The organism is Bradyrhizobium sp. BRP56 (assembly GCF_020194035.1).
Classification (GTDB): Bacteria; Pseudomonadota; Alphaproteobacteria; order Rhizobiales; family Xanthobacteraceae; genus Bradyrhizobium; species Bradyrhizobium australafricanum.
On record NZ_JADYVV010000029.1, the window covers coordinates 1 to 55,100 of the forward strand.

Below are 55,100 nucleotides of genomic sequence, written 5' to 3' on the forward strand. Positions count from 1 at the left end.
CGCCCGCAATGCCTCACCACCCCCACCCCCCAATAGGGGGTGGTGGTGAGGCAGGTGAATTTCGACTGGTGCAACACCCTGCTCCACCCCGCTCAGCAGGTGGTGAGGCAAGATTGCTCCACCTGCAAAGGTGGGGCGTTGCAGGTGTTGCAAGTGGGGCATGATCATTGCTGCTCCTCTGCCACTTCCACGAACTTTCGCGTCACGCGCTTGTCGTCTTTGCCGTCGACTACGACGATCGAGCCGGCGGCCTTCCAAGTCTTCAAGAGGCTGACGACCTGTGCGCGGTGAGAATTCTTTTCGAGATCCAGCCCCATGACTTGCGCAACAGCGTGCCCGACCCACTGAGGTGATTGGCTGTCTTGCCGCCACTTGCCGCTTTTGATCTTATCGAAAACCTGATCGACGAGGGAGCCAGTGACGCCTTCCATGTGATCCGGCCACTGCCAAGGAACCACGACACCGACGCTGTCGCCGTACTGAAGGCCGCTGGGCGCGTTCCCCAAGTCAACGCTCTCCAATTTGAACCAGTCCGAATTTTCTACTGGAGGCGCCAGATTGGCTTTGTCGTTATAAGTACGAAAATAGACCCGATAATTGTCGACGCCGGCCTTGGCGGCCTCTTCCTCTGTCATGCGATTAACGGTTCGGACGACTCGGCAAGCATCTGTTTTTGCTTTGGCACCGCGAGCGGCATCGGTCGTTACCTCAACACCGCGCATTTTGTGGGTATGGTCGACGAGGTGCACCGCGATATTTGCTCGATCGGCAACGCGACCCCACTCCTTGACGATCATGTCTTGAGACGTGTTATCGTTTTCGGGGACCTCGTGTGATGAAACAAAGGGGTCGACCGTGAGCACGTCGATGCCGTTCGCGACGCACTCTTCCACTAGATTGTCGACGACCGGGACAACGATGAACGCGCCGTTCCGCGTCGCCTTCGCTATCACCAACGGCGTGTCCCGACCGCTGTTGACGAATAGATATCCATCCGTCTCGCTTGGCTTCAGACCATAGTGAAGCGCGGCAGCCTCTATTTTGCGCTGCGTTTCGATCAAAGGGTCTTCGAGGTTCCACAACCATGATTTCAGACGCCGTTTCGGTGCAATGCCCAAAAGGCCCTTGGCAGACACCATTGAGAGCGTTTCAGCAGTCACCAAGGAGGACTTGCCGACACCGCCCGGCGCGACAGTTGCCGTAACAAATTTTCGGATCAGCAACGTGCCATAAAGCCAATCTCGAGGCTCGATTGTTGCGGGGTCGACCCGCACATAAGGCGTCGCGGTGATCTTACGCGCGACCTGAGCCGCGCCATCTGAATACCGGCCACTTTCCTGCGCACCTGCATGATCCATCCTGGGCGGGTGGAGGTACTCGCGCCGATCCTCGATCTGCCGTGGGTGCTGGAGACCATAGCTAAAGCCGCTCTTGATCGTGGCAATGCAGCTCGCGTAACCATCGTCCTGCATCAGGCCATTTGATGCGCATGCTGCGAGCAACTCGTTGACCACACGCTGCTCATCGAGATCGCCAGAGGCAACGAGCGTCGCAAGACTGACGGCAGAATTGTTGAGTTCGACATTGCGGCTGCCGCGCAATTCACCGCGCAACTTGTCGATCTCGCCGCGAAGCGCCGCCTCAGCGTAGGCTTCCCGATGCGAACCGCTGGAGATCCGCTGACGTTCCGGAGCCCGCACCTTCGCCATCGCCAGCTCCGATATCTTCGGACCCTCTGGCTTCGCCAGGATCATTTCATAGAGCCAGTCCGGCGCCTCAGCGAAACTGAAGCAATCAAGCGCTTCTTCGATCTCATAGGCTTTACCGTTGGACGCTTTCGAGGGCGGAAAAATGAGGTAGCCGCCCTCTCCTCGAACGTTGATGCCCTTTTTCTTCAGAGCGCCTTCACGATTGCCGATTGGCCGGTTAGCCCGCCAACGAAAGAGGATGTGCTTCCCACCGCCGGGCGTAAGATGACTGTGCGTCGGTGGTAGCTTGCCATGCTTGATCTGAAGATGCGCGAGTTCCTGACGGCCATCGGGATCACCTGGCGCCTTCGGCGCGTCCGGATCAATTGCCCAGAAGCCGGCGCGCTGTCCGGCAGCAACGCCGATCATGGCGTTCGGCCACGCCGTCCACCATTCCTGGATCTGTCGCGGATCAGTAGTCGCCTTCCGAAGGCCGCCAGTGTTCGGAATTTCTTCTCCCGTGTCAGGATCAACGTCCTTCTTCGGAAGCGGCGCCTTGGTGTGGGGATTGCACGGAAACACGGGAAAGCCGCGCCTTGCATAGTCGAGCGCGGCTGTGAGCAACGGGTCGGCCAGTCCTGAGACCGGAGCGTTCATCTGCATTAGCGCTCCGTAAGACCATCGTTAAGCGACGGATCGATCCAGAGTGCAACACGCTCAAGCAGTTCTGGTCGACCACGTCGGGCGAGCAGCCGCCTCTCCTTTCGGCGCTTAATTGCGAGATCGACGCGCAGCACCGCCTCAGCGAGGTACCGGCGCGCTCGCCGCTTCCAGTAGTCGTTCGAGCCGTGCAATTCGGTTTCGGAGTTCGGCAAGTTCATTCTCTGCTGCGGTGGTGTGCGACGGCTCAACAAGAGCGCGCAACTGTTCGACTTCTTCCGCGCGAAGACGCACGCGCGGATCGCGGTACCAAAGATCCCTGATGCGACCCGCGGACCAGCCGGTCAGTTTGCGCTGCAGGCGATGCAGCACACCCTTGATCGACTCGTCAGCGTGGCGAGCGCCTGCGATCTGCCGAAGCAGATCGGCGGCCTCGTCCAAAGTCGCTGCACGCCCCACCATTTTTTTATTCCGTGAAAGCTTGTCGGATTTTTCCGAAGCCATCCGTGGTTCTCCTGTCTTTCGAAAGGAGATGCCCGCGGATGGCTTGGGTACACCTAACGCAACATACGCAACGCATACTGGAGAACGTCGACCCGTCGCTTGAGTTTGGCGACCGCAGCAACGGATCGAAATCGGAACGCAGGCGCAGCGATCATGCGCGCACCTCGGAGGGATCCTGCAATGAAGGTTCAGAGACACCGCCGCCAGCCGGCTCCGCCGACGCGCCAGCTTCACCTGGCTCTAGCGATCGCGCGGTATCGGGCGTGGGATGCTGATCTGATCGAGAAGCACGGCCCGCTTTATTATCGGCGGATGGGCTTTTCAGTGCATTAGTGTTTCCCCGGAGGGACACCCACGATTGGAACGTCACTTTCCCGGTGCTGAGGCTTTCGATCGCCGAAACGACTTTGAGCGGAGGATCAGACTCGCCCGCCTCCCAACGCTGATAGGTGCGGGCAGGATTTTTCCCCTCCACGCCAATTTCCCGCGCAACGGCCGCTAAGCTGCGTTGTTCGCTAAGGCGCCACTCTCTCGGGGTCAAAAGCTGCATTGTCGTTACTTAGCCGTTCCGCTAAGTATGCGCAACCTCTTTTAGCGATGGCGCTAATACGCCCTTCAGATATCCATAGTATATCGGCTAAATGGCCAGTCATCTCAACAACATCGCCAAATACCGAAAGCTGAGGAAGCTTTCACAGCAGGAGCTCGCCGAGAAGGTCGGCGCCCACGCCATCACTATTTCGAATCTAGAGCGAGGGCACACGGCCTTGACCGAGGACTGGCTATCCCGACTGAGCGAAGCTCTGCAGGTCGAAGAAGGCGCCTTACTAGTCATGGAACGCCCCCAGCGGGTTTTCGTTGCCGGGGAATTGTCCAGGGACGGAGTGCTCGCCTGGCCTGAAGAGGATGGAAAAGCGCTCGCGATTGCAGATCGGCCTACGCCGATCGGCGCGGATGTTCCTATTTGGGTCGTGGTAAAGGACGATTCTCTTTATCCAGCTTTTCAGGCTCTAGACGTCGTCCGCGTCGTGCCCCTACTCGAGAATGATCCCAAAGAGGTCCAATGGGCTGTGGGGCGCCTTTGCGTCGTTATGTTCGATGATAATCAAACCTCAGTCGGGTATCTGCAGAGAGGCTATTCGGGCGAGTTTTCCGTCGCTCCCGTCGCTGGGCCGGCACGAAAAGGCATAGGCCTGAAGCCCAAGATCATCATGGTGATCGACAAGGCAATCTATCAGCCCGATTTCCCTGACCGCCCAGCTCTTGGAAAAATCGGGGCTAAGACGCCGCCAAAAGATATTTAGCGGTTTCGCTAAGTTTTTGATTGCGTGGACTTAGCGAATACGCTAAGTTAGCTCTCGTTCAGCATGACGGGAGCGCCACTTGCAGCCTCATTCCTCCGCATCTTCCAACACTGCGCCAACGTGTAGCGCCGTTTCGCCGGACGACCGCCTTCCCACCTTCGCTGAGGTCGAGCGCTTCACTGCACTCGGCGCGGCCGCGGCCTGGGACCGGCTGACACCCGATCAACAGCGCAAGATCGGCACCCTCGCCATCGAGCTCGCGATTGTCGGCGGCAGCACCAAGTTCGATCTCGGCTGGACGCTCAAGCAGCTCGACGCTGCCTACGATCGCGCCGATTCGCTGCTCCAGCACTTCTATGAGCAGACCGAACCGCTCTGGGCCGACTTCTACGGCTGGAGGGCGCAATGACAGTGCGCTCGCAGGCTATCCATCTGTTAGGCGTCGATGATCGGTTCGAAGCACTGGGCCACGTCGTGCTCGACGACAAAGGCGACGCGCCCGAGCTCGTCATGCTCAACGGCGAGCCCTTCATCGCTTGCGGAAAGAAGCCGGCCGTTCTGGATCCAACCGTCCCGCTCCAATACCGCAAGGTCCGCCCCTTCCGCTTTGTTCGGAAGGCGCTCCCGTGAGTTCGCTCGACCACCTGCGGATTTCTCAACCGCCTGCGGATTTCTCGACCGCCTGCGGATGTCCGACGCTCATCGAGACCATCAGAACGGGGCTATGACAATGACCGGAGCAACCACCACTGCACACACTGACCAGGCGGCAATTATCGATTTCGGCCAAATCGGCAAGTCACGCCCGCCGCGCCGCAACGTCAAGAAGCGTCCGGATCATCCCGACGCGGATCTAATCGAAAGCTGCATAGAATGCGCGATGCAGATGGCCGCCGGAAAGGCGCCATATAAGATTGATCCAACCGACTCCGAGTTTGCCGCCTTCTGCGACGACATCTGCCGGTCGCGCGCCGATCGGGCACTTCGCGCAGTCCTTGAAATGAGCCCGTCCACGTTAGACGGACTTCGCGCTAAGGCCGGACTTGTCGAGGCCATCGTAGACGACTGGACGGACTTCCCCGGTGGGATCCAGCTCGACGAACTGCAGGCCACGCTCCTCCTTTCACTCGCGAAGGACGTCATCCGCTTTCAACGCGCGGCGATGATCGAAAAGACATCGCACCTGCCAATCGCCAGCATCTGACGGAGATTTCGCCATGCTCACGCAAAATGCCTCCGAATCGACCCCGGTGTTCGTGCCCCCGGTCTTCTTAAGTACTTCCACCACGGCGAAAGCGCCTAGTGCAGCGGCACGGCCGAAGAAATTCCCTGAGCCCTCATCGGCTTTAAAGAAGCAGAAGTCGTTCTCGGATTTGTTCTGCGCTGAATACCTCCGTCGAGCGGCAGCATTGGTTCGATCAATCCGGAAAGATCGGCGACACAAGCATTCAGCTTCGGCCGTATTCGATGACGTGGAACGCGCATATCGCGATTTTGTCGCGGCGAAGAAGCGATTGGCCAAGCTGGCCAAGCAGCTTCCGGCGAACAGAACGAAGCCGTACCCCCTTGTTGTACTTCCTCGAGAAGGCAGAGAAACAAGCTTCGCCAGCGAGGTGATCAGGTACTTTGACGATTGGACTAGAGAGGCTCGCGCTCAAAGGCGAGCTTGGATCGAAATCAATTGCATCAAAGAACAAAAGATCGAACGTCTCAAAACGCTGAAGGCCCGTACTGACGCTTTGCTGGAGGATCAGAAACTATCTGGCCTCTACGCTCTTCGTGTCGAAACTGCGGCGCGCGAGTCCGCACTTCGCAGCCTGACGTTCGAGGCCTGCTGTTCGGTCAAGCTTACGTCTCGGCTTGATTGCCAGAAAGCCGCCCACCTCATTCGCAATCTAGCCAAACGGGAAGTTGCTCGTCCCGAATACCGGATCGAGATCAATCCCTATCAGATAGCGGCCCTGAGCAAGCGCCTTGTGACAGCGCTCGCTAACCCTTCACTTAGGTAGATACCGATGTCAGCACGCCCCACTTCTGACGTCGGCCAGACGGACGCGGCGGCCTCGCCCCAGGCTCAGCCGCGTCCGTCCTCCGCGCCGCAGGATCCAGTAAATCTCAAGCTGAACCTTCTTGTCCACTCGCTCACGGAAGCGAGGGAGGAAAGCTTTGCGCATTGGCGAGCGACCCGGCGACTGATCTTGTTCGCCACGATCGTCTCAATCGTGGTGCCAGCGATTTTGGTCGGGGTGCTGCGATGAAGATGGGAAATCGCACCGCGGAAGTCGACCAGCCGATGCTGCAGATGCTGCTGTCTGACATCTACAACCAGTTTGAAGGTTCGCAGGAAATGACCGAGTACCGGGATCGCCATAACATCAACTCGGCTGCTGTTTTGACTGTGATCGACGATGAGACCGCCGCAGCGCTTGTCGAGCACCTGAAGCCGCGGATCGAGGGAAAGACCGTCGTGGAGATCGGCGGCGGCATCGGCCTGCTTTCCCTTCATATCGCGCGGGTGGCCAAGCGGGTCTACTGCTTCGAAGCCAACCCGCTTTGGTCGTGGACCTTCGCGAAGGTTCTGTTGAGCCAGAAGCCGAAGAACGTCTCCTTCATATTCGGAGCCGCAGACGAGTTCGTCGGCAGCATCAAGGCCGATGTCGCAGTGCTCGCCACCCATTCGGATATCGCCGGCATGCGGCTCGTCGGACAGCAATTCGCACCGACCGTGATCGATGTCTACGGCGAAATCATTGACGCCAAGCCGGAAGCGTTCGACCCGTTCGCCCGCCAGGCAAGGTACTACGCCTAACGCGGCCGCCCGGTGAGCAAGCGCCCCGCATCAATCCCAGCTGGTTCTTGGCCCAGGCGCATGCCTGTGGACCTGGCAGCTGGGTATTGCGGGGAACCGACCGCTGAGGCCTTCCTTAAGCGCGTCGGGAAAGAGTATCCTTTGCCCCGGGTTAAGGAAGGGCGCCGGCAGCTATGGCTCAGGGACGATCTGGACGCGGCAATTCTACCGCCGGAAGTGGTCCAGGTAACCGACATCGCCGCGGATTTGTGAACGTGGAGCTCCCTCGCCACGTCATCCCGAAGAAATTGGCGTCCGGAAAGACGGCCTTCTATTACAACGTCCCGACGCGCTATCGGAAGTTAGGCTGCCCGGTGCCGAACGAACCGCTGGGCACCGATTACGCGAAAGCGTGCGGCGAAGGCGGCCGAGCCGCAACCCTGAACGGCCTGTTCGATGAATGGATGGACGCGCGCAAGGGTCTCCCGGTATCGAGTGAGGCTGCACCCAAGATCGGCACGATCGATTGGCTCTTCCGAGAATACAGGCAGAGCCGCGCCTACCTCGAAAAGGTCAAGCCGCGGTCGCGCCGGAACTACGAATGGAATATGCGCGAGATCTGCGACACGCTTACCAAGCGCGGAGATCGCGTCGGCGGCCGGCCGATCAAGTCGGTGACGCCGCTGGGGGCGGACAAGCTGTACGATGCGTTCGTGAAAGGTGGGAAAGGCAACCGCCTGCGGACCGCTGAAAAGCTCGTCGTGCTCTGCCGCAAGGCATGGCGCGTCGTCCACCGGATCCGCCCCGCCGAGTTTCCGTCCGACATCCCGAATCCTTGGCTGGGCGTCACGATGGCAACCAGGGTCAAGCTGGTGAAGCACGCCGTCACGCGAGAGCAGGTCTACAAATTCGCTCATGGCTGCGTGGAGCGCGGAGAACCGGAGTGCGGCGCCGCCGCCGTGATCTGCTTCGAGTGGCTGCAGCGCCCAGAAAACGTGATCGCCGGTCATATCAAATGGACGGGCTATCGGACCGGCCCGAAGCCGACGATCAGGATCGAGCACCACAAAACTGGCGCCGTGATTGATCACCCGCTTGAGGAGCGCCTGCCATCCGGAGAGGTCATCAAATTCTATGAAGAGGCCGAAGGCGTCTTGGCGAACCTGACGCGCCGAGGCGTGCCGATGATCCTGCGCGAGATCGTCCCCAAGCGCCGCAGTTCGGATAAGGACGAAAAGACCGTCTCAAAGCCCTACTCGTTCTCCGGCATGCAGAAGATCGTCCAGCGCATGAGGAAGGACATCGGCCTTCCGAAGGAGTTCACCCTGGACGCCTGCCGACACGGCGGGATGACCGAACTCGAGGAGGCGGAACTGACCGAGGGACAGGGCCGCGCGCTGTCGGCCCATCGCACCCGAGAGAGCTATGCCGGGTATGCCAAGCGGACGGAGGCCCGCATGCTGTCGGCGACTCGGAAGCGCCATGCGCATATGCTGGCGAACCAAACGGCAACAGATGTTCAGAATGCGACGGCGGACGGCATTCAGAATACAGAGCAAGAACCATCAAAAACCGCCTGATAAATCAAAGCGATAGAATGGCTGGGGCGGGAGGGATCGAACCTCCGAATGGCGGAATCAAAATCCGCTGCCTTACCGCTTGGCTACGCCCCAACGCGCCGATCGAAGGCCACGTCGGTCTATAGGGTGAGTCCCGCCATTTCAACAGGGCGGCGATCGAAAAGGCACGAAAGCCGCAGGATGATGACGGTACTCTTATTATAGGGCGACGCCGCGGTGGCCGAAACAGACCGTGCGATGTCCGTTCGGACTGTTGAGAGGCCGCCGGTTTCATGGGATGACAATTTGCAAACGCCTCGTCGGGAGTAACGCCATGACCTACCGTGCGCCGATCAACGATATCCTGCTGTCCCTTAATCACGGTGCGGGGCTCGCTGCCGCCGTGGAGGCCGGCCACTACGGCGATTTCGACGGCGACATCACCGCTGCGGTGCTGGAAGAAGCCGGCAAGTTCGCCTCCGATGTGCTGGCGCCGCTGAATCGTGTCGGCGACGAGCACGGCATCAAGCTCGACAACGGCAAGGTGACGACCGCGCCGGGCTGGCCCGACGCCTACCAGCGCTGGACCGCCGCGGGCTGGAACGCGGTGTCGGGGCCGGAGGCGTTCGGCGGCCAGGGCCTGCCGCTCGCGGTCAACGCCGCCTGCACCGAGATCTGGAGCGCGTCGAACGTCGCCTTCGGCCTCTGCCCGCTGCTGACGCTGTCGGCAATCGAGGCGCTCGATGCCCATGGCAGCGCCGAGCTGAAGAAGATCTATCTTGAGAAGCTGGTCACCGGCGAGTGGACCGGCACGATGCAGCTCACCGAGCCCAATGCCGGCTCCGACGTCGGCGCGCTGCGCACCCGCGCCGAACGCGCCCCCGACGGCACCTATCGCATCAAGGGCACCAAGATCTTCATCACCTATGGCGAGCACGACATGACCGACAACATCGTGCATTTCGTGCTTGCACGATTGCCCGATGCCCCCTCGGGCACCAAGGGAATTTCGCTATTCCTGGTTCCGAAATTCCTGGTCAATGCCGACGGCTCGCTCGGCGAGCGCAACGACATCCATGCCAGCGGCGTCGAGCACAAGCTCGGCATGCACGCGTCGCCGACCTGCACCATGACGATGGGCGATAAGGGTGGCGCGATCGGTTATCTGATCGGCGAGGAAAACCAGGGCATGCGCTGCATGTTCACGATGATGAACCAGGCCCGCCTCGGCGTCGGCCTCGAAGGCGTCGGCATTGCCGACCGCGCCTATCAGCAGGCGCTGGCCTATGCGCAGGAGCGCAGGCAAGGGAAAGCTATCGGCAAGGCCATCGGCCACAAGAGCGACGGGATGGATCCGATCATCGTGCATCCCGACGTCAAGCGCATGCTGATGCAGATGCGCAGCATGACGGCGGCGGCGCGCACGATCTGCTACGCCACCGCGGTCGCGCTCGACGTTTCGGTGCGCGCCAAGGACGCCAAGGTGCGCGCCGAGGCAGCGGCCCGCGGCGCGCTGCTGACCCCGATCGCCAAGGCCTTCTCCACCGACATCGGCAACGAGGTCGCCTATCTCGGCGTGCAGATCCACGGCGGCATGGGCTTCATCGAGGAGACCGGCGCCGCGCAGCATTATCGCGACGCCCGCATCACCTCGATCTACGAGGGCACCAACGGCATCCAGTCGATCGACCTCGTCACCCGCAAGCTCGGCGCCAATGGCGGCGCCTCGGTCTGGGCGCTGCTGGACGAGCTCGCTGCCGTCATCAAGCAGGTCGAGACCTCCAACGATCCGGCCTTCGGCACCACGGGCGCCAAGCTGCGCGACGCGCACGTCGCGCTGGAGCGCACCAGCAAATGGCTGCTCGAGCGCCTCGCCTCGGCGCCGAACGAGGCACTGGCCGGCGCAACGCCCTATCTGCGGCTGTTCGCCGCAACGCTCGGCGGCTGCATGCTCGCCGGCGAGGCGCTGGCCGCCAAGGCGAACGGCGAAGCCGAGCCGCAGCGCTATGTCGCGCTGGCGCGCTTCTTCGCCGAGAGCATCGCCGTGCAGGCGCCGTCGCTGGAAAAGACCGTGACCGAAAGCGCCGAGGCGGTGACCGGCGCGGATGCGGTGCTGGCGGGGTAAGATACTTTCCACCGTCATTGCGAGGTGGAAGGGCCCAAAGCGCTGTGCTCGCCAAAGGCCCTACTCGCTGGTTTGATGCAAACGACGTGCAGCATCGCAACTGTCGTCCCTGCGAAAGCACTAGCGTATATACATATCCTCCGCAGTCTTTCCGGAGTCTTCTCAAAGAGTTGGCCGAAAACCGCAGAGAACTTACTCATCTGCACTAGGGTTGCGCCCGCCGATTCCGGCTCTCGCCTAGTAGCTAACCCCTCGATGATGAGTCGGTTTTCTAGCCTCGAAGAGATGTGTAAATGCCCTAGTGCGAAAGCAGGGACCCATAACCACAGCCTTCCGTTGTTGAAACGAGCTGTGGCTCCAGCTTTGCAAACCAACCGGCATTTGCGGTTATGGGTCCCGGATCGCGCTTCGCTTGCCCGGAACGACATCGAGTTTTGCGTCCAACCGCCGAGTCACACGTTTTGTCAGCGATCCGCGCGAAACGCGCGAAACTCCTCGGGGCCGTCGAGCAAGTCACGCTTGCGCGCGGCCCGATCGAACTGACTGGCGGAATGATCTGCCATTGCGTTAATGGCCGTGCCGGCCAGGTTCTGCGCACGTCGCCGTTGATCGTCGTGCCTCGATCGAACATCCCGATCCACGGCTCGCCGACGACAGATCTCATCGGAGATACGTTCCTGGAGGCATCGGGTGCCTCGATAAGATCGCCGCGTCATCTTGCACGATCCTTCCAGCAGGATCGGTACGGGCTAAGTCTCCCGTGTGCCGCCTGCTTGCTGTGGCGATTGTCGTGTCGATTGTCCTGGCGCCGAAGGTTTGGACGCCGGGAATTTGGGTTTCCGCGGAGGGGCCGCGATCAATCCATCCCGTATCGCTTGCTTGCGGGCAAGCTTGCGGGCTCGCCGCACGGCCTCGGATTTCTCTCGAGCCCTTTTTTCCGATGGCTTTTCGAACGATCTGCGGCGCTTCATTTCTCTAAAGACGCCTTCGCGCTGCAGCCTCTTCTTTAGAACTCGAAGCGCCTGGTCGATGTTGTTGTCCCTGACAAGAACTTGCAACGGATCACCTCTCTCGCGGTACAACGCACATTGAATGAACAAGACGAGAGCCCGCTCTATCAGTGACAGAGCGGGCCACACTGCCATTCCAGTACATCCGTGGAACGGCAGCCGACCAACAACATCGCGGAAGCTTCAGCCGCGGTGCTACAAGCACGCGTCCTCGCTTTCATCCGACGATGTCTTTGGAAAAAGGTCCAGCGGGACCGATCTACAAGGCTCAAGGCCAGTCGATCCAGAACAGTTATGCACTTATCTCGGCTATGCAAGACGCAATCGCAGATTGTGACAATTATATCCGACGGTTCAACCACGGCGAGATCATGGCTGAACGGCGATGGCGGCTTGACCGCGAACGCGAAAAGCGGTTCCCCAAAAATCTCCATCGTTGCCGAGTAGCAAATTCGCTCCAACAGGCGCAGAGTACAGCGCTGCCGGATGACTATTGAGCGCCGGCACCTGAGAGCCTGGGCAGCTCCCGCCACAAAAGGGAGCCGAAGATGGCAACCCGCTACTATTTCGATATCCGCAACGGCGAGCAACTCTATGCCGACAAACAGGGCATCGAGCTACGCGACGAGGAAACTGCCGCGCACGAAGCGATGCAGTCATTGCTCAGCATAGCCAAGGAGAACCTGCCTTTGGGCAAACACAGGCTGCTGGCGTTTGAGGTCCGGACGGACGAAGGGCCGCTGTTTCAGGTCAGTCTCAGTCTGGGTATCACAAGGTGCTAGCTGCCGCGCTGCGCAGCCAAACTCAAGAATCCAGCCGGCAACTGCGCCAAGCGATAGCCACCTCAAGCACGGGCCCGTCGCCGTCCCGGACCTCGATGGCAATCTGATGGAAATTGTGACCGCGAAGGGAATCCCGAATTACGTCGGCCAAGGCGCGCGCAGCCTCCTCCTGAACCGCACCGAAGTTGGACATCTCCATGCCCTCTTCGTCGATCGCCAGGCCGCCGCCGTCACGAAGATCGAAATAATAGCGCGTCATCGGCATGGTAATTTACCCCGGCTCTCGATTGTTCCTGCGAAGACCTGGGAATGTGGCCGGTGAGGACAGTGGCGCGCGAGCCGTCCGGGTGAGTCATGACCGCAAAAGCGAGAGAGTTCCTTGATTTCTGGATTGAAAACAGCGTCCACGCTGCCGAGCAGTATGGAACGCCGGGTGCCTCGCAGGATGTTGCCGAGTTGGCGCGCCGGTGCATCGAGATGGCGGGACAGCAAGGCCTGACGGAACAGGATCTGCGTGATGCGGCCGGCGATGTCACTGACTACATCAGAATCAGACTGAAGGCGGCGAACAGGAAGGAAGCCGATCGTCCCAAATAGTTCGGGCAACGGCCAGGCTTCGCGACGTGAACGTAGCGGCCGAGGCCGCGAAACAACAGGTCCGCTTCGTATCAGCGACGGACTCGGAGACGTGCGTGATTGCGCGGCTTAGCGCACGATACGCTTGACCCGTTTGGTTCTCTTGGCAGCCACAGATGCCGCGGTTGCGGGTGCAGAGCCAGCCTGCGCGGCCGCCTCGGCGTCACGCGCTTCACGGAGAGCCCGCAGACGCACCATGTTCTTGCGCACGGCGATCGCGTCGCGCTCGACCTCAGCGATTGCCTGCGCGCCGGCCTCGGCGGCAAGCCGCTGGCGCTGGGCCTTGGCCAGGCGCTCGGCAGAAAGTTCTTCCGGCTTCTTGGCCATGGGCGAATGAGCCCTTTGAAAAGCAGCGAGACCCGCTCAACCCATCAGAGGATCGAGCGGGCCGCGGCTGTCATCCCAGTACATCCGTGGAATAACAGATCGATTCAAGCCAGCCGAAGATCTTCGGCGCTGGTCTTGCCACGCATCTTGTCGACCTTGAGTTCGAACGACAGCTTCTGGCCCTCGGCGAGACCGCCAAGTCCGGCCCGCTCGACAGCACTGATGTGAACGAACACGTCATTCGTGCCATCATCGGGCTGAATGAAACCGAAGCCCTTCTGGCCGTTGAACCACTTCACAGTACCTGTAGGCATTTATCTTCTCCAAAGCGGACGCACGTGAATTCGCGCTTGGTTCCGCATCATCCTTCAACCGACGATGTTCTTTGGAAAAGGGCCGCTTTGACCATTCAACAAGGCACAACGGCAAATCGAACGCCAGAAGCATACACACTTAATCCGCTAGGGCAAGCTCGGAAGCGCCGTCGATCGGGGCGAGCGGAGCTTCACCGAGCTGCCGTTCCGATAAACCGAACCATGTTTCGCGTAAGGGCTTGCGCCGCCGCGCAACTCGGTGATCGGTGACGCGGACGCAAATCGCGATATTCAACCGCGCGAACTTTTCGCCTTGCGTGGAACTCGCCTGGCGCGCGTCTGAACACTTGCTTTTGCCGCTGCCGGTTCCGTCGGGCGCGTGATCGGAAACGTCTCCCGCATATGCGCTGCCAGCATTGCACAGTAATCGGTCGCGAAACGAGGCAACGGACGCCGCTTGTCCCATGAGATGGTCAGAGGCTCCTGCAACACGCGGCGCCTGTGCGTGAGACCAACAATCCTTAATTCGTAGCGCCAGCACTGAAGCTGGGAGGGAACGATCGCGACGCCGTGCCCCGCCTCGGCGAGTGCCAGCAAGGTGTGCGGACTGCGACTCTCGAACATGATCTTCGCTTTCAGGCCCGCCATACGGCTTGCCGCATCGAAAGCACGGCGAAATCCGAACCCGCTGTCCAGCAGCAGCAACGGAAGTTCGGCGAGGTCAGCGATCTCGATTGTGCGACGGGGACCAAGTGGCATCGACGGATGGCAAGCAGCCAGTAACTGCACGGATCCAAGCGGAAGGCTGCCGAAGTGCTGTTCGTTCAGTCTGACGGCGTGCAGCAAATTTTGGCCGAGATGAACTTCGCCGCGTTCAAGCATCGCCAATATTTCGCTGCCCGTCCCCTCCCTGATCCTGATCTCGACCCCGGGATATCGCTCCGCGTACCGGTGCAGAAATTTCGACAGCACGCTTTCGATGTGTTGCGGCGAGCCGGCGATCCTTAGGACCCCGGTATCTCCCTGGCGAAGCAGCTGAGCCTGCTCCTTCAAGGAATTGACGCTGTTAAGCAGCAGACGGCAGCCCGCAATCAACTGTTCGCCCTCGCCGGTCAATAGAAGTCGGCGCCCGACGCGATCGAAGAGCTGCAAGCCGAGCTCCCGTTCGAGACCGATGATTTGCCTGGACAGAGCGGGTTGGGCGACACGCAACCGCAAAGCGGCCTTTGAGACCGTGCCGAGCTCGGCCACCGTCAAGAACGTGAGGGCCTGTTGAAGGTTCATGCCCGCTTATACCATTCGAGCATAAGGTTCGAGAAAATATATGTATTGGACGTATTTCCAAGCCTCGTGGAGAGTCCTGCCAGGCTGCGGCTTGCGGCACCGGCACGGCATCGGAGGAGCTCCCATGAATTTTGGAGGCAAGATGGCTCTGGTCATGTTGAGTTGCACCGCTATCGGCGCTCTTGGCACCGAAGCGCTGCATGGCGAAGCCAGGCCGCCCGCCTATCTGATCGGCCAAATCGAGGTCACCGACCCCGATGGTTATGCCAGGGAATATCTCCCGAAGGCGAAGGAGATCATCAAGGCGCATGGCGGCAAGCTGATCGCGGCTGCCGGCGCGGCGGCAACCGGTTCACAGGTCGTTGCCGTCGATGGAGATCCACCCAAGCGCGTCGTCATCTACATGTATCCGAGCATGGAGGCGCTTTGGGCCTGGCGACACGATCCGGCCTACGTGCAGGTTCGGGCGGTCGGCGAGAAATACGCGAGGTACCACACATTTGCGGTCGAGGGCTCCGTCGCCAATTAGCCCTCATCACGCCGTCGGTCGCTGCGACCTGCAACGTGCGCCACCTAATTCCGAAACACCAGGCAGCGCCCGCCGACTGCCTCCAACCGGGCGCACAGCTGATTAGCTCGCTCACGGGTCGTCTCGGCGACCCGGAGCAGATACCAGGTGGCCGAGCCTGGCCCGGCCATGCGCGATCTCAGAACGAGCGGTGCGCGATCGCCGAGCACGGATGCAAATCGTTTCTGAAGTTGCTGGTAGTCGGCGAGTACGCGCGATTGCGACGGGCCGCCGGCCAATTGAAGTCCCCAGGGCCCCCACGCAGCTTGCTGCGCGATTGTCGCGGACTCTCTTGGCCCCGCTGGAAGCGCCCGAACGAGCATGCCGCGCACGATGTCACTGCAGGCCATGGCCGCGTCGGTGTGGACCCGATCCTCGAGCGAACCCTGCGCCCATTCCTCGGCAGACTTGCCGGTGATGATCCGGACATAGGCGCGCGTTTCGCCCGGCAGGTTTCCACGTCCCGCCAACCAATCCTGGACCCGCCGTGGACCACCATTATAGGCAGCCGCCGCAAGGCCGAGATTGCCGAACTGCGCGCGCAGCTCGCGGAGCCAACGTGCGGATTCCTGCAAGGCAGGCAATGGCTCGAACGGGTCGGCCAGACCGCGCCACCGCGCAGTACCGGGCATGAACTGGGCGATCCCCTGAGCGCCGGCCGAACTGACCGAGTTGGGATCGAAATTGCTTTCCTGCCAGATCAGCCGGACGAAGAAATCCGGCGGCAAGCCGTTCTCTAACGCAGCCTCCTCCAACGCCTTGCAGTACTGCTGCGGCCCATCGGGCTTTGGACGAAAAGGTGTCGGCGCCGGCGACGGAACGGATGACGATTGCTGATCGGACGCCGACCGATCGGCCTCAGCGTTGCGCACTCCGGCGTTGCTATCCGGACGAGACGTTTCCGTTTGCGATGTTTCTGCCTGCGCCGGCTCTGCGCGCTGCGCGGAGGGCGTTACCGCTGGATTGCCGGGAGGTTGGGCGCTTGCGACGGGGACAAACAGCAGCAAGCAAGCCGAGCCGATAACCGCTCGTGGAATCGATCGATGAACCCGCCGCGGCCCGAAAATCGACTGCATAAAGCGATCATCAAATTGGATGCACTTGCGGAATCATATCATCGGCGCCGCCCGGGCGGGCAGAAAATTTGCTGCCTAGCGGTTGGACAGGCTTCCAACGATCGATGCGCGGCGGGACAGTTCGATCCAGTTGCCATCGGGATCGAGGATCATGGAGATCCGTGCGACCTCGCCGAGCGTCACCGGCGCAAGGCCTTCCCGCACGCCCTTGGCGCGCAGCTCGTCATGCACGGCGTCGATGTCGGCGACCTGCAGCGTGATGTAGCGCCAGCCGCGCGCGCCCCGAACCGGATCGACGGTTGCGGCGCGATCTTCCCTGAGCAGGATCAGACTGTCGCCGAGGCGAAACGCCGGACCATCAGACCAGGACTGCTCGGTGAAGCCGAGGATGTCGCCGTAGAACCTGCGATGCGCGGCAAGGTCGCGCACCGCCAACATGACAGCGATCTGGGTGATGCCGTCATGTCCCGGCGTAACCAGGCAAACGCTGTTGCCGTCGGGGTCGGCCATGCGTTGCGGTGCGTCGACGCCCGCGCGCGCAATGATCAGTTCGCGATAGCCGCTCGGCGCCACATCCGGCAGCGGCTCGACATGATGGTTGAGCTTGATGACCGAACCTTGCGCGTCGTGCCGGTACTGCTTCTGCCCGCGGCGGATCGGCTGCACATGATCGAAGCGAAGTCCGGCCTCCTGCTGCCAGAACCGCAGCATCGGTTCGAGATCGTTGAAGGAAAGGCCGACGTCGATCACGTTCTTTGCCAGTTGCATCTGCTGCCGCCTTCGGATGAAGTGCACCACGATGGATTAGCTATGCGAGGATCAAGTCACCAACGCAAGCACCACGATCACTGTCGCAGGTCGGCCGGCTGGCCGGTGCACCTGCCTGAAACAGTCAATCCAGTGAGGACCGATATGCAAGCAGGCCTCGTTCAGACCTTTCGCGCTTTTGCGTACAATAATGCCTGGGCCAATCACCGCCTGCTCACGGCCTGCGCGGGTCTCAGCCAGGCGGAGTTCGCCGCCGCGCGGACCGGGTTCTTCCCGAGCCTTCAGGCGACGCTCAACCACATTCATGTCATCGATCTCTTCTACACTGATGCGCTCGAGGGCGGCTGGCTGGGGCCGAAGGCGTGGGCCAACGAGGTACCCTACCCGTCAGTCGCCGCGCTGAAAGACGCCCAGCGCGCGATCGATCAGCGGCTGATCGTGCACTGCGATGCGCTGACGGCTGAGCGGCTCGATGATGTGGTGAAGATCAATCGCGACACGAGCGTGCAGACCGAGCGGCGCGACCGCCTCTTGATGCATCTGTTTCAGCACCAGATTCATCATCGCGGCCAGGCCCATGCGATGCTCTCGGAAACTGCAGTGAAGCCGCCGCAGCTCGACGAATTCTTCGCCGCCGGCGAAGCCCCGCTCCGGGCAGCCGAGTTCAGGGATCTCGGCTGGAGCGAAGCCACCGTGTGGGGCGGCTGAAGGCGAGGTTCCGCCCGCCATCGGCGATGCGGTTCCTGATCCGGAACGAGGTCTTGAAACCCGACGCCTCCACGCTCACCTCTGGTAAAACGTGGGGAACTCTATCAATGCCATTCGCCAATCACCGGGGCCAGCGTATCCATTACACCGTCGAGGGATCCGGGCCGCTGATCGTGCTGCAGCACGGTCTCTTGCTCGACGCCGCGAGCTGGAAGCAATGCGGTGTGGTCGACGCGCTTGCCGATCGCTTTCGTGTCGTCTGCGTCGATTCGCTCGGCCACGGCCTGAGCGACAAGCCCGCCGATCCGGCGCTTTATAACCAAGCACAGCGCGCCGGCGACATCGTCGCCGTGATCGACGATCTCGGCGACGAGCGCGCCCATGTGGTGGGACACTCGATGGGCGGCTGGGTCGCGGTCGGTGTCGCCCGGTTTTTCCCGGCACGGCTGGCGTCGCTGGCGATCGGCGGCTGGGACTTTCTCACCGGACTGCCGCGCGGTAATGCCGGCCCGCTGACCTACGGCGCCTTCATCACCTTTGCCCGCCGCACCGTGCCGGAGCTCGCCGAATGGGTGACGCCGGATATCGAAGGCGGAGTGCGTGCCTGCTTCAATGCGCTCGGCCAGGTCGATGGCGCAAAGGACGCGGTGCTGTCCTCGCGCGTGCCGGTGCTGCTGTGGAACGGACAGGACGACGGACCGCATGCGCCGATGCAGCGCTTCGCCGCGGAAAACGGCCTCGCTGCGATGTCGGTGCCCGGCGATCACCTCGGCGCGCTATTTCAGCACGGCGCCACGATCGGCCGGGGTATCGGCTCGTTCGTCGGTCGCGATTAGAGCGCTTAGGCAGAACAGCGCCCCCGACTTCGCTGTGCTCCCTCTCCCGTTCTTCACGGGGAGAGGGTTGGGGTGAGGGGCTGTCTCCGTGTAAACGGTGATAGCTGTGTTCGCGGAGACTCCCCCTCACCCGGAACGCATCTAGCGATGCGTCATAGCTGAAGCTCTGCTTCAGCGTTCTTGGGAACGGCCGCCAACGGCGGCCTATGCCTCTCCCCGCACGCGGGGCGAGGTGAAGCGTCCCGCGCTACGCCGGCTCCGGCATCCCTGAGAGCAGCTTGTCGAGCGTGATCGGATAGTCGCGCACGCGAACGCCGGTCGCGTTGTGGACCGCATTGGCGACCGCGGCGGCGACGCCGCAGATGCCGAGTTCGGCGACGCCCTTGGCCTTCATCGGCGATGAGATCGGATCGGTCTCGTCGAGGAAGATCATCTCCTGATGCGGGATGTCGGCATGGACCGGCACCTCGTAGGCAGCAAGGTCGTGATTAATGAACAGGCCATGACGCCTGTCGACGACGAGATCCTCCATCAGCGCCGCGCCGACACCCATGGTCATCGCGCCGATCACTTGGCTGCGCGCCGCCTTCGGATTGAGGATGCGGCCCGCCGCGCAGACCGCAAGCATCCGCCGCACCCGGATTTCAGCCGTGTCGGCGTCCACGCCGACCTCGACGAAATGCGCGCCGAAGGTCGACTGCTGGTAGGTTTTCGCGAGATCGCCGTATTCGATGGCATCCTCCGCCACGAGGTCGCCGCCGCCGGCGGCCTGCGCCAGCGGCACGCTGCGATTGCCGGAGCGGACCACGCCGTCGGCAAACACCGCCTCCTCGGAATTGAAGCCGAGCTTCTGCGCAATGGCCTCGCGCAGCTTGGTGCAGGCGGCGTAGACACCGGCGGTGGAATTGTTGCCGCCCCACTGCCCGCCCGAGCCGCAGGACACCGGGAAGTCGGAATCGCCAAGCTGCACCGCGACCTTCTCGAGCGGCACGCCCATCATCTCGGCCGCGGTCTGCGCGATGATGGTGTAGGAGCCGGTGCCGATGTCGGTCATGTCGGTCTCAACGGTCACGATGCCCTGCTGGTCGAGACGGACGCGCGCCGCCGATTTGGTCACGAGATTGTTGCGGAACGCCGCGGCGACGCCCATTCCGACCAGCCAGCGCCCGTCGCGGACCGCGCCGGGTTTCGGATTGCGCTTGTCCCAGCCGAACCGCGCCGCGCCATCGCTCAGGCACTGCACCAGTTGCCGCTGCGAGAAGTGCCGCTCCGGATGCTCGGGGTCGACCTGGGTGTCGTTGCTGATGCGCAGCACGACCGGGTCGATCCCGAGCTTGTCGGCGAGCTCGTCGATCGCGATCTCGAGCGCCATCATGCCCGAGGCTTCTCCGGGCGCGCGCATCGCATTGCCCTCCGGCAGATCGAGCGCCGCAAGCCGCGTCGCCGTCATCCGGCTGGCGCCGGCATACAGCAGCCGCGTCTGGCTCACCGCCATCTCCGGCTCGCCGTCCTTGACGTTGCCGGACCAGCTTTCGTGGCCGATCGCGGTGATCTTGCCGTCGCGCTCGGCGCCGATGCGGATGCGCTGGATCGTCGCCGGACGGTGCGTCGTGTTGTTGAACATCAGCGGACGTTGCAGCGCGACCTTGACCGGCCGGCCGGCCGCGCGGGCGCCGAGCGCGGCGAGCAGCACCTCGGCGCGCAGGAACAGCTTGCCGCCGAAGCCGCCGCCGATATAGGGCGACACCAGACGGACATTCTCCCTGGGGATGCCGAGCGTCTTCGCCATGTCCTCGGCGCCCCAGGCGATCATCTGGTTGGAGGTCCAGACCGTGAGCTTGTCGCCGTCCCAGGCCGCGATCGAAGCATGCGGCTCCATCATCGCGTGGCCCTGATCGGGCGTGGTGTAGGTGGCGTCGAGCTGTACGGGCGCACCAGCGAAGGCGGCGGCGAAATTGCCGACGGCGGTATCGGCCGGGCCGCCGAATGACGGGTGCGGCGTGACGCCCTTGTCCCGCTCCGCGGCGAGATCGAACTTGCCGTCGCCTTTCACGTAGTCGATGCGGACCAGCTGCGCCGCGGCCCGCGCCTGCTCGAAGGTCCCGGCGACGACGACGGCGACGGCCTGGTGATAATGCGCGATCTCGGGCCCGCCGAGCAGCGGCGCCGCATTGCGCTCGCCCTTGCCGAGCTTGCCGGCATTGTCCGATGTGACGATGGCGAGCACGCCCGGTGCAGCCTTCGCCGCCTCGAGATCGATCGAACCGATCCGCCCCTTGCCGATCGCCGAACCGACCACGTAGCCATAAGCCTGGTTGGCCGCGACGTCGTGCCGCTCATAGGCGTAAGGCGCGGTGCCGGTGGTCTTCAGCGGCCCCTCGATCCGGCTGGTCGGGTGGCCGATCACCTTGAGCTGGTCGATCGGATTGAAGGCGGCGGGATGTTCAAAACGCATGATGTCAGGCCCTCTTCTTAAGCCCTGGATCTCAAGCCCTGGCCTCGCGCAGCACCGCCGCCAGCGTTCGCTCGGCGAGCGGCAGCTTGTACGCATTGTCCTTGGTCGGCTTCGCATCGGCGAACAGGCGCGCGGTGACGGCCTTGGCGCCAGCAGGCAATTCCGCCTCCGCCGCCTCGACGCGCCACGGCTTGTGCGCCACGCCGCCGAGCGCGACGCGGCCGGTGCCGTCGCGCTGCACGATCGCGGCAACCGAGACCAGCGCAAAGGCATAAGAGGCGCGGTCGCGCACCTTGCGATAGGCCTGCGCGCCGCCGACCGGTTTCGGCAGCACCACCGCGGTGATCAGCTCGCCCGGCACCAGGCTGGTTTCGATCTCGGGGCTGTCGCCGGGCAGACGATGCAGCTCGGCGATCGGGATGCTGCGCGTGGTGCCGTCGGGCCGCACCGTCTCGACGACGGCGTCGAGCGCGCGCATCGCCACCGCCATGTCGCTCGGATGGGTCGCGATGCAGGCGTCGCTCACACCGACCACCGCATGCTGGCGGCTGAAGCCGCCGATCGCGGCGCAGCCGCTGCCGGGCTTGCGCTTGTTGCAGGGCAGATTGGTGTCGTAAAAATAGGGACAGCGCGTCCGCTGCAGCAGATTGCCCGCGGTCGTCGCCTTGTTGCGCAGCTGGCCGGAGGCGCCGGCGAGCAGCGCGCGCGACAGCACGCCGTAGCCCCGCCGCACGCGTATATCGGCGGCGAGATCGGTGTTGCGCACCAGCGCGCCGATCCGCAAGCCGCCGTCCGCGGTCTCCTCGATGCGGTCGAGCGCCAGGTCGTTGACGTCGATCAGATGCGCCGGCGTCTCGATCTCGAGCTTCATCAGGTCGAGCAGATTGGTGCCGCCGGCGATGAACTTGGCGTTCGCGGTGCCGGCGGCGGCTGCGGCCGCCGCGCCCGGCGAGGCGGCGCGCTCATAGCTGAATGATCTCATGCGCTCCTCCCGGCGACCTCGCTGATCGCCTCGGCGATGTTGGAATAGGCGCCGCAGCGGCAGATGTTGCCGCTCATGCGCTCGCGGAGCTCGGCATTGGTCAGTCGCAGCGGCGCATTCAGATCCGCCGTGACATGGCTCGGGATGCCGGCCTTGACCTCGGCAAGCACTGCGACCGCCGAGCAGATCTGGCCCGGCGTGCAATAGCCGCATTGATAGCCATCATGCTCGACGAATGCCGCCTGCAGCGGATGCAACCCGTCCGGCGTGCCGAGCCCCTCGATCGTCGTGATCTCGTCGCCCTGATGCATCACGGCGAGCGTCAGGCAGGAATTGATCCGCCGGCCGTCGACGATCACCGTGCAGGCGCCGCATTGGCCGTGGTCGCAGCCCTTCTTGGTGCCGGTCAGATGCAGGTGCTCGCGCAGGGCATCGAGCAGCGTGGTCCTGGTGTCGAGCTCGAGCTGGTGGGTTTCGCCGTTCACGTCAAAGGATACTCTCGTCATCACGGGCGCTCCGGTCGGGGCAGATTGGGCGGCCGCAGGCGGCGGCGTCGCGATCGACGACGCCGCAAGCGAGGCGGCCCCAACAATCAACAGACGGCGCCGCGATAGTTCCAAACGTCCGGAGATCTGCATGCCGCCGCTCTCCTCAAGTCAGCCGAACGCGGAACCACGACAACGACGTGTCGAGGTCTGTTCGGCCTGTCAGTAAAGGGGGAATGCCGCGAACAGCGGAATGTTTCTCGCGGGGAAGTTAAACTCGTCGCGAGCGCCACGGGCGCGGCGGGCGGGCAGCATCGGCGTCATCGTGGCGCGGGCGGAAGGCAGCATCGCCGTGCGCGTCCGGCCTACGACCAACGTCCCCTGCCCGGAATCGCAAGATTCCGGTTATCTGCATTGCGCCGCTCTCATGCTCGCCTACGGGGAAAAGCGGCCCGGAACACGCTGGAGCTCTTGGGGCTTGCACCGGATCATGTAGGATGGCGGCACGACCTCCACCGGCGACGATGCCGGCCGACCCTGGGACCGCTCGATGACCGCGCATGTCATAGTGACCGACGAAGCCGCCACGCGCGTGATCCGGCTGCGCAGGCCCGAAAAGAAGAACGCGATCACCCAGGAGATGTTTCGCGCGATCAGCGACGCGATCGACAAGGCGCAGAACAATCCGAAGATCCGCTGCCTGATCATCACCGGCGGCTCCGGCGTGTTCACTGCGGGCAACGACATCGAGGACCTGCTCGCGCAGGGCACCTCGACCAGTGAGACGCCGCCGGCCTCCGACCTCGTCAAGTTCCTGTATTCGCTGGCCCACAATGTGAAGCCGATCATCGCCGCCGTCGACGGCGTCGCGATGGGCATCGGCACCACCATGCTGTTTCACTGCGACTATGTGCTCGCCAGCAAGACCGCGCTGTTCTCGACGCCGTTCTCCAATTTCGGCCTGGTGCCGGAAGGCGCCTCGAGCCTGTTGATGCCGCGCATGATGGGCCACCAGCGTGCCTTCGCGATGCTGGTGATGGGCCGCACCATGTCGGCCGACGACGCCCGCGTCGCCGGCTTCGTCAATACCGTGGTGGCGCCGGGGCATGCCGAGGTGGAGGCGCACAAGGTGGCGCGCGAGATCTGCGCGCTGCCGGCCGAGGCGGTGGCGATCTCGCGGCGCCTGATCCGGCTGCCGCCGGAGGACGTCACCCGCCGCATCGAGCAGGAGAACCATCTATTCAGCGAACGGATGCGCTCCGAGGAAGCAGTCGAGGCGTTCAAGGCATTCATGGCTCGCCCGAAGGATTGAAACGAAGCGTCGCAAAATTGTAGTGGCGCGGCGCCATGATCCCGTGCTCCATGGACAGGTCATGAGACAGCCCCGCCTTTCCCCTCTCGCCGCGCTCTGCGCGTTCGGACTGGCCGCAGCAAGCCCCTGCCCGGCGTACGCCGCGGAGCCGGTGAGCCTGCGCATTCTCGCGATCAACGATTTCCACGGCTATCTGCGGCCGCCGCCGGGCGGCATCCGCATCACCGACCCCGCTGACGCGACCAGGAAGATCATGGAGCCCGCCGGCGGCGCCGAGCGGATGGCCACCGTCGTCAAGCAGCTGCGCGAGGGCCACAAGAACAACATCTTCGTTGCGGCCGGCGACCTGATCGGCGCAAGCCCGTTCCTGTCGGCGATGTTTCACGACGAGCCGACCATCGAGTCGCTCTCGCTGATGGGGCTTGCGATCTCCTCGGTCGGCAATCACGAATTCGACGAGGGCAAGGACGAGCTGCTGCGGATGCAGAATGGCGGCTGCCATCAGATCGACAAATGCCAGGGGCCGCACCCGTTCACAGGAGCCAAATTCCGCTATCTCGCCGCCTCCACGATCGACAAGGCGACCGGCAAGCCGGTATTTCCGCCCTACGAGATCAAGCAATTCGACGGCATTGCAGTGGCCTTCATCGGGCTGACGCTGAAGAACACCCCGAACCTGGTGTCGCCGGCCGGCGTCGCAAGCCTCGATTTCCGCGACGAGGCCGAGACCGTCAATGCGCTGGTCCCCGAGCTGAAGGCGAAGGGCGTCGAGGCGATCGTGGTGCTGATCCACGAAGGCGGCTTTCCGACCGGCGACTATAATGAATGTCCAGGGATCTCCGGGCCGATTGTCGACATCGTCAAGAAGTTCGATCGCGCGGTCGACGTCGTGGTCTCCGGCCACACCCACCAGGCCTATGTCTGCGAGATCGACGGACGGCTCGTCACCTCCGGCGACAAATACGGCACCCTGGTCACCGCGATCGACCTTCAGCTTGATCCGAACAGCCATGACGTGATCAGCGCCAGGGCCGCCAACACCATCGTGCGGATCGCCGGCACGGCCAAGGATCCCGAGCAGAGCGCGCTGCTGGAATCCTACGACCGGCTGGCCGCGCCGATCGCGAGCCGCGCGGCAGGCTCGGTCACCGAAACGCTGTCGCGTACACCTGCCGAAACTGGCGAGAGCCCGCTCGGCGACATCGTCGCCGATGCACAGCTGCTTGCAACCAGCGCTGAACCGAATGGCGGCGCGGTGATCGCCTTCACCAATCCCGGCGGCGTGCGCACCGACATCGTCAAGCGCGAGGATGGCGCGGTGACCTATGCCGATATCTTTGCAAGCCAGCCGTTCCGCAACCAGCTCGTGACGATGACGCTGACCGGCAAGCAGCTCAAGGACGCGCTGGAGCAGCAATGGGCCGATCCGAAGCGGCCGCGCGCCCTCCAGGTCTCGAAGGGGTTCTCCTATGCGTGGGATGCGAGCAAGCCCGATGGCGCGCGCATCATCGCCGCACGGATGTCGCTGGACGGCAAGCCGATCGACCCGGCCGCGAGCTACCGCGTCACCGTGAACAATTATCTCGCCGAGGGCGGCGACGGCTTCACGGTGTTCAAGCAAGGAACCGCGCAGCAGTTCGGCATCTACGACGTCGATGCGCTCTATGCCTACTTCAAGGCCAACAGCCCGGTAGGCCCAACGGCAGGCAAGCGGATCGAGCGGATCAACTGACCGGCAAACTCGTCTTCGTCATGGCCGGGCTTGTCCCGGCCATCCACTTCTCTCTAGCGTTAGCGCCTTCGGACCAAGGACGTGGATGCCCGGCACAAGGCCGGGCATGACGAGTTCGGGGATCAGGCGGGCGGACTCTCAGAGACCTTGGCAAGGTGTCGAAGAACGAGCACCGGAACAGCGAGATCAAACGCGGCCCTTTCCGGAACGCCGCTGACGGCCTAGATTAGGGCCTGCTCTTGCATGATCTTGGTCGGAAAACCGCTGCGCACTTTTCCGGATCATGCGCCCTCGCACGCGCATCGATTGCGCCGGGAATTTGCATGACACTGCTTCTGACGCATTCCGCCTGTCTCGACCACCTGACGCCTCCCGGACATCCCGAACGCCCCGACCGGCTGCGGGCGGTCGCCGAGGTGCTCGGCGAGGATCGCTTCAAGGCGCTGGTGCGCGATTCCGCGCCGGAAGGCGACCTCGACACCGTGCTGCTCTGTCACGGCGAGCACTATGTCGGCGAACTCCGCCACATCGCGCCGACCTCGGGCATGATCTATATCGACGGCGACACCTCGATGTCGCCGGGCACCTGGGAAGCGGTGATGCGCGGCGTCGGCGGCGCGGTGGCCGCCACCGATGCGGTGATGGAGGGCAAGCATCAAAACGCGTTCGTCGCGGTGCGCCCGCCCGGGCACCACGCCGAGAAATCGACGCCGATGGGCTTCTGCTTCTTCGACAATGCCGCGATCGCCGCCCGCCACGCGCAGCGCAAATACGGCATCAAGCGCGCCGCAATCATCGATTTCGACGTCCATCACGGCAACGGCACGCAGGATATCTTCTGGGCCGACCCGACCGTGATGTATTGCTCGACGCACCAGATGCCGCTGTTCCCAGGCACTGGGGCCGCCGGCGAGCGTGGCGAGCACGACACTGTCGTCAACGCGCCGCTGGCGCCCGGCGACGGCGGCGCCAAGTTCCGCTCCGCTTTCGAGAACCTGATCCTGCCGCAGCTGGAGAAGTTCTCCCCCGAACTTATCGTCATTTCGGCGGGCTTCGACGCGCATCACCGCGATCCCTTGGCCTCGATCAACCTGACGGGCGAGGATTTCGGCTGGGTCACGCGCAAGCTGATGGATCTCGCCGACAAGAGCGCCGGCGGCCGCGTCGTCTCCGTCCTGGAAGGCGGCTACGACCTGCAGGGCCTGAAAGAGTCGGTGGCATCTCACGTCACCGCATTGATGGACGGGTAAATCCCCGCCACAATACGCCCGCAAAAATTCGATTGATTCTGCGCCGGGGCGAGCATGGCCTGCGACAGGTCATGTTTGGACGACAAGATCAGGTTGCGATCTGATCCACGCAATCGGGAACGCAAGAATGGCCGAGAACACCCAAGCCGACGTGAAGAAGCTCTCCTTTGAACGCGCGATCGAGGAACTCGAATCGATCGTCAAGCGGCTCGAGGACGGCAAGGTCCCGCTTGAGGAATCGGTCGCGATCTATGAGCGCGGCGAGGCACTGAAACGGCGCTGCGAGGAACTGCTGCGTCAGGCCGAAGCCCGCGTCGACAAGATCACCACCGACGCCTCGGGCCAGCCGACCGGCACCGAGCCGCTCGACGTGCAGTAGCGCTACCGACGACCTCGATCGTGCGGCGCGATGGCCGCCATGGCGGGCAATTGTTGCCGCGCATTTCCAGCCACCCGTAAACCTCCGGGGCTACCCGCGGGGTCGGGTACGGCTGCGAATCAGGCCGAGCCGGCCCGGCCGGCTGCCGCCAAATTAGGCGAACTGGAACCCAGCCCACACCCAAGCATTGAAAAGACTAGGTTTTTCCAGCGCGCCGCATAGGAACCCTGCGCCCCCTATCGGGTTGGCTTTGGCTGCGGCTTTGGTGTAATGCTTCCAGTTCTATGGGCATTTGAGAGTGGCGGGCAGCCCGACTTTTCGGGCGGCATGCATCTCAAATGGTTCGACAAAACTGAACCGGGACGGGTGAAGAGCGACCAAGGTGATGCATATCACGTGGTCCAATCCGGAGTGAATCTAGGCTTACAACCAGGCACCGGCCTGCCGGGGCGGCACCCAGTGTCTGGCATTCGCTGCGCGGTGTGCGCGCCATCCCATCTCGCGTCGGGCGGTTCGTTCCGACAGGCAAAAATTGGAAATTCGCTGTGACCACATTTAGTAAGACGCCGCTTCTTGACACTATTCACACGCCGGATGACCTGCGCAAGCTGAAGGTCGAGCAGGTGCAGCAGGTTGCCGACGAGCTGCGCCAGGAAACCATCGACGCGGTGTCGGTGACCGGCGGCCATTTCGGCGCCGGCCTCGGCGTGGTCGAACTGACCACCGCCATCCACTACATCTTCGACACCCCGCGCGACCGCCTGATCTGGGACGTCGGCCACCAGGCCTACCCGCACAAGATCCTGACCGGACGCCGCGACCGCATCCGCACGCTACGCACCGGCGGCGGCCTCTCCGGCTTCACCAAGCGCACCGAGAGCGACTACGATCCGTTCGGCGCCGCGCACTCCTCGACCTCGATTTCGGCCGGCCTCGGCATGGCCGTGGCGCGCGATCTCTCCGGCGGCAAGAACAACGTTATCGCCGTGATCGGTGACGGCGCGATGTCGGCGGGCATGGCCTATGAGGCGATGAACAACGCCGGCGCGATGAACTCGCGCCTGATCGTGATCCTTAACGACAACGACATGTCGATCGCGCCGCCGGTCGGCGCGATGAGCGCCTATCTGTCGCGCCTCTACTCCGGCAAGACCTACCGCTCGCTGCGCGAGGCCGCCAAGCAGATCAACAAGCGCCTGCCGAAGATCCTCGCCAACCGCGCCAACCGCGTCGAGGAATATTCCCGCGGCTTCATGATGGACGGCGGCACGCTGTTCGAGGAACTCGGCTTCTACTATGTCGGCCCGATCGACGGTCACAATCTCGACCATCTGCTGCCGGTGCTGAAGAACGTCCGCGACATGGAGACCGGGCCGATCCTGGTTCACGTCGTGACCCAGAAGGGCAAGGGCTACGGCCCGGCCGAAGCCTCCGCCGACAAGTACCACGCCGTGGTCAAGTTCGACGTCGCGACCGGCACCCAGGCCAAGGCCAAGCCGAATGCGCCGGCCTACCAGAACGTGTTCGGCCAGAGCCTCGTCAAGGAAGCCGAGAAGGACGACAAGATCGTCGCCATCACCGCGGCGATGCCGTCGGGCACCGGCGTCGACATCTTCAACAAGGCGTTCCCGGACCGCACCTTCGACGTCGGCATTGCCGAGCAGCACGCGGTGACCTTCGCCGCCGGCCTCGCCACCGAAGGCTACAAGCCGTTCTGCGCGATCTATTCGACCTTCCTGCAGCGCGGCTATGACCAGGTGGTCCATGACGTCGCGATCCAGAGCCTTCCGGTCCGCTTCGCGATCGACCGCGCCGGCCTGGTCGGCGCCGACGGCGCGACGCACGCGGGTTCGTTCGACAATGCGTATCTCGGCTGTCTGCCGAACATGGTGATCATGGCCGCCGCCGACGAGGCGGAACTGGTCCACATGGTGGCGACGCAGGTTGCGATCAACGATCGTCCGAGCGCGCTGCGCTATCCGCGCGGCGAAGGCCGCGGCATCGAGATGCCGGAAGTCGGCGTTGCCCTCGAGGTCGGCAAGGGCCGCATCATCCGTGAGGGCAAGAAGGTCGCGCTGCTGTCGTTCGGCACCCGTCTCGCCGAGTGCGAGAAGGCGGCCGACGAGCTCGCCGCGCACGGCCTTTCCGCCACGATCGCCGACGCGCGCTTCATGAAGCCGCTCGACGAAGAGATGATCATGAAGCTCGCCCGCGACCATGAGATCCTGATCACGATCGAGGAAGGCTCGATCGGCGGTTTCGGCTCGCATGTCATGCAGTTCCTGTCGGACAACGCCATGCTCGACAGCGGCATGCTCAAGTTCCGCTCGATGATCCTGCCCGACGTGTTCCTCGACCACGACACGCCGGCGGCGATGTATGCCCGCGCCGGTCTCGACGCCAAGAGCATCGTTGCCAAGGTGTTCGAAACCCTCGGCAAGGACTACAAGGCCGAGACCGTCAAGCTCGCCTGATCGTGACGGGCGGCGCTCACTGGAGCATTTTCGGTTTTGATTGAATCAGAACCGAAGCTCCAGGTTCTCGCTCGAAAACGCACCAGCCCGGCAAGTCCATGAAGATCTATCTGGCAGGTCCTGACGTGTTCCTGCCGGATGCCGTGGAGATCGGCCGCCGCAAGGCGGAGGTTTGCGCCTATCACGGGCTGACCGGGCTGTATCCGCTCGACAACAGCATCGATCCCACCGCCGCCGGCGTCTCGCTCACCATCTTCAAGAGCAACGAGGCGATGATGGAGTCTGCCGACGCCATCATCGCCAACTTGACGCCGTTTCGCGGCCCCAGTGCCGACGCAGGCACGGTTTACGAACTCGGCTACATGGCGGGACGCGGCAAACTGTGCCTCGCCTATTCCAACGATCCCACGTCCTACGCCAATCGCGTGGCGCGGCTCAGCCAGGTCGTGCCGGCATCCGACGGACGCCTGATCGATGCGGAGGGGCTGACGGTGGAAGAGTTTGGATTGCCGGACAATCTGATGATGATGCACGCGCTCGACCTGCACGGCAGCCCGCTGGTGACCCCGCGCGAGCCGTCGGCCGACCTCTGGCACGACCTCACCTCCTTCGAGGCCTGCGTGCGGCTCGCTGCCGCGCAGCGCCGGCAGGCGGCGAAGTGACCAGAGCGGGCGACAACGACAACGACGCATCCGCCGGCAAACGCATCGACGTGCTGCTGGTGGAACGCGGCCTGTTCGAAAGCCGGGCGCGAGCGCGCGCCGCCATCGACGCCGGCCTCGTCACCGCCGACGGCAAGCAGATCGCGAAGGCGTCCGAGATCGTCGCACCGGGCGCGGCCCTCTCGGCCGAGCCGGCGCATCCCTATGTCTCGCGCGGCGGCGTCAAGCTCGCCGGCGCGCTCGAGCACTATCCGATCGACGTCGAGGGCCATGTCTGCCTCGATGTCGGCGCCTCGACCGGCGGCTTCACCGAAGTGCTGCTCGCCAATGGCGCGAGCCTCGTGTTCGCCATCGATGTCGGCCACGGCCAGCTGCATCCCTCGCTGCAGGGGCATCCGAAAATCGTCTCCATGGAGGCGACCGACATCAGGAGTTTCGAGGGCAAGCGCCTGCCGGCGCGGCCCGACATCGTGGTGATCGACGTCAGCTTCATCTCGCTGAAGCTGGTGCTGCCGGTGGCGCTGTCGCTGGCGGCCGCCCCGATGCATCTTTTGGCGCTGATCAAGCCGCAATTCGAGGCGGCGCGCAAACACTCCAAGCGCGGCGTGATCCGCAACGCGATGGTGCACCAGGACATCTGCGACGATATCGCCGCCTTTGCCGCCTCGCTGGGCTGTACCGACATTGAGGTGTTCCCGTCCTCGATCCCGGGCGGCGACGGCAATATCGAATTCTTCCTCGGCGCGCGCCGTGGCTGAGCTTCTCACCATCGACCATGTCGGCCACCGCGGCGACGGCGTCGCGATCGAGGGATCGCAATCGATCTTTGTGCCTTATGCGCTGGCCGGCGAAACGGTCGAGGTCGACGACGTCCCGGGCAATCATCCCGACCGGCGGCGGCTGCTGCGGATCGCGCGGGAAAGCCCCGAGCGCATCGCGCCGTTCTGTCCACATTTCGGAGTCTGCGGCGGCTGCGCAATCCAGCACTGGAACGACGCGCCCTACCACGCCTGGAAGCGCAACATCGTGGTCGAGACGCTGGCGCAGGCGAAGATTGCGGCGGACGTCACAGCCCTGATCGATGCCCATGGCGCGGGCCGTCGCCGCATCACGCTGCACGGGCGCATGGGCCCCCATGAGGTCCTCAAGGTCGGCTACGCCGCGGCAGGTTCGCACGACATCATCCCTGTCGATCGCTGCCCGATCCTCGATCCTGCGCTCGACGGCGCGCTCGAGGCGGCCTGGGCCACCGCCGAGCCGCTGATCGCGATCGGCAAGCCGCTCGACATCCAGGTGACCGCAACCGTCAACGGACTCGACATCGACGTGCGCGGCTCCGGCGCGCTGCCGACCAGCCTGATCACCACTTTGTCGCGCGTTGCGGAGAAGCACCGGCTGGCGCGGCTGACACGCCACGGCGAGCTGGTGCTGCAGCGTGCCTCTCCCGAGATTGCGATCGGAAAGGCGAAGGTGGTGCTGCCGCCCGGCTCGTTCCTGCAGGCGACCGTCAAGGGCGAGGAGACGCTGGCCGCGCTGGTTCGCGAGCATTGCGGACGCACCAAGCATATCGCCGACCTGTTTTGCGGCGTCGGTCCGTTCGCGCTGCGCCTCGCGGAGAAGGCGCGGATCGCGGCATTCGACAGCGACACGGGTGCGATCACCGCGCTGCAGAAGGCCGCGCAATCGACGCCGGGATTGAAGCCGCTCAAGGCCGAGGCGCGCGACCTGTTCCGCCGCCCCTTGATGCCGCAGGAGTTGCGCGACTACGACGCCGTCGTGTTCGATCCGCCGCGGCAGGGCGCGCAGGCGCAGGTCACCCAGCTGGCGGCGAGCAAGGTGCCGGTGATCGTCGCGGTGTCCTGCAACGCCGCGACGTTTGCGCGCGACGCGAAAATCCTGATCGACGGCGGCTACAAGATCGCAGCCGTCACACCGGTCGATCAGTTCCGCCACACGGCGCATGTCGAGCTGGTGGCGCGGTTCGCGCGCTGACAGGACGCAGCGACTATCGCTGAGCGCGGGCAGTCTCGCTATAGTCTGCACTCCATGTCCGACGATCCGCTGCTCGCACGCATCATTCCCGTTCTCGCCGCCGTACCGGGCGTCGCCGCCATCGTGCTCGGCGGCTCGCGGGCGCGCGGCACGGCGCATGACACCTCCGACACCGATATCGGCCTCTACTATCGGGATGGCGCCGCGCCGGCTATCGATCGGCTGCGCGAAGCTGTAACGGGTCTGGTCGACGATCCTGCTGTTGCGCATGTCACGCCGGTCGGCGAATGGGGACCGTGGATCGTCGGCGGCGCCTGGCTCACGATCGGCGGCCACAACGTCGACCTGCTCTACCGCAGCATCGATCAGGTCTCCGCTGTCATCGATGCTTGCCGGAACGGCGAGATCAGCATGCACTACCAGCCGGGCCATCCGCACGGCTTCTGCTCGGCGATCTGGATGGGCGAGGTCGCGCTGTGCCATCCGCTGCACGATCCCGACGGCCTCGTCGCGGCGCTGAAGGCGAGGACCGCGCCCTACCCGCCGGCCCTGCGCGATGCGTTGGTGCGGCGCTTTCAATGGGAAGTCCTGTTCAGCATCGAGAATGCCGAGCTCGCCGTGCCGCGCGGCGACAGCACGCATATCGCCGGCTGCGCCTATCGCGCGCTGGCCTGTATCGCGCAGGTGCTGTTTGCGCTGAACGGGCAATATCTGATCAACGAAAAGGGCGCGCTGGCGCAGGCCGCGAATTTTCCGGTGACGGTTCGCGGCCTCGCTGGCCGCGCCACGGAGATCTGGCGGCAGATCGGCGCGACCGAGCATGCCGCCGCGTTGCAGATGCTGCGCGCGATAGAGAGTGAGCTCCAGAAGATCTGTAGGGCGAGTTAGAACCGTAGGATGGGTAGAGCGCAGCGAAACCCATCATTCGCGCCATAGACATGAATTGATGGGTTTCGCTGCGCTCTACCCATCCTACGAGGTCCACATGATCGCTACCGCCCCCAGCGGTCCTGCCAGATCTTCTCGCCGATCAGGCAATTGACCCGCGGCTCCTTCTCGGCGGTCCGCATGATCGGGCGCTCCGGGGTGCGGCCGGCGACTTCAAGCAGCAGCTTGGTGCGGATCGCCTCCTTGAACTTCTCACGATCCTTGATCGTCACCACGAAGGAGCCCGGTCCGCCGATCACGCAGTCCTCGTAGTAATAGTCGAGATTCTCGATATCCATCGTCGAGTAGGACGGTTCCTTCACCATGATCGGCAGACCGTTGATGACGATGCCCTTGTCGAGCGCCGCGTCGCGCGCGGGCGTGATCGGCGTGCCGTTGTTGTTGGGTCCGTCGCCGGAAATATCGATCACGCGGCGCAGGCCGCGATGCGGATTCTCGTCGAACATCGGGATCGCGAAATAGATCGCGCCGGAGATCGAGGTGCGCGAGGCGCGGCGCACCGGCGTCTTCATGATCTCGGCGGCGACCGCATCGGCCGATTCAGGGCCGTCGATCACCCGCCAGGGGATGATGATCTTCTGATCGTTGGAGGCGGCCCATTCGAAATAGGTGATCGAGATCTTGCCGTTCGGACCGGCCTTCAGCGCCTGCAGGAAATCCTTGGAGACGATCGCCTGCGCATAACCCTCGCGCTGGATCGCGAGCTCGTCCATGTCCATCGAATAGGAAACGTCGACCGCGATGATCAACTCGATGTCGACGCTCGGTGTGGATTCCTTTTCAGCAAGGCGATGGCCGGGCTGGGTTCCCGGGCCGGGCGCGGCAACACCGGCCACATCGCCGCTGGCCAACATGCCCGCGACAAGCACCGCTCCGATCGAGACATACCAGCGCATTGCGGCCCTCCCGTCGTATGAGTGTCATGGTGACACGCAATTCAGGCGGCGAAAAGCGCAGATATCAGCTGTCCTTCACATTCAGGTTAGACGTCCACATTCGAGTCAGACTTCGCTTGCCTCGAATGCGGCCACACGCGCCGTGCCGTTGCCGCAATGACGCCGTGCAAATCGAACGGTTCCAAGGCGCGCCTGAAGACGGTATTCTTACGGGGCAATCGCGAGGGAGTGCGATGCCAGATACCGTCGTCAAGCCGAAAACCAGGACGAAGACCAAGGTCGAGCGGCCGCGCCTGCACAAGGTGATCCTGGTCAACGACGACTACACGCCGCGCGAATTCGTCGTCACCGTGCTGAAGGGTGAATTCCGCATGACCGACGACCAGGCCTACAAGGTGATGCTGACCGCGCACCAGCGCGGCGTCTGCGTCGTCGCAGTCTTCACCAGGGACGTCGCCGAGACCAAGGCGACGCGGGCCACTGACGCCGGCCGCGCCAAGGGCTATCCGCTGCTGTTCACCACCGAGCCCGAGGAATAGCGCGCCAGCGCCAGATTGCCACAGGCCTTGCCGCGAATTTTAGCGATCGCGGCGACCGGTGCTTTAGGGATCGCATGGCATGAACGCGGCATGTCCGTCGCGCTGCGCCAACAACTGTCCCTGCGGAAGGCCCGCCCGGAGACCTCGTTCGGGCCATTTCGCCCGTTGCCCGCCCTGCCCTGGCTCGTCATGGCAACGGCGATACGGATCGTCGGCTTCGGCAAGCCCGGCCTGATCGTGCCCGCCTTGGTGCTGGCCGACGTCTGCGTGCTGCTCGCCTTCTTCGCCACGGCGCGGGACTCGATCCAGGCTGCCGGAGGCCAATCATCGCTCGGCGAATTGACGCTGGGCGAGCAGATCAGGCTGTCACTGTCGATCCTGTGGCGGATCGTGCTCGTGATAATCATCGCGACACTCGCCACTGCCGCGATCGGTTTTCCGTCGTTTGCACCGCACCTGCTGTGGGGTCTCGATGGCATGGCATTCGATCAGGGCGCCGATCTCGGGCGATTTTGGAGTGCGGCGATCGCGGCGCTGGTGCTGCTGATCATCGTCAATGCGGAAGCCAATGGCGGCCGCGTCGCGCTGTTTGCCGCGGTCAAGGATCTTGGACGGCACGGGCTCTGGCTTGGCGCCGCGGTGCTCGTGCTGGGCGCGATCAATGTGGCGCTCGGCTACGGGCAGGGCCTGGTCCGCACCGCGATCTGGCACTTCTGGCAAATCTCGATGGTGGGCCAGCCGCTCAAGAACCTGATCTACGTCGTCTTCATCTTCGGCTTCGCCATGCTGCGGCTGTGGATCACACTGTCGATCCTGACGTTCGGCCTGAAGCAGTCTTACGCCCGCGGCGGCTAAGGCGCGATGAGATTAGGTTGAATCGTCATCGCGCCTTAGCTCTTTGTTTGAGCATGATCTTTTCGGAAAACCGCTTCGCACTTTTCCGGATCATGCTTTAGCTCGCAGCAGCGACCGGCGCCTCGTCGTACAGGCCGTAGACCCGCTCGGCCTTGGCAAATCCCGCGATCGGAAACTCGCCGAGATCGCTCCAGCCGCCGTCGCTGATACCGGCGAAGCGCTCCGAGGCCACCACGGTGCGGCCGAGACGGCCGGCGATCTTCTCCAGCCGCGCGGCGAGATTGACCGCCGGACCGATGCAGGTGAAGTCGAGCCGGTTTCCGCCGCCAATATTGCCGTAGAGCACGCGCCCGAGATGCAGCGCGAGGCCGAAGCGGAAGCGTTCGACGGCATCGCCATTGGCGAATTGCAGCGCCTCGACGCCGGCGCGGGACGCGCGCGCGGCTTCCAGCACGCGTGAGCAGACCTGCACCTCGTCGCCGAGATATTCGTCGACCGGGAACACCGCGAGCAGGCCGTCGCCCATGAATTTGAGCACCTCGCCGCCATGGTCGCGGATCGCGGTGACCTGGCAATCGAAGTAGAGGTTGAGGATCTCCACCACCGTCTCGGCCGGCAAGCGGTCCGACAGCGCGGTGAAGCCGCGCAGGTCCGACAGCCAGATCGCGGCATCCATCGTATCGGCGTGGCCGCGCCGGATCTGGCCGCCCATGATGCGCTCGCCGGCACGGTTGCCGACATAGGTGTCGAGCAAGAGCGAGGCGGTGCGGCGCAGGGTGATGATCTCGATATAGCGCGCCAATGGCACGGCGATCGACCGGATCGCATCGAGCTGCTCGTCGGTGAAGCCGCCGGGCTGCCTGGTGGTCCAGCTCGAGGCATTGACGAAGCCGTCGGTATAGACCAGCGGCACGGCGATTTAGTCGGTGACGCCTTCGGCCTGCAGGTCCACGACGATCGGAAACCGGGCGCTTGCGGGATCGTCGAGCCGCGCGCGGACTTCAACGCCCTGCATGAAAACGGTCGACAGCGGGCTGACGGCAAATTCCGGGGAGTCCAGGATGTTGTGATCGACGGTGCCGGTTTCGACCTCGGCGCCGGGCTTCCAGAAGAAATGGCGGCCGTAGATCTCCGGATGCAGCGTGCGCACGAAGACGCCGATGCGCCACAGCGGCAGGCCGGCCCGCACCAAGCGCTCGCAACATTCCGCCATCATCTGCGGCGGGGTCGGCGCCGACCGCGCGCCGCCGATCATCCACTCGATGATGTCCCGAAGCTCCGACGCGTTCATGGCATTCCCCCAGGGCGGTCTGGCGACCGCCACTATATAAGGGATCAGCGCCCGGTCTGCCCGCGGTCGCGCAGAAAATGATCGGCCAGCACGCAGGCCATCATGGCCTCGCCGACCGGCACCGCCCGGATGCCGACGCAGGGGTCGTGGCGGCCCTTGGTCAGGATGTCGGTATCTGCGCCCTTGCGGTCCACGGTCCGGCGCGTGGTCAGGATCGAGGAGGTCGGCTTGACCGCAAAGCGCACCACCACCGGCTGCCCGGTCGAGATGCCGCCGAGGACGCCGCCGGCATGGTTGGACAGGAAACGCGTTCCGTTGTTGCCGGTCCGCATCTCGTCGGCGTTCTCCTCGCCCGACAATTCGGCGGCGCCGAAGCCGGCGCCGATCTCGACGCCCTTGACCGCGTTGATGCTCATCATCGCCGCCGCCAGGTCGCTGTCGAGTTTGGCGTAAATCGGCGCGCCGAGCCCGGCCGGCACGCCCTCGGCGACGACCTCGATGACGGCGCCGATCGAGGAGCCGCTCTTCCTGATGCCGTCGAGATAGCTTTCGAAGAACGCCGCCTTGTCCTTGTCGGGACAGAAGAACGGGTTGTTCGCAATCTCGTCCCAGTCCCACTTCTCGCGATCGATCTTGTGCGGCCCCATCTGCACCAGCGCGCCGCGCACCTTCACCTCGGGCAGCACCTTGCGCGCGATCGCACCGGCCGCGACGCGGGTCGCGGTCTCGCGCGCGGAGGAGCGGCCGCCGCCGCGATAGTCGCGCAGGCCGTATTTCGCTTCATAGGTGAAGTCGGCATGGCCGGGCCGGAACTTGTCCTTGATCTCGGAATAATCCTTCGAACGCTGATCGGTGTTCTCGATCAACAGCGCGATCGGCGTGCCGGTCGTCACCTGCACCCTGCTCTCCGGATGCGCCATCACGCCGGACAGGATCTTCACCGCATCCGGCTCCTGGCGCTGGGTGGTGAAGCGCGACTGGCCCGGGCGGCGGCGGTCGAGGTCGTGCTGAATCTCCTCCACGGTCAGGGGGATCAGCGGCGGGCAGCCGTCGACGACGCAGCCGATCGCGACCCCATGGCTCTCGCCGAAGGTCGTGACGCGGAACATATGGCCGAAAGTATTGAAGGACATGGCGTGTCGTAACGCGCAGAGGCAGCGGGGTCAAACAGCCAGGCTGTCATTCCGGGGCGATGCGGAGCATCGAACCCGGAATCTCGAGATTCCCCGGGGCGCAATTGCGCCCCTGAGGTTCGCTTCGCGCCCCCGGAATGACAGTGCGAGTTAACTATGCTTCCGCAACCCCGCGGCGCCGAACACATAGACCGCCCCCTGCTCGATAGTGAGCTCGGCGGCCGAGGCCGGCGTCTCGAAGCCGAGCGCCACCATCAGCGCTCGCGCCGTACCGCCATGGGCAACCGCGACCGTGTCCGACGTCACCGAGCGATACCAGTCGGTCATCCGCACCTGGACGTCGACATAGCTCTCGCCGCCGGACGGCGACACCGTCCACTTCTCGGCCAGGCGGCGGGCATACAGCGCGGGCTCCGCAGCCTGCGCCTGCGCCAGCGTCGAGCCTTCCCACGTCCCGTAGCCGATCTCGCGCAGCCGCGCGTCGAGGGCGTAATCGCCGGGCGGCAGGCCGAGCTCGGCACGCACCAGCTCCATGGTGGCGCGCGCCCGGATCAGCGGGCTCGCGACAAACGGCACCGTCGTCTTGTCACAGCCGTCGCGCGCCAGGAGATCGGCGAGGATGCGCCCGGCATGCGCGGCCTGGGCGCCGCCGCGCTCGTTGAGGGCGATGTCCTGCACGCCCTGGAGCCGCCCTTCGGCGTTCCACGAGGTCTCGCCGTGGCGGATGTAATAGATCGTCGGTACCGGCATTCCCGTAACGGCTCGTCCCTGCTGAGCGAGATGTCGGCCGCCTCAAGGCTTCACGCTTCGAATTTTTTCGGCTCGGAGGTACACCAGCACTTCGGCCGGCGACAAGCCCAAATCGGCCGCAGCTTGGGCGGTATGCGCGCAGATCGGCGCAGACGGAATAGCCACGCCGCCAGGGTGTTATGTTGGACAAGGCGACTATCGCCGAGACCATCGAAGACTGGGATGCATGACCGCGTTTCGTCAAAGTGTCGAAGCCATGATACCGGCGCTGCGTCGCTATGCGCGCGCGCTGGCGCGTGACACGGATATCGCCGACGATCTGGTGCAGGACACGCTGGTGCGGGCGCTGCGCTCGGAGCGGCTGTTTCTCGGCGGCGACGTCAGGAGCTGGCTCTACACGATCCTGACCAATCTGAACAAGAACCGCCGGCGCTCGCTGGCGCGGCGGCCGGCGTTCGTGCCGCTGCTCGATAACAATGCCGACGCCAGCGGCACCGAGGCCGAGGGACGCGACATCGAACGCGCGCTGTCGACGCTGGTCGAGGAACAACGCTCGGTGCTGCTGCTCGTCATGCTGGAGGGCATGAGCTACCGCGAGGTCGCCGACATCCAGGGCGTGCCGATCGGCACGGTGATGTCCCGCCTCGCCCGCGCCCGCGCCCATGTCCGGGCCTCGATCGAGGGCCAGCGCCCGGCGCTCCGGCGGGTGAAATGATAATGTGCGCGATGGCCGGCGTTATGCATGAACGATTTTCGAACAAGATTTGGCAGAGACCACTGATATGACCGACCCGAACATTCCCGTCACCGAAGACGAGCTGCACGCTTACGTCGACAACGAGCTGCCGGCCGAACGCCGCGGCGATGTCGAGGCGTGGCTTGACACGCATCCCGACGACGCGGCGCGGGTGCAGTCATGGCGTGCGATGGCCGAGACACTGCATGCACGCTACGACACCGTGCTGGACGAGGCGGTGCCGAAACGGCTCGAGCTCGAGCGGCTGGTGCGCCAGCCGCGCCGCTGGGTCTATGGCGCGGTGGCGGCGACGGTCATGGCCTTCGTCGCCGGTGGCGGCGCCGGCTGGATCGCGCGCGGAGCGGCGGCGACGCCGTCGGCATTCCAGAGCTTCACGGTCGATGCACTCGATGCGCATCGGCTCTACGTGGTCGAGGTCCGGCATCCCGTCGAGGTGCCCGGCAGCGAGCGCGACCACCTGCAGCAATGGCTGACCAAGCGCTGCGGCTGGGACGTCCGCGCGCCGGAGCTGACCGGGCTGAAGCTGGTCGGCGGCCGCCTGCTGCCCGGACCGAGCGGCCCGGCGTCGTTCCTGATGTATGAGAGCACGTCAGGTGAGCGGTTCACGGTCTACACCGCCAAGGTGAAGACCGAGGCGACCCAGATGCGCTACGCCGTGCAGGGCAGCGACGGCGCGCTGTTCTGGGCCGATCGGGGCGTCGCCTATGTCGTCAGCGGCGGCACCGATCGCACGCGCCTAACCCAGGTCGCGCAGGCCGTCTACGATCAGATGGAGAAGAGCGGCGGGTGATCTTCCGTAATTTTACGGAAGATCAGGTCGTCGAAATTGCGTCATTTCGAGTAAGTGAATCCAGCCTCACTCAGCGTCCCAATTCCGACATCGAAAACTTCGATTCGCGTCATGGACGCGTCTCATTATCGCACCGGATGCTCACGCGAAGATGATCCGCGCCCGATCCGCCGATCGGCGCACGCGGCCTCGATTGGGGTTTTGTGTACCGCGCTGGTCCCCCTCTCGAGGCCGCACTCCTTTTCCGTCATCCGATCTGCACGCCGCAGACCTCGGAAGGCCCGTCATCCTTTGTGACGCGCTCGCAATGCCCGCGTCTACCCCGATATACTCCGGGGTAGTTGCAGTTTCGCGTCTTCGCGTCTTTGGGGCGCGCTCTCGGCGGTCAGCTGAGATCGCTGCGCGGATTATAGGGGTTACGATCCCGCCACGTCTGCATCAATGCCTCAAGCTCAGCATCGTTCCCGTCGGGAAGGATGATGCGGGTCGTGACATAGAGGTCGCCGGTCGCGCCGGCCTTCGACAGCCCCTTGCCCTTGAGGCGAAAGGTGCGGCCGCTGGAAGTGTTCTTCGGGATCGACAGTTCGACCGCGCTGCCGAGCGTCGGCACGCGGACCTTGCCGCCCAGCACCGCCTCGTAGAGGGTGATGGGCAGGTCGATCCTGAGGTCGTTGCCGTCGACCTTGAAGAACGGGTGCGGCGCGATCGAGATCGTGATCAGGAGATCGCCGGGCGGATGGCCTTGCGCGGTCTCGCCCTGCCCCTTCAGCCGGATCTGCTGGCCCGCAGCGACCCCGGGCGGAATCTTGACGTTGAGCTCGCGGCCGGTCGGCAGGCGGACGCGCTTGTCGCCGCCCCTGACCGATTCCTCCAGCGAAACCGTCATGGCGACCGAAAGATCGAGGTCGACGCCGACCCCACCGCCGTCAAACTCGAACGGACTGGCTCGGCCCGCGCGGCCGCCACCGCCGCGAGCGGCATTGCTGAACATGCTGTTCAGGATGTCCTCGAAGCTGCCGCCGCCCATGCCGCCGCCGGGCCCGGAGCGGAAACTGTACTCAAAGCCACCCGGACCGGCACGGCCGCCGGCACCGCCTCCGCCAGGGAAGCCCTGGAAGCGCGGCTTGCCTTCGGCATCGATCTCGCCGCGGTCGAACTGCTTGCGCTTGTCCTCGTCGCCGACGATCTCGTTGGCCGTGTTGATCTCCGCAAAGCGGGCCGCCGCCTTCGGGTCGTTCTTGTTGTTATCAGGGTGATGCTTCTTGGCGAGCTTGCGATAGGCGCTCTTGATCGTCGCAGCGCTGGCGCTCCGCTGCACCCCCAAGACCTCATAGGGGTCGCGCATCCGTCACGTCTCCTTCACGGGAAAAATTCAGTCCTGGCCGGGAACCCGTCCGGGCCCACTTTGCCTTCATGTGGGGGCTCAGTGGCATTTTTGCAACTTAGCCCGGCATCGCCGGAATTCTCAGGATTTTCTCCAGGGCTTCAGGCTATGGATTTCCCACCGCCCTTGTCCAGCCTTGCATGCGGCCCCCTGCAGCCAGCTCTCGGTGGCTCCATTGACGTAGCTGGCAAGGAAATCCCGGCACGTCTTGCCATCCTCGCCCGAATAGGCCTGGGCCAGCGGCGTCACCGAGCCGCGCGCGCCGGTTTCAGGATTTTCCCAGGGCTGGCTGGAATCCTTGTCGCCCTTGGTCAGCACGTCGGAGGCAGCATTGCGGGCGAAGGCGAGATCGGTGTCGGTCGGGATCACCGCATTGATCTGGGTCGGCCTGATCGAGCCCGTCACATCCTTGTCGTCCAGCTTGGCGAAGGCGTCGCTGCGCGACAGGCTGCAGCCGCTTGCGCCGACGCCGATCAGGATCAATGTCACCACCGCGCCTGCGGGGTGGATCGCCGATAGGCCAACGCGCCCCCATGCCCTATATAGGGCTAGTAACGCGCTTTCAGACGCGGGCGGATGCAAATCGGGACTCCTGACATGACCGACACGACCTCCATCAAACACCCGACACCGTTAACATCGGGTGATTTCACCGCGGCGGAGGAGCCGTTCGCCCTGTTCGCCGAATGGTTTGCGGACGCGATCAAGTCCGAGCCGAACGATCCGAACGCGATGGCGCTTGCGACCGTCGATCCCGACGGCCTGCCCGACGTGCGGATGGTGCTGATGAAGGGCTTCGATGCCGACGGCTTCGTGTTCTATAGCCACATTGCGAGCGCCAAGGGCCGCGAATTGGCCGCAAATCCTAAGGCCGCTTTACTCTTCCACTGGAAATCGCTGCGCCGCCAGGTGCGCATCCGCGGGCCGGTCACGCCGGTGACCGATGCCGAGGCCGACGCCTATTTCGCCACAAGGCCGAAGCAGGCGCAGATCGGCGCCTGGGCCAGCAAGCAGTCGCAGCCGCTGGAGAGCCGCTTCGCCTTCGAGCAGGCGATCGCCAAGACCGGTGCGAAATACGTCATCGGCGAGGTGCCGCGGCCGCCGGGCTGGAGCGGCTGGCGGATCACGCCGCAGCGCTTCGAGTTCTGGCACGACCGCCCGTACCGCCTGCACGATCGCATCGAATTCCGCCGCGACGGCGCCGGCAGCGCCTGGTCGAAGGTGCGGCTCTATCCCTGAAAGCTGCGACCGTCATGGCCGGGCGAAAGCGCGAAGCGCATCTTCGTGTAAGATGACCCGGCCATCGACGTCTTGATCCCAAGTCATCCCAAGTCGTTCGAAGGCGTGGATGCCCGGCACGCCGCCGCGCATGACGAAAACGAAAGAAACCGTCGATGCCCCACCCATCCAATGCGCCGCGGCGCACGCTGCTCTTGACCGGCGCAAGCCGCGGCATCGGCCATGCCACCGCGATCCGGTTCTCGTCCGCCGGCTGGCGCGTCATCACCCTGTCGCGGCATGCGTTTCCCGAGGTCTGCCCCTGGGGCGCCGGGCCGGAAGACCATATCGAGGTCGACCTCGGCAGCCATGACGACACCGTGCGCGCGATCTCCGAGATCCGCAGGCGGCTCGAGAACGATGAACTGCACGCGCTGGTCAACAACGCCGCGATCTCGCCGAAGGCTGCGGGCGGCGGCCGGCTCGGCACCATGGACACCGACATCGAGACCTGGACCCACGTTTTCCACGTCAACTTCTTCGCACCGATCATGATCGCGCGCGGGCTGATCGAGGAGTTGAAACACGCCAAGGGCGCGGTGGTGAACGTCACCTCGATCGCCGGCTCGCGCGTGCATCCGTTTGCCGGCGCGGCCTATGCGACGTCGAAGGCCGCGCTCGCGGCGCTGACGCGCGAGATGGCATCGGACTTCGGCCGCGTCGGCGTCCGCGTCAACGCGATCGCGCCGGGCGAGATCGATACCTCGATCCTGTCGCCGGGCACCGAGAAGATCGTCGACCAGCAGATTCCGATGCACCGCCTCGGCACGCCGGACGAGGTCGCCAAGATCATCTACGTTCTCTGTACGGAGACCAGCTCTTACGTGAACGGTGCGGAGATCCACATCAACGGTGGTCAGCACGTCTGAGCTTGGGAAGAGCCGTATTTCGGGGAAGGAAGTTTTGAGGCGATCCCGGCCGCCGCCGCGGCCGTCATTGGGATTGCTTCACTTGCAGGCGTAACAAACACAAACGAGGCTTCTGCCTCCGAGGCTTCGGCCTCTAGTCTGCGTAAAACCGACGCGACTTCTTCTCGGGCTGCCGCAGCGCGACGTCGTTCAGCGCGCTGGAGCATTCGTCTTCGTCCTCGCCATCCAGCAACGCAGCGCCACAGTAACGGCAAAGTCTCGGCGAGATCGCCTGCACCTTGCCTGCTGCGCGGTCCTGTTGATAGCGCGCAAAGTCGATGACGTTACGCCGTGGCGTTATGATCTTCTCAACCATTGCTGTCCTCCGGCTTCGAGGCGGGCGTTATCGCAGACAAGTTTCGCCCAAACGTTCAGCGCAACGCTCAAATTTTAGCAGAGGAAATAAGGCAGAAAGCGCGTCCCAAAACGCGACGCGTGGAACCGGTTTACAGCCACTTCTTCCACTTGAAGATCCAGTACGGCACGACAGCCGCGATCAGCATCAGCACCAGTGCATACGGATAGCCGTGCGCCCATTCGAGTTCCGGCATCACCTTGAAATTCATGCCGTAGATCGAGGCGATCAGCGTCGGCGGCATCAAGACCACCGCCATCACCGAGAACAGCTTGATGATGTTGTTTTGTTCCAGATTGACCACGCCGAGCATGGCGTCGAGCACGAAGGTGATCTTGTTGGAGAGATAGGAGGCGTGGTCGGTCAGTGAGGCCACGTCACGCTGCATGGTCTTGAGCTGCTCGCGCATGTCCTTGGACCATTTCACGCCCTCGACCACCGCGGAGAGGAAGGTGACGAGGCGGCCGATCGAGACCAGGCTTTCGCGAACCTTCGAGGTCAGGTCGCCCTTGCGGCCGATCGCGATCAGAATCTGCGAATATTGCTTGGCGTGGCCGTGGCGCTCGCTCTCCGGCTCGAAGATGTCGTGGGACACCTGGTCGATATCGGCCCCGCAGCGCTCCAGAATGTCGGCGCAACGGTCGATCACCGCGTCCAGCAGTTCCATCAGCACCTGCTCCCCGGTGATGCTGGGGGAACAGGCGCGCGCCAGCTTGTTCTCGACCAGCGCGAACGGCTTCGGCAGGTCGTAGCGCACCGTTACCAGCCGATGACCGGTGAGGATGAAGGTCACCGCCGTGGTGCGCGGCATGTCGGTGTCGGACTGGCACATCAGCGTCGCGGTCATGTAGCGCGCGCTGTTCTCGATATAGAGGCGGCTGGAGATCTCGATCTCCTGCATGTCTTCCCGGGTCGGCACCGCGATCCCCGCGAGCTTCTCGACCGCCCGGTCCTCCTCCACGGTCGGATTCACCAGATCGACCCAGACCGCTCCCTCGGGCAGCGCGCCGAGGTCCGTCGCGGTGGCCTTCTTGAGCGAAAACTCGGACGGAACGAACACCGACAGCATCACGAACTCCACGAAACAGGGCTGGCAGGACCCGCCGACTTAGCGCGATTCTGGGGGGCGCTTCATGACCGGGGTATTAACCGGGCATCCATACTTGTGGCGGCCAGGCGGCAGCGACGTGACGCCGACTCGTCGACCGTTGCCTGTTTGCACAAAAACCAACCCGGCACCAGAACAGTTGCGGCAAAAAAGCCACAGACAGCGTCCCGCGATGCGGGAAAGGCATCTAGACTCTGGGAATAATGGCACGTTTCGGCAATAATGCCGCTAATGGAATCGTGGCGGTTGGGGCGTAATAGTGGCGCTTTCGGGCGCGGATTTTCGATTGGAATGTAATCATGTCGTCGCTCAAAGTTACCCTCGGGATCCTGGCCGCGGGCCTGATGTTGTCGGGCTGCATGCAGGCCACAACCTATGAGGCAACCAACACCGCGAACTTCAAGCCGCGTGACAAGGAACTCCTGGCCAAGACCACCTACGTCAAGACCCCGGTGGCTGAACCGTTCCGCCGCGCCATCGTCGAGTATCACCGCAAGGAAGCCCCCGGCTCGATCGTGGTCGATTCCGACAACCATTACCTCTATTACGTGCTGAACGACGGCAAGGCGATCCGCTACGGCATCACCGTCGGCGAGGAAGCCATGGCTTGGTCCGGCATCGCCAAGGTCGGCAGCATGACCGAATGGCCGGCCTGGCACCCGACCCCCGGCGAAATCTCGCGCCTCGGCGTCCCGACCTTCGTGGCCCCGGGCCCGGACAATCCGATGGGCTCGCGCGCGATGTATCTCTATTCGGGCGGCAAGGACACGCTGTTCCGCATCCACGGCACCAACCAGCCGGAATATATCGGCGCGTCGATCTCCTCGGGCTGCATCCGCATGACCAACGAGGACGTCATCGACCTCTACAACCGCGTCAAGCTCGGCACCATCGTCGTGGTGCTGGAGCCGAAGCACGGCGACTCGCCCTACAAGCCGCAGATGGCCCTGCAGGGCGGCGGCGGCACGACCTACTGATCCAATCGCAATCGCGATCAAAAGCGCCGGCTTTGCCGGCGCTTTTTTGTTGGCTGCGTCTTGGTCTCGGCGCTGCGGTCAGGCGCAGCCGCATCATCTGATTTTGTGCCGTTCGGCTTCTTGCCGGCGTCAGACTTGCCGTGGTTAGCCTTGCCTTGGTCAATTCTGGGTGCGTCCGTCTTCGACGCGTCGGATTTGGCGGCGACCTCGCGCGGCGGCGCCTCTTCGGGGCGCTCGGCCGGCAACAGCGGCGCGACTTGCGGCAGCGGGTCGTCCACGTTCCACTGGCAGATCCGGTAATTGTTGCGACGCTCGATCAGGTCGAGATGGATGTGGTCCTCGTGGTACCAGTCCGAGCCCGGCCCGAGCACCGTGGAGAAGCGGGCGCAAACCGAATGCAGCACGGTCTCGCGCAAGGCCCGCGACACGCCGCGGTCGGTCAGCGAGATCGACTTGCCGTTGGCGAGGCCGAGGGCGCGCACGTCGAGCGCATTGGCGCGGCCGTGCTCGGAGAGCTGCGCTCCGGCGACCCGATTGCGGCCGCGGCATTCGAACGAGTCGAAATTGTCGAGATTGCTGATCCCGCCGCCGAGGCTCTGCGCGAGCGGCGCGATATCGGTGCGGACCCAGTCGACGACCGCAGCGGCCATCTTGCAGCGGAGGATCGCCGCCGGCTTGACCGCGACCTTGCGCTTGTCCGCAAGCACGATCGCCTCGAGCCGCACCAGATCCTCTCCGCCGCAGCCCCCGGCGCCGTGGATATCCGGAATGCTCGGCGCGATCGCGATCTCCTCGGTGAGGGCCTGCCGGCAGGCCGACAGCTGCGGCGCGGCGGGCTCGGCCGGCTTTGCCGCCTCAACCGGCTTGGCCCTCTCGCTCGGCCTGGCCGCCTCGGCAGGCGCGGCCGGAGACTGCGTCTCGGCCGCGGGCGGCTCGGGCGCGGTTGCCGCCGGCACGTGAGCTGCCGCAGGCGCCTGCGCCGGGCGCGGCTTCGGCAGCGGCACCGCCGCGCGGCGGACCGCCTTGTGCGGCCTTTGCGGCCGGGTACCGAACAGATCGTCCCACGGAAAGCTGGGCGCGCGGCGGGCGGCCTCGGCGGGGCCTGCTTGCATGCCAAGGCAAAGCAGCACGGCGGCGGTAACCATTGCCGCGCCCCCGCGACGAAACGCGCCAACAGGCCATTTTCGGCTTGCTTTCTCCGCGCTAAAGTTCATGTCAGTTCCATGATTTTACTGCCGGCCGTCCAAGATGCCGGCGGATCATGTGTGAGGATCGAGGAGGGATTTGCGTATGCTTGGTTTGATGCAAGATTGGCCCTTGCTGTGTCACAAGATTATTGAGCACGCCGCCAAATATCACGGCACGCAGGAAGTCGTGACGCGGTCGGTCGAAGGCCCCATTCATCGCACCACCTACGCCCAAATCCACGCCCGCGCACTGAAGGTCTCGCAGAGCCTGGAACGCGACGGCATCAAGCTCGGCGACCGCGTCGCCACCATCGCCTGGAACACCTGGCGCCACCTCGAGGTCTGGTACGGCATCATGGGGATCGGCGCGATCTGCCATACGGTCAATCCGCGCCTGTTTCCGGAACAGATCGCCTGGATCGTCAACCACGCCCAGGACCGCATCGTCATCACCGACCTCACCTTCGTTCCGGTGCTGGAGAAGATCGCAGGCCAGCTGCCGAGCGTCGAGCGCTACGTGGTGCTGACCGACAAGGCGCACATGCCGCAGACCACGCTGAAGAACGCGGTCGCCTATGAGGACTGGATCGCGGCATCCGACGGCAAGTTCGAGTGGAGGACCTTCGACGAGAACACCGCGGCGGCGATGTGCTACACGTCCGGCACGACCGGCGATCCCAAGGGTGTACTTTATTCGCACCGCTCCAACGTGTTGCACGCGCTGATGGCCAACTCGAAGGACGCGCTCGGCACCTCCGCGTCGGACACAATGCTTCCGGTGGTCCCCTTGTTCCATGCCAACAGCTGGGGCATCGCCTTCTCCGCGCCGTCGATGGGCACCAAGCTCGTGATGCCGGGCCCGAAGCTCGACGGCGCCTCGGTGTACGAGTTGCTGTCGACCGAGAAGGTCACGCACACCGCCGGCGTGCCGACGGTGTGGCTGATGCTGCTGCAATACATGGCCGCCAACAACGTCAAGCTGCCGGACCTGCAGATGGTGATCTGCGGCGGGTCGGCGATGCCGCGCTCGATGATCAAGGCGTTCCTCGACATGGGCAGCCAGGTGCGCCACGCCTGGGGCATGACCGAGATGAGCCCGCTCGGCACGCTGGCGACGCTGAAGCCGCCGTTCACCGAGCGCACCGGCGAGGAGCGGCTCGACATCCTGCAGACCCAGGGCTATCCGCCCTTCGGCGTCGAGATGAAGATCACCGACGATGCCGGCAAGGAGCTGCCGTGGGACGGCAAGACGTTCGGCCGTCTCAAGGTCTCGGGCCCGGCGATCGCCAAGGCCTATTTCCGGATCGACGGCAACATCCTCGACGATGCCGGCTATTTCGACACCGGCGACGTCTCGACGATGGACGAGCACGGCTACATGCGGATCACCGACCGCTCCAAGGACGTGATCAAGTCCGGCGGCGAATGGATCTCCTCGATCGATCTCGAGAACCTCGCAGTCGGCCATCCGGCGGTCGCGGAAGCCGCCGTGATCGGCGTCCAACACCCCAAATGGGATGAGCGGCCGCTGCTGATCGTGCAGCTCAAGCAGGGCCAGAGTGCCACGCGCGAGGACATCCTGAAGTTCATGGACGGCAAGATCGCCAAATGGTGGATGCCCGACGACGTCGCCTTCGTCGACGGCATTCCCCACACCGCGACCGGCAAGATCCTGAAGACGGCGCTGCGCGACCAGTTCAAGGACTACACGTTCCCGACCGCCGCGGCGTGAAAACAAACGCTCGTCATGCCCGGGCTTGACCCGGGCATCCACGACTTCATCGTGCGGCAAGACATGGATGGCCGGGTCATAGGCGAGCGCAAGCGACGCCGTCCTTCGGACGGCTATGCCCGGCCATGACGATTCGGGGTAAAGCCCAAATCCCTTGAATTCGCCGCAGGTCCGTGGTCTCACACGACTGATCGCGGCGAACGAGGTCGCCTGAGGACATCTCAACCGGCAGATTTTTCGACGATGGCGCGCAGGTTTTCCGCTCCCTACCAGCAGGAGCCCGTGTCCGGTCTCGCCACCTGGTCGCGCAACCTCGCCATCTTCTCCGTCGTCGCGGTGGTGGTCTCGATCCTGATCGTCCGCTTCGGGTTCCTGGAGGTCAAGCCGGCGCTCGCGACCTTCTTCGGCGCGCTGGGCCTGGCCGGCCTGTCGATCCTGCTTGGGCTGGCCGCCTTTGCCGCGATCTGGCAGAACGGCACCCGCGGCATGGGCCGGATCCTGCTCGCGCTGCTGATCGACGCGGCGATCCTCGCCTACCCGGCCTATCTCATCTATCAGTACCGCAAGCTGCCGCGGATCTACGACGTCACCACCGACGCGATCGACCCGCCGAAATTCGAGGCGCTGGCGCGGCTGCGCACCGGGGAAGGCACCAATCCTGCCGCCTATGCCGGCCTCTATTCGGCCGAGCGGCAGCGCGCGGCCTATCCCGATATCGAAACCGTCGAGCTCGAAACCCCAGTCGACCGCGCCTATGAGCTGACGCTGCGGCTGGTGAACCGCCGCAAATGGCTCGTCATCGACGCGCGCGCGCCGCAGCCGCCGCGCCGCATCGGCCGCATCGAGGCGGTGGCGCGGACGCCGATCATGGGTTTCCGCGAGGACGTCTCGATCAGGGTCACGCCTGACGACGAGGACTCCCGCGTCGATATCCGCTCGGCGTCGCGCTATTTCGACACCGATCTCGGCAGCAACGCCGCCCGCGTCAAGAAGCTGATCGAAGACCTCAACAGCGCGGCCGAGAACGACAATGCCAAGCCGGCGAAGAAGGCGGCTCCTGTCGCGCCAAAGGCGCCGCCGGCGAAGACGGTGAAGAAGTGACGCGGTAGCGTCATTCCGGAGCATCGCGCAGCGATGAACCCGGAATCTCGAGATTCCGGGTCCGGTGCTTCGCACCATCCCGGAATGACGAACTAGGCCATCCGATACGTCCCGCCGATCACCGGATCGCCGTCCGTCGCCACGACGCCGCGTGCGACGAGGTCCTCCAGATGCGCCAGCACCGAATAGCCGGCGGCATTGGCGAGCCGCGGATCGAGCCCGATATAGATCGCCCGCACCATGGTCGGAATGTCGGCCTCGCCCTTGCCGAGACGATGCAGGATCGACGCCTCGCGCGCCCGGCGATGCCGCGCCAGGAAACGGACGTAGCGCGGGCCCTCCGGAATCTCCGGGCCGTGGCCGGAGAAATACAGCTGCTCGGGCCGCTGCTCCAGCCGCTCCAGCGAGGCCATGTAGTCGATCATCGAGCCGTCGGGCGGCGCCACGATCGAGGTCGACCAGCCCATCACATGGTCGCCAACGAAATTGATGCTGCGCTCCGTCCAGGCGAAGGCCAGATGGTTAGCGGTGTGGCCGGGGGTGGCGATCGCCTCCAGCGCAAAGCCCGCGCCCTCGATGACGTCGCCGTGCTTGACCTGCACATCGGGCCGGAAATCGCGGTCGGCGCCGGATTCCGGATTGTGCTTTTCGCTCTCGAAGCGCGGCCGCGAGGCGCGGTGCGGTCCCTCGGCATAAACCGGCGCGCCGGTCGCGGCCTTGATCCGTGGCGTGTTCGGCGAATGATCCCGATGGGTATGGGTGACCAGGATATGCGTCACGGTCTCGCCCTTGACCGCATCGAGCAGCGCCTTGGCATGCGCCTCGTCGTCGGGACCGGGATCGATGATCGCGACCTTCCCCTCACCCACGATGTAGCTGACCGTGCCCGTGAAGGTGAACGGGCTCGGATTGTTGCAGAGGACACGGCGAACGCCGGGGCGGACCTGTTCGACCACGCCGGGCTTCAGCGGAAAGTCGCGGTTGAACGGGATGTCGTCGTTGTCGGCCATGGCTTCTGTCCGTGATGTCCGAATTATCTTTGACCTCGTCATGCCCGGGCTTGTCCCGGGCATCCACGCCTTCCTTTGCGAGCCGCAAGACGTGGATGGCCGGGACAAGCCCGGCCATGACGGCGTTTGGATGAGCGCTCCTTACGAGAACGCCTGGATGCCGGTGATCGCGCGGCCGAGGATCAGCGCATGGACATCGTGCGTGCCCTCATAGGTGTTGACAGTCTCGAGGTTCGCGGCGTGACGCATCACGTGATACTCGATCTGGATGCCGTTGCCGCCGTGCATGTCGCGCGCCATACGGGCGATGTCGAGCGACTTGCCGCAATTGTTGCGCTTGACGATCGAGATCATCTCAGGGGCCATCTTGCCCTCGTCCATCAGGCGGCCGACGCGCAACGAGGCCTGCAGGCCGAGCGCGATCTCGGTTTCCATGTCGGCGAGCTTCTTCTGCACCAGCTGGGTGGCGGCGAGCGGCCGGCCAAACTGCTTGCGGTCGAGCGTGTATTGCCGCGCACGGTGCATGCAGTCCTCGGCGGCGCCGAGCGCACCCCAGGAGATGCCGTAGCGGGCGCGATTGAGGCAGCCGAACGGGCCCTTGAGGCCGGAGACGTTGGGCAGCAACGCGCTTTCCGGCACCACCACATTGTCGAGCACGATCTCGCCGGTGATCGAGGCGCGCAGCGAGAGCTTGCCGCCGACCTTCGGCGCCGACAGGCCCTTCATGCCCTTCTCGAGGATGAAGCCGCGGATCTGGTTGTCGTGCGCAGCCGACTTGGCCCACACCACGAACACGTCGGCGATCGGCGCGTTCGAGATCCACATCTTGGCGCCGTTGAGCTTGTAGCCGTCGGCGACCTTCTCGGCGCGGGTTTTCATGCCGCCGGGATCGGAACCGGCGTCCGGCTCGGTCAGGCCGAAGCAGCCGACCCATTCCCCGGTCGCAAGCTTGGGCAGATATTTCTTGCGCTGGTTTTCGTCGCCATAGGCGTAGATCGGATACATCACCAGCGACGACTGCACCGAGTTCATCGAGCGATAGCCGCTATCGACGCGCTCGATCTCGCGCGCCACGAGGCCATAGGCCACGTAACTCGCATTGGCGCAGCCATACTCCTCGGGCAGCGTCACGCCGATCAGGCCGAGCTCGCCCATTTCGTTGAAGATCTCGCGATCGGTTTTCTCTTCCAGATAGGCCTTGGTGACCCGCGGCAGCAGCTTGTCCTGCGCATAGGCCCGCGCAGTGTCGCGGATCAGGCGCTCGTCTTCGGTGAGCTGGTCGTCGAGCAGGAACGGATCATCCCACTGGAAGCTGGCCGCAGCCGGCTTGTCCTTGGCCTGGGGGCGCACGCTCATGAAACATCCTTTCGCATCGTCTATCGGAAATTGGCGGATAAATTAAAGCGCTATGCTGCGAAGCGCAATTGGTGATCCTCTCACCGTCATTCCGGGGCGCGCACTAGCGCGAACCCGGAATCTCAAAATTCTCGGTGCGCAATCGCGCACCTGAGGGGTTCGATGCTGTGCATCGCCCCGGAATGACTGACGTTAGGTCTCCAGCTTCTCGTTCGACACGATCTCGATGCCGAAACCTGACAATCCCTTGTAGTCATGCACCGACGAAGTCAGGTGCCGGATCGAGGTGACGCCGAGATCACGCAGGATCTGTGCGCCGACGCCGACCTCGCGCCACTGCCTGTGGCGATCGGCCTCCGCCGTCTTCTGCTCGCCGACCGGCTCGACCGGAACACCGGCGGCACCATCGCGCAGATATACCAGCACGCCGCGGCCGGCATCCTTGAAATGCCGCAGCACGGCTTCCATGCGCGCCGGCCCGGTGAACAAGTCCTTCACGATGTTGGGCTTGTGCAGCCGCGTCAGCACGTCCCGGCCGTCGCCGATGCCGTTATAGACGAAGGCCGCATGCATGATCTCGTCGAACGGTGAGCGATAGGCGTAGCCCTGCAGCGGGCCGATCGGGCTTTCGGTGGTGAAGGTCGCGACCCGCTCGATCAGCTTCTCGCGCGCCTGGCGATAGGCGATCATGTCCGCGATCGTGACATGCTTGAGCTTGTGGGCGGCGGCGAATTTCGCGACCTGCTCGCCCTTCATCACGGTTCCATCGTCGTTCATCAGCTCGCTGATGACGCCGACCGGCGGCAGCCCGGAGAGCCGGCACAGATCGACCGCCGCCTCGGTATGGCCGGAGCGCAGCAGCACGCCGCCGTCGCGCGCGATCAGCGGGAAGATGTGGCCGGGACGCGCGAAATCATTGGCGCCGGCGTTGGGATTGGCGAGCGCGCGGCAGCAGGAGGCACGCTCCTCGGCCGAGATGCCGGTGCCGCCATCGGGCTTGTAGTCGATCGAGACCGTGAAGGCAGTGGTGTGGTTGGACTCGTTGTGCGCCACCATCGGGTCGAGCCGCAGCCGGCGGGCGTCCTCGGTGGTGATCGGCGCGCAGACGATACCGGAGGTGTGGCGGATGATGAAGGCCATCTTTTCCGCCGTGCAGAACGACGCCGCGACGATCAGATCGCCCTCGCCTTCCCGGTCGTCATCGTCGGTGACGACAACGAGTTCACCCTTCGCAAAGGCTTGCAGCACTTCCTGGATCGTATCGGCCATTGTCCTGACATCTCGCTATATGCAGGCAGTGGATTAGCCGGGTTCCGATGTCAGCGCCAGTATCATTATGCAACCCGCCATGCATCCGGCAGGGATACCAGGGCGGTGACGGCGGTTTCCGTAGCCCGGATGGAGCGAAGCGCAATCCGGGACATTTCCGCGTGCACGATCCCCGGATTTCGCGGAGCCTGTCATCGGGCGCGCGTTCGCGCGACCCGTTGGCTCCATCCGGGCTACAAAACCGGCTCGCCTACGGCAGCACCTCGCGCCGGTCGCTGAGCTGGGCGTCCAGCTCGGTGCGCTTGTCGTCGAGCAGGCCGGCGTCGGCCGCCTCGATCACGGAATAGAGCTCGCCGGCGTCGCTGAGCCGGGTGACCGTCACGTAGTCGGCGCCGGCGCTGTAGAGGTCGTCGACGCCGGTCAACAGGTCCGCGGTGGCAACGATCCGCGCGGTCGGATTGAGGGCGCGGACGTGGCGCACCAGCTTCTCATTGTCGGCGCCGACCAAGAGGAAATCCGGCACGCTCAGGATGATGATCTCGGCCTTGCCGATGCCGGCATGAACCAGGGTGTCGACATTGCTGATGTCGCCATAGATCACATGCATGCCGCGGTCGGACAGCGTGCGGAACACCAGCGGGTTGAAATCGATGACGCTGATCTGCTCGAGCAGCGACTGGTTCTGCCGCTCGATCTGGCTGATCAGCGCGCTCGCCGCGCGGAAAAAGCCGAGGATAACGATGCGCCGGATCTCGCCATGTCCGCCCTCGTGCCCGGCCTCGCCGCGGCCCTGGCCTTCCTGATCGAGGTCGAGCA

55 protein-coding genes, 1 tRNA gene and 1 pseudogene (1 of these 57 running past the window's edge) are annotated in these 55,100 nt (G+C 64.1%); 31 read left to right on the top strand and 26 right to left on the bottom strand.

The window, feature by feature from the left end:
- Window positions 1-164 precede the first annotated feature (164 nt).
- Together I6F38_RS20795 and I6F38_RS20800 are read right to left on the bottom strand one after the other, a co-directional pair.
- The gene (locus tag I6F38_RS20795) at window positions 165-2,351 is read right to left on the bottom strand and encodes a bifunctional DNA primase/polymerase (RefSeq protein ID WP_225161616.1); all 2,187 of its coding nucleotides are present in this window, start codon (window positions 2,349-2,351) and stop codon (window positions 165-167) included.
- 138 nt (window positions 2,352-2,489) lie between these two features.
- Window positions 2,490-2,852 carry a hypothetical protein gene (locus I6F38_RS20800; protein WP_225161617.1) on the bottom strand — a complete coding sequence of 121 codons (363 nt, stop codon included), beginning with the start codon at window positions 2,850-2,852 and terminating at the stop codon, window positions 2,490-2,492.
- Between the two features lie 641 nt (window positions 2,853-3,493).
- On the opposite strand from I6F38_RS20800, the gene I6F38_RS20805 reads away from it, so the two are divergent.
- From I6F38_RS20805 to I6F38_RS20835, 7 genes are all read left to right on the top strand, one after another.
- On the top strand, window positions 3,494-4,156 hold the full coding sequence (locus I6F38_RS20805; RefSeq protein WP_225161618.1) for a helix-turn-helix transcriptional regulator: 663 nt from the start codon (window positions 3,494-3,496) through the stop codon (window positions 4,154-4,156).
- Between the two features lie 79 nt (window positions 4,157-4,235).
- The gene (locus I6F38_RS20810; RefSeq protein ID WP_225161619.1) at window positions 4,236-4,565 is read left to right on the top strand and encodes a hypothetical protein; all 330 of its coding nucleotides are present in this window, start codon (window positions 4,236-4,238) and stop codon (window positions 4,563-4,565) included.
- The gene (locus I6F38_RS20815) at window positions 4,562-4,786 is read left to right on the top strand and encodes a hypothetical protein (protein ID WP_225161620.1); all 225 of its coding nucleotides are present in this window, start codon (window positions 4,562-4,564) and stop codon (window positions 4,784-4,786) included. Before I6F38_RS20810 ends, I6F38_RS20815 begins: the two co-directional genes overlap by 4 nt.
- A gap of 100 nt (window positions 4,787-4,886) precedes the next feature.
- Window positions 4,887-5,360 (top strand): hypothetical protein, encoded by a 474-nt coding sequence (locus I6F38_RS20820; protein WP_225161621.1) that lies wholly within the window; start codon window positions 4,887-4,889, stop codon window positions 5,358-5,360.
- Between the two features lie 13 nt (window positions 5,361-5,373).
- Complete coding sequence (locus tag I6F38_RS20825; RefSeq protein ID WP_225161622.1) at window positions 5,374-6,165, top strand: hypothetical protein; 792 nt, start codon at window positions 5,374-5,376, stop codon at window positions 6,163-6,165.
- A 245-nt stretch (window positions 6,166-6,410) separates the two neighbouring features.
- Window positions 6,411-6,965, top strand: a complete 555-nt coding sequence (locus I6F38_RS20830) for a hypothetical protein (protein WP_225161623.1) — start codon at window positions 6,411-6,413, stop codon at window positions 6,963-6,965.
- 254 nt (window positions 6,966-7,219) lie between these two features.
- Complete coding sequence (locus I6F38_RS20835) at window positions 7,220-8,524, top strand: hypothetical protein (RefSeq protein WP_225161624.1); 1,305 nt, start codon at window positions 7,220-7,222, stop codon at window positions 8,522-8,524.
- An 18-nt stretch (window positions 8,525-8,542) separates the two neighbouring features.
- On the opposite strand, the gene I6F38_RS20840 is transcribed toward I6F38_RS20835, so the two are convergent.
- Window positions 8,543-8,617: transfer RNA gene (locus I6F38_RS20840), tRNA-Gln, on the bottom strand.
- Window positions 8,618-8,837: 220 nt separating this feature from the next.
- Here I6F38_RS20840 and I6F38_RS20845 point away from each other — a divergent pair.
- Window positions 8,838-10,628, top strand: coding sequence for an acyl-CoA dehydrogenase (locus I6F38_RS20845; RefSeq protein WP_225161625.1), 1,791 nt, complete (start codon window positions 8,838-8,840; stop codon window positions 10,626-10,628).
- 749 nt (window positions 10,629-11,377) lie between these two features.
- Here I6F38_RS20845 and rpsU read toward each other — a convergent pair.
- Window positions 11,378-11,686, bottom strand: coding sequence for a 30S ribosomal protein S21 (rpsU, locus tag I6F38_RS20850; protein ID WP_092083604.1), 309 nt, complete (start codon window positions 11,684-11,686; stop codon window positions 11,378-11,380).
- A 500-nt stretch (window positions 11,687-12,186) separates the two neighbouring features.
- Between rpsU and I6F38_RS20855 the strand changes: the two genes are divergently transcribed.
- Window positions 12,187-12,420, top strand: coding sequence for a hypothetical protein (locus I6F38_RS20855; protein ID WP_225161626.1), 234 nt, complete (start codon window positions 12,187-12,189; stop codon window positions 12,418-12,420).
- A 22-nt stretch (window positions 12,421-12,442) separates the two neighbouring features.
- Here I6F38_RS20855 and I6F38_RS20860 read toward each other — a convergent pair whose 3' ends face one another.
- Entirely contained in the window at window positions 12,443-12,685 is a 243-nt protein-coding gene (locus tag I6F38_RS20860; RefSeq protein ID WP_225161627.1) for a hypothetical protein, read from the bottom strand.
- Between the two features lie 89 nt (window positions 12,686-12,774).
- Between I6F38_RS20860 and I6F38_RS20865 the strand changes: the two genes are divergently transcribed.
- Window positions 12,775-13,017, top strand: a complete 243-nt coding sequence (locus I6F38_RS20865) for a hypothetical protein (protein ID WP_092083607.1) — start codon at window positions 12,775-12,777, stop codon at window positions 13,015-13,017.
- Window positions 13,018-13,125: 108 nt separating this feature from the next.
- Here I6F38_RS20865 and I6F38_RS20870 read toward each other — a convergent pair whose 3' ends face one another.
- The 3 genes from I6F38_RS20870 to I6F38_RS20880 form a co-directional block, all read right to left on the bottom strand.
- Window positions 13,126-13,383, bottom strand: a complete 258-nt coding sequence (locus I6F38_RS20870) for a hypothetical protein (RefSeq protein WP_225161628.1) — start codon at window positions 13,381-13,383, stop codon at window positions 13,126-13,128.
- 104 nt (window positions 13,384-13,487) lie between these two features.
- A complete protein-coding gene (locus I6F38_RS20875) occupies window positions 13,488-13,697 on the bottom strand; it encodes a cold-shock protein (RefSeq protein WP_028339489.1) in 210 nt (69 codons plus the stop codon).
- A 291-nt stretch (window positions 13,698-13,988) separates the two neighbouring features.
- A complete protein-coding gene (locus tag I6F38_RS20880) occupies window positions 13,989-14,981 on the bottom strand; it encodes a LysR family transcriptional regulator (RefSeq protein ID WP_225161629.1) in 993 nt (330 codons plus the stop codon).
- Window positions 14,982-15,123: 142 nt separating this feature from the next.
- Between I6F38_RS20880 and I6F38_RS20885 the strand changes: the two genes are divergently transcribed.
- On the top strand, window positions 15,124-15,510 hold the full coding sequence (locus tag I6F38_RS20885) for a DUF1330 domain-containing protein (protein ID WP_225161630.1): 387 nt from the start codon (window positions 15,124-15,126) through the stop codon (window positions 15,508-15,510).
- Window positions 15,511-15,554: 44 nt separating this feature from the next.
- Here I6F38_RS20885 and I6F38_RS20890 read toward each other — a convergent pair whose 3' ends face one another.
- Window positions 15,555-16,625 (bottom strand): lytic transglycosylase domain-containing protein, encoded by a 1,071-nt coding sequence (locus tag I6F38_RS20890; protein ID WP_225161631.1) that lies wholly within the window; start codon window positions 16,623-16,625, stop codon window positions 15,555-15,557.
- Window positions 16,626-16,700: 75 nt separating this feature from the next.
- Window positions 16,701-17,393 carry a VOC family protein gene (locus I6F38_RS20895; protein ID WP_225161632.1) on the bottom strand — a complete coding sequence of 231 codons (693 nt, stop codon included), beginning with the start codon at window positions 17,391-17,393 and terminating at the stop codon, window positions 16,701-16,703.
- Window positions 17,394-17,537: 144 nt separating this feature from the next.
- On the opposite strand from I6F38_RS20895, the gene I6F38_RS20900 reads away from it, so the two are divergent.
- Both I6F38_RS20900 and I6F38_RS20905 read left to right on the top strand, forming a co-directional pair.
- Entirely contained in the window at window positions 17,538-18,101 is a 564-nt protein-coding gene (locus I6F38_RS20900) for a DinB family protein (RefSeq protein ID WP_225161633.1), read from the top strand.
- A gap of 107 nt (window positions 18,102-18,208) precedes the next feature.
- On the top strand, window positions 18,209-18,937 hold the full coding sequence (locus I6F38_RS20905; RefSeq protein ID WP_225161634.1) for an alpha/beta hydrolase: 729 nt from the start codon (window positions 18,209-18,211) through the stop codon (window positions 18,935-18,937).
- Window positions 18,938-19,184: 247 nt separating this feature from the next.
- On the opposite strand, the gene paoC is transcribed toward I6F38_RS20905, so the two are convergent.
- From paoC to paoA, 3 genes are read right to left on the bottom strand one after another with little or no spacing between them, the layout of a single operon-like run.
- Window positions 19,185-21,392, bottom strand: coding sequence for an aldehyde oxidoreductase molybdenum-binding subunit PaoC (paoC, locus tag I6F38_RS20910; RefSeq protein WP_225161635.1), 2,208 nt, complete (start codon window positions 21,390-21,392; stop codon window positions 19,185-19,187).
- A 31-nt stretch (window positions 21,393-21,423) separates the two neighbouring features.
- Window positions 21,424-22,374 carry a xanthine dehydrogenase family protein subunit M gene (locus I6F38_RS20915; RefSeq protein ID WP_225161636.1) on the bottom strand — a complete coding sequence of 317 codons (951 nt, stop codon included), beginning with the start codon at window positions 22,372-22,374 and terminating at the stop codon, window positions 21,424-21,426.
- The gene (gene paoA / locus I6F38_RS20920) at window positions 22,371-23,012 is read right to left on the bottom strand and encodes an aldehyde dehydrogenase iron-sulfur subunit PaoA (RefSeq protein WP_225161637.1); all 642 of its coding nucleotides are present in this window, start codon (window positions 23,010-23,012) and stop codon (window positions 22,371-22,373) included. Before paoA ends, I6F38_RS20915 begins: the two co-directional genes overlap by 4 nt.
- A 397-nt stretch (window positions 23,013-23,409) precedes the next feature.
- Between paoA and I6F38_RS20925 the strand changes: the two genes are divergently transcribed.
- From I6F38_RS20925 to I6F38_RS20965, 9 genes are all read left to right on the top strand, one after another.
- Entirely contained in the window at window positions 23,410-24,171 is a 762-nt protein-coding gene (locus I6F38_RS20925) for a crotonase/enoyl-CoA hydratase family protein (protein WP_092083615.1), read from the top strand.
- Window positions 24,172-24,232: 61 nt separating this feature from the next.
- Entirely contained in the window at window positions 24,233-25,903 is a 1,671-nt protein-coding gene (locus I6F38_RS20930; RefSeq protein WP_225161638.1) for a bifunctional metallophosphatase/5'-nucleotidase, read from the top strand.
- A gap of 323 nt (window positions 25,904-26,226) precedes the next feature.
- Window positions 26,227-27,153: a histone deacetylase family protein gene (locus tag I6F38_RS20935; RefSeq protein ID WP_225161639.1), complete on the top strand. Its 927-nt coding sequence runs from the start codon at window positions 26,227-26,229 to the stop codon at window positions 27,151-27,153.
- 127 nt (window positions 27,154-27,280) lie between these two features.
- Complete coding sequence (locus I6F38_RS20940) at window positions 27,281-27,532, top strand: exodeoxyribonuclease VII small subunit (RefSeq protein WP_028334494.1); 252 nt, start codon at window positions 27,281-27,283, stop codon at window positions 27,530-27,532.
- 545 nt (window positions 27,533-28,077) lie between these two features.
- The gene (dxs, locus tag I6F38_RS20945; RefSeq protein ID WP_050387827.1) at window positions 28,078-30,006 is read left to right on the top strand and encodes a 1-deoxy-D-xylulose-5-phosphate synthase; all 1,929 of its coding nucleotides are present in this window, start codon (window positions 28,078-28,080) and stop codon (window positions 30,004-30,006) included.
- 98 nt (window positions 30,007-30,104) lie between these two features.
- Window positions 30,105-30,668, top strand: a complete 564-nt coding sequence (locus I6F38_RS20950; RefSeq protein WP_057015217.1) for a nucleoside 2-deoxyribosyltransferase — start codon at window positions 30,105-30,107, stop codon at window positions 30,666-30,668.
- Complete coding sequence (locus tag I6F38_RS20955; protein ID WP_225161640.1) at window positions 30,665-31,426, top strand: TlyA family RNA methyltransferase; 762 nt, start codon at window positions 30,665-30,667, stop codon at window positions 31,424-31,426. Before I6F38_RS20950 ends, I6F38_RS20955 begins: the two co-directional genes overlap by 4 nt.
- Entirely contained in the window at window positions 31,419-32,660 is a 1,242-nt protein-coding gene (locus tag I6F38_RS20960; protein WP_225161641.1) for a methyltransferase, read from the top strand. The genes I6F38_RS20955 and I6F38_RS20960 overlap by 8 nt, the downstream gene beginning before the upstream one ends.
- Window positions 32,661-32,714: 54 nt before the next feature.
- A complete protein-coding gene (locus I6F38_RS20965; RefSeq protein ID WP_225161642.1) occupies window positions 32,715-33,548 on the top strand; it encodes a nucleotidyltransferase domain-containing protein in 834 nt (277 codons plus the stop codon).
- A 104-nt stretch (window positions 33,549-33,652) separates the two neighbouring features.
- Here I6F38_RS20965 and I6F38_RS20970 read toward each other — a convergent pair whose 3' ends face one another.
- Window positions 33,653-34,504 (bottom strand): DUF1194 domain-containing protein, encoded by an 852-nt coding sequence (locus I6F38_RS20970; protein ID WP_028339506.1) that lies wholly within the window; start codon window positions 34,502-34,504, stop codon window positions 33,653-33,655.
- 233 nt (window positions 34,505-34,737) lie between these two features.
- Between I6F38_RS20970 and clpS the strand changes: the two genes are divergently transcribed.
- Complete coding sequence (gene clpS, locus I6F38_RS20975) at window positions 34,738-35,043, top strand: ATP-dependent Clp protease adapter ClpS (protein ID WP_021076758.1); 306 nt, start codon at window positions 34,738-34,740, stop codon at window positions 35,041-35,043.
- A gap of 90 nt (window positions 35,044-35,133) precedes the next feature.
- Entirely contained in the window at window positions 35,134-35,898 is a 765-nt protein-coding gene (locus tag I6F38_RS20980; RefSeq protein WP_225161643.1) for a hypothetical protein, read from the top strand.
- A gap of 97 nt (window positions 35,899-35,995) precedes the next feature.
- Here the strand turns inward: I6F38_RS20980 and I6F38_RS20985 are convergent.
- The 3 genes and pseudogenes from I6F38_RS20985 to I6F38_RS20995 form a co-directional block, all read right to left on the bottom strand.
- Window positions 35,996-37,189, bottom strand: a pseudogene (locus I6F38_RS20985) (adenylate/guanylate cyclase domain-containing protein).
- Between the two features lie 44 nt (window positions 37,190-37,233).
- Entirely contained in the window at window positions 37,234-38,322 is a 1,089-nt protein-coding gene (gene aroC, locus I6F38_RS20990) for a chorismate synthase (RefSeq protein ID WP_225161644.1), read from the bottom strand.
- A 150-nt stretch (window positions 38,323-38,472) separates the two neighbouring features.
- Window positions 38,473-39,072, bottom strand: a complete 600-nt coding sequence (locus I6F38_RS20995) for a histidine phosphatase family protein (RefSeq protein ID WP_225161645.1) — start codon at window positions 39,070-39,072, stop codon at window positions 38,473-38,475.
- A 226-nt stretch (window positions 39,073-39,298) separates the two neighbouring features.
- Here I6F38_RS20995 and I6F38_RS21000 point away from each other — a divergent pair, with 226 nt between their 5' ends.
- Window positions 39,299-39,787 (top strand): sigma-70 family RNA polymerase sigma factor, encoded by a 489-nt coding sequence (locus tag I6F38_RS21000; protein ID WP_016844579.1) that lies wholly within the window; start codon window positions 39,299-39,301, stop codon window positions 39,785-39,787.
- Between the two features lie 67 nt (window positions 39,788-39,854).
- Window positions 39,855-40,619: an anti-sigma factor gene (locus I6F38_RS21005; protein ID WP_225161646.1), complete on the top strand. Its 765-nt coding sequence runs from the start codon at window positions 39,855-39,857 to the stop codon at window positions 40,617-40,619.
- A 385-nt stretch (window positions 40,620-41,004) separates the two neighbouring features.
- Here the strand turns inward: I6F38_RS21005 and I6F38_RS21010 are convergent, their stop codons facing one another.
- Window positions 41,005-41,964: a J domain-containing protein gene (locus I6F38_RS21010; protein WP_225161647.1), complete on the bottom strand. Its 960-nt coding sequence runs from the start codon at window positions 41,962-41,964 to the stop codon at window positions 41,005-41,007.
- Between the two features lie 120 nt (window positions 41,965-42,084).
- Window positions 42,085-42,492, bottom strand: a complete 408-nt coding sequence (locus I6F38_RS21015) for an RT0821/Lpp0805 family surface protein (RefSeq protein ID WP_225161648.1) — start codon at window positions 42,490-42,492, stop codon at window positions 42,085-42,087.
- 108 nt (window positions 42,493-42,600) lie between these two features.
- On the opposite strand from I6F38_RS21015, the gene pdxH reads away from it, so the two are divergent.
- Together pdxH and I6F38_RS21025 are read left to right on the top strand one after the other, a co-directional pair.
- On the top strand, window positions 42,601-43,242 hold the full coding sequence (pdxH, locus tag I6F38_RS21020; RefSeq protein WP_225161649.1) for a pyridoxamine 5'-phosphate oxidase: 642 nt from the start codon (window positions 42,601-42,603) through the stop codon (window positions 43,240-43,242).
- A 155-nt stretch (window positions 43,243-43,397) separates the two neighbouring features.
- The gene (locus I6F38_RS21025; protein ID WP_018270354.1) at window positions 43,398-44,150 is read left to right on the top strand and encodes an SDR family oxidoreductase; all 753 of its coding nucleotides are present in this window, start codon (window positions 43,398-43,400) and stop codon (window positions 44,148-44,150) included.
- Window positions 44,151-44,283: 133 nt separating this feature from the next.
- Here the strand turns inward: I6F38_RS21025 and I6F38_RS21030 are convergent, their stop codons facing one another.
- Both I6F38_RS21030 and I6F38_RS21035 read right to left on the bottom strand, forming a co-directional pair.
- A complete protein-coding gene (locus I6F38_RS21030; protein ID WP_063709281.1) occupies window positions 44,284-44,505 on the bottom strand; it encodes a hypothetical protein in 222 nt (73 codons plus the stop codon).
- Window positions 44,506-44,635: 130 nt separating this feature from the next.
- Window positions 44,636-45,613, bottom strand: a complete 978-nt coding sequence (locus I6F38_RS21035; protein ID WP_168857199.1) for a magnesium transporter CorA family protein — start codon at window positions 45,611-45,613, stop codon at window positions 44,636-44,638.
- Between the two features lie 338 nt (window positions 45,614-45,951).
- Between I6F38_RS21035 and I6F38_RS21040 the strand changes: the two genes are divergently transcribed.
- Window positions 45,952-46,629, top strand: a complete 678-nt coding sequence (locus I6F38_RS21040; protein WP_057015206.1) for a L,D-transpeptidase — start codon at window positions 45,952-45,954, stop codon at window positions 46,627-46,629.
- Window positions 46,630-46,646: 17 nt separating this feature from the next.
- Here the strand turns inward: I6F38_RS21040 and I6F38_RS21045 are convergent, their stop codons facing one another.
- Entirely contained in the window at window positions 46,647-47,774 is a 1,128-nt protein-coding gene (locus I6F38_RS21045; RefSeq protein ID WP_225161650.1) for an extensin family protein, read from the bottom strand.
- Between the two features lie 145 nt (window positions 47,775-47,919).
- Here I6F38_RS21045 and I6F38_RS21050 point away from each other — a divergent pair, with 145 nt between their 5' ends.
- Together I6F38_RS21050 and I6F38_RS21055 are read left to right on the top strand one after the other, a co-directional pair.
- Complete coding sequence (locus I6F38_RS21050; protein ID WP_225161651.1) at window positions 47,920-49,548, top strand: fatty-acid--CoA ligase; 1,629 nt, start codon at window positions 47,920-47,922, stop codon at window positions 49,546-49,548.
- Window positions 49,549-49,791: 243 nt separating this feature from the next.
- Complete coding sequence (locus I6F38_RS21055) at window positions 49,792-50,649, top strand: DUF1499 domain-containing protein (RefSeq protein ID WP_057015203.1); 858 nt, start codon at window positions 49,792-49,794, stop codon at window positions 50,647-50,649.
- Between the two features lie 92 nt (window positions 50,650-50,741).
- Here I6F38_RS21055 and I6F38_RS21060 read toward each other — a convergent pair whose 3' ends face one another.
- The 4 genes from I6F38_RS21060 to I6F38_RS21075 form a co-directional block, all read right to left on the bottom strand.
- Window positions 50,742-51,659: an MBL fold metallo-hydrolase gene (locus I6F38_RS21060; RefSeq protein WP_225161652.1), complete on the bottom strand. Its 918-nt coding sequence runs from the start codon at window positions 51,657-51,659 to the stop codon at window positions 50,742-50,744.
- Window positions 51,660-51,800: 141 nt separating this feature from the next.
- Window positions 51,801-53,015: an acyl-CoA dehydrogenase gene (locus I6F38_RS21065; RefSeq protein WP_028334515.1), complete on the bottom strand. Its 1,215-nt coding sequence runs from the start codon at window positions 53,013-53,015 to the stop codon at window positions 51,801-51,803.
- A gap of 192 nt (window positions 53,016-53,207) precedes the next feature.
- Window positions 53,208-54,284, bottom strand: a complete 1,077-nt coding sequence (gene ribB, locus I6F38_RS21070) for a 3,4-dihydroxy-2-butanone-4-phosphate synthase (RefSeq protein WP_028334516.1) — start codon at window positions 54,282-54,284, stop codon at window positions 53,208-53,210.
- A 250-nt stretch (window positions 54,285-54,534) separates the two neighbouring features.
- A protein-coding gene (locus tag I6F38_RS21075) for a cation:proton antiporter (RefSeq protein ID WP_225161653.1) crosses the window boundary here: on the bottom strand, window positions 54,535-55,100 show its end. 1,168 nt of this gene lie beyond the right edge of the window; only the last 566 of its 1,734 coding nucleotides appear in the window; the start codon falls outside the window, past its right edge; it ends in the stop codon at window positions 54,535-54,537.

What these genes read in the sequence shown, in the direction of transcription:
- I6F38_RS20795 (WP_225161616.1), bottom strand. Translation starts at nt 2,351, where the DNA reads ATGCAGATGAACGCTCCGGTCTCAGGACTGGCCGACCCGTTGCTCACA.
- I6F38_RS20800 (WP_225161617.1), bottom strand. Translation starts at nt 2,852, where the DNA reads ATGGCTTCGGAAAAATCCGACAAGCTTTCACGGAATAAAAAAATGGTG.
- I6F38_RS20805 (WP_225161618.1), top strand. Translation starts at nt 3,494, where the DNA reads ATGGCCAGTCATCTCAACAACATCGCCAAATACCGAAAGCTGAGGAAG.
- I6F38_RS20815 (WP_225161620.1), top strand. Translation starts at nt 4,562, where the DNA reads ATGACAGTGCGCTCGCAGGCTATCCATCTGTTAGGCGTCGATGATCGG.
- I6F38_RS20820 (WP_225161621.1), top strand. Translation starts at nt 4,887, where the DNA reads ATGACCGGAGCAACCACCACTGCACACACTGACCAGGCGGCAATTATC.
- I6F38_RS20825 (WP_225161622.1), top strand. Translation starts at nt 5,374, where the DNA reads ATGCTCACGCAAAATGCCTCCGAATCGACCCCGGTGTTCGTGCCCCCG.
- I6F38_RS20830 (WP_225161623.1), top strand. Translation starts at nt 6,411, where the DNA reads ATGAAGATGGGAAATCGCACCGCGGAAGTCGACCAGCCGATGCTGCAG.
- I6F38_RS20845 (WP_225161625.1), top strand. Translation starts at nt 8,838, where the DNA reads ATGACCTACCGTGCGCCGATCAACGATATCCTGCTGTCCCTTAATCAC.
- I6F38_RS20855 (WP_225161626.1), top strand. Translation starts at nt 12,187, where the DNA reads ATGGCAACCCGCTACTATTTCGATATCCGCAACGGCGAGCAACTCTAT.
- I6F38_RS20860 (WP_225161627.1), bottom strand. Translation starts at nt 12,685, where the DNA reads ATGCCGATGACGCGCTATTATTTCGATCTTCGTGACGGCGGCGGCCTG.
- I6F38_RS20865 (WP_092083607.1), top strand. Translation starts at nt 12,775, where the DNA reads ATGACCGCAAAAGCGAGAGAGTTCCTTGATTTCTGGATTGAAAACAGC.
- I6F38_RS20870 (WP_225161628.1), bottom strand. Translation starts at nt 13,383, where the DNA reads ATGGCCAAGAAGCCGGAAGAACTTTCTGCCGAGCGCCTGGCCAAGGCC.
- I6F38_RS20875 (WP_028339489.1), bottom strand. Translation starts at nt 13,697, where the DNA reads ATGCCTACAGGTACTGTGAAGTGGTTCAACGGCCAGAAGGGCTTCGGT.
- I6F38_RS20880 (WP_225161629.1), bottom strand. Translation starts at nt 14,981, where the DNA reads ATGAACCTTCAACAGGCCCTCACGTTCTTGACGGTGGCCGAGCTCGGC.
- I6F38_RS20885 (WP_225161630.1), top strand. Translation starts at nt 15,124, where the DNA reads ATGGCTCTGGTCATGTTGAGTTGCACCGCTATCGGCGCTCTTGGCACC.
- I6F38_RS20890 (WP_225161631.1), bottom strand. Translation starts at nt 16,625, where the DNA reads ATGCAGTCGATTTTCGGGCCGCGGCGGGTTCATCGATCGATTCCACGA.
- I6F38_RS20895 (WP_225161632.1), bottom strand. Translation starts at nt 17,393, where the DNA reads ATGCAACTGGCAAAGAACGTGATCGACGTCGGCCTTTCCTTCAACGAT.
- I6F38_RS20900 (WP_225161633.1), top strand. Translation starts at nt 17,538, where the DNA reads ATGCAAGCAGGCCTCGTTCAGACCTTTCGCGCTTTTGCGTACAATAAT.
- I6F38_RS20905 (WP_225161634.1), top strand. Translation starts at nt 18,209, where the DNA reads ATGCCATTCGCCAATCACCGGGGCCAGCGTATCCATTACACCGTCGAG.
- paoC (WP_225161635.1), bottom strand. Translation starts at nt 21,392, where the DNA reads ATGCGTTTTGAACATCCCGCCGCCTTCAATCCGATCGACCAGCTCAAG.
- I6F38_RS20915 (WP_225161636.1), bottom strand. Translation starts at nt 22,374, where the DNA reads ATGAGATCATTCAGCTATGAGCGCGCCGCCTCGCCGGGCGCGGCGGCC.
- paoA (WP_225161637.1), bottom strand. Translation starts at nt 23,012, where the DNA reads ATGCAGATCTCCGGACGTTTGGAACTATCGCGGCGCCGTCTGTTGATT.
- I6F38_RS20925 (WP_092083615.1), top strand. Translation starts at nt 23,410, where the DNA reads ATGACCGCGCATGTCATAGTGACCGACGAAGCCGCCACGCGCGTGATC.
- I6F38_RS20930 (WP_225161638.1), top strand. Translation starts at nt 24,233, where the DNA reads ATGAGACAGCCCCGCCTTTCCCCTCTCGCCGCGCTCTGCGCGTTCGGA.
- I6F38_RS20935 (WP_225161639.1), top strand. Translation starts at nt 26,227, where the DNA reads ATGACACTGCTTCTGACGCATTCCGCCTGTCTCGACCACCTGACGCCT.
- I6F38_RS20940 (WP_028334494.1), top strand. Translation starts at nt 27,281, where the DNA reads ATGGCCGAGAACACCCAAGCCGACGTGAAGAAGCTCTCCTTTGAACGC.
- I6F38_RS20950 (WP_057015217.1), top strand. Translation starts at nt 30,105, where the DNA reads ATGAAGATCTATCTGGCAGGTCCTGACGTGTTCCTGCCGGATGCCGTG.
- I6F38_RS20965 (WP_225161642.1), top strand. Translation starts at nt 32,715, where the DNA reads ATGTCCGACGATCCGCTGCTCGCACGCATCATTCCCGTTCTCGCCGCC.
- I6F38_RS20970 (WP_028339506.1), bottom strand. Translation starts at nt 34,504, where the DNA reads ATGCGCTGGTATGTCTCGATCGGAGCGGTGCTTGTCGCGGGCATGTTG.
- clpS (WP_021076758.1), top strand. Translation starts at nt 34,738, where the DNA reads ATGCCAGATACCGTCGTCAAGCCGAAAACCAGGACGAAGACCAAGGTC.
- I6F38_RS20980 (WP_225161643.1), top strand. Translation starts at nt 35,134, where the DNA reads ATGTCCGTCGCGCTGCGCCAACAACTGTCCCTGCGGAAGGCCCGCCCG.
- aroC (WP_225161644.1), bottom strand. Translation starts at nt 38,322, where the DNA reads ATGTCCTTCAATACTTTCGGCCATATGTTCCGCGTCACGACCTTCGGC.
- I6F38_RS20995 (WP_225161645.1), bottom strand. Translation starts at nt 39,072, where the DNA reads ATGCCGGTACCGACGATCTATTACATCCGCCACGGCGAGACCTCGTGG.
- I6F38_RS21000 (WP_016844579.1), top strand. Translation starts at nt 39,299, where the DNA reads ATGACCGCGTTTCGTCAAAGTGTCGAAGCCATGATACCGGCGCTGCGT.
- I6F38_RS21005 (WP_225161646.1), top strand. Translation starts at nt 39,855, where the DNA reads ATGACCGACCCGAACATTCCCGTCACCGAAGACGAGCTGCACGCTTAC.
- I6F38_RS21010 (WP_225161647.1), bottom strand. Translation starts at nt 41,964, where the DNA reads ATGCGCGACCCCTATGAGGTCTTGGGGGTGCAGCGGAGCGCCAGCGCT.
- pdxH (WP_225161649.1), top strand. Translation starts at nt 42,601, where the DNA reads ATGACCGACACGACCTCCATCAAACACCCGACACCGTTAACATCGGGT.
- I6F38_RS21025 (WP_018270354.1), top strand. Translation starts at nt 43,398, where the DNA reads ATGCCCCACCCATCCAATGCGCCGCGGCGCACGCTGCTCTTGACCGGC.
- I6F38_RS21030 (WP_063709281.1), bottom strand. Translation starts at nt 44,505, where the DNA reads ATGGTTGAGAAGATCATAACGCCACGGCGTAACGTCATCGACTTTGCG.
- I6F38_RS21035 (WP_168857199.1), bottom strand. Translation starts at nt 45,613, where the DNA reads ATGCTGTCGGTGTTCGTTCCGTCCGAGTTTTCGCTCAAGAAGGCCACC.
- I6F38_RS21040 (WP_057015206.1), top strand. Translation starts at nt 45,952, where the DNA reads ATGTCGTCGCTCAAAGTTACCCTCGGGATCCTGGCCGCGGGCCTGATG.
- I6F38_RS21045 (WP_225161650.1), bottom strand. Translation starts at nt 47,774, where the DNA reads ATGGTTACCGCCGCCGTGCTGCTTTGCCTTGGCATGCAAGCAGGCCCC.
- I6F38_RS21050 (WP_225161651.1), top strand. Translation starts at nt 47,920, where the DNA reads ATGCTTGGTTTGATGCAAGATTGGCCCTTGCTGTGTCACAAGATTATT.
- I6F38_RS21055 (WP_057015203.1), top strand. Translation starts at nt 49,792, where the DNA reads ATGGCGCGCAGGTTTTCCGCTCCCTACCAGCAGGAGCCCGTGTCCGGT.
- I6F38_RS21060 (WP_225161652.1), bottom strand. Translation starts at nt 51,659, where the DNA reads ATGGCCGACAACGACGACATCCCGTTCAACCGCGACTTTCCGCTGAAG.
- I6F38_RS21065 (WP_028334515.1), bottom strand. Translation starts at nt 53,015, where the DNA reads ATGAGCGTGCGCCCCCAGGCCAAGGACAAGCCGGCTGCGGCCAGCTTC.
- ribB (WP_028334516.1), bottom strand. Translation starts at nt 54,284, where the DNA reads ATGGCCGATACGATCCAGGAAGTGCTGCAAGCCTTTGCGAAGGGTGAA.